Raw genomic sequence first — 56,908 nt, 5'->3', positions numbered from 1 at the left:
GCGCCTGGGCGGCACCTTCCGGGACACGCTGCTGCCGGACGGCGGCACACGGACCATCTCGACGGGCAGGGTCCTGATCGCGACGAGCGCGACGGGCGTCACCTTCTACGCCGGCCGGTCCGAGGCGCTGCGCGACGCGGACGGCAGGCTCGTCGGGGACATCGTCGGCTCCGGCCGGACGGTCTCCGTCTGCGAACAGCTGGGCTGAGCGCCCACCGGCCACCCGGACGTCGCGCGGCCACCGCGGGCCGCGCCCGCCGCGCGCGACGCCGGTAACGTCCGACGGCATGAGCAGCACGGGCGACGAGCAGGGGCGGGACCGACGCGACGGCGAGCCGCAGGGCTGGCCCGCGGGGGACGGACGCCCCGGGGACGCGCCGCGCCCGACGGCCGGCGGCTCCTCGCCGGCCGGCCGGCCCGACTACCCCTACGGGCCCCCCGCCCCGCCGGCGTCGTCGGCGCCCGGCTGGCCCGCGCCGTGGCCGGGCGGTGCGCCCCCGGCCGGCCCCGGGGAGGCGCCGCGCTACGGCGGTCACGACGCCCCGGCCCCCTCCGGCCCTCCCCCCACCTACGGCCCGCCGTCCTACGGCCCTCCCGCGTACGGCCCGCCGCCCGGGCAGGGCGGCCCGCCCGCGTGGGGCCCCGGCCGCTACGACGGCGGGGTCGACCTCGCCGGGGAGACCCCGCGCACCCCGACGTCGACCATCGTCCTGCTCGTCGTCTCGGCGGTCTGCTTCCTCAGCGGTGTCCTCGCCGTGGCCGGCATCCCCGCGCTGATCATCGCCGCGGTGGCCGCGGCGCGGGTGCGGACCGACCCGCAGCGCGCGGTCGAGCTGACGCGGATCGGCTGGTGGGTGCTCGGCGGCGTCCTGGCCGCCTGCCTCCTGCTCCTCGTGCTCCTCGTCGTCGTGCTCGTCGCCGGCACGACCGCCGGCTCGTACGCCGTCCTCCCCTGACGCCGCGGCGGGGAGCGGCCGGCGACGGGAAGCCCGGGGCCCGCGGGCCGGTTGCACCCGGTGCACCGCCGACGGAAGGACCCCTGTGAGCGACGGCCCCCTCATCGTCCAGAGCGACAAGACCCTGCTGCTGGAGATCGACCACCCCGCGGCCCCGGCCTGCCGCAAGGCCATCGCGCCCTTCGCCGAGCTCGAGCGCGCCCCCGAGCACGTCCACACCTACCGGCTCACCCCGCTCGGCCTGTGGAACGCGCGCGCCGCCGGGCACGACGCCGAGCAGGTCGTCGACGTGCTCCTCGAGCACTCCCGGTACCCCGTGCCGCACGCGCTGCTCGTCGACGTCGCCGAGACGATGGACCGCTACGGCCGCCTCCAGCTCGTCGACGCGCCCGGGCAGGGCCTCGTCCTCCACGCGCTCGACGTGCCCGTCCTCGAGGAGGTGCTGCGGAGCAAGAAGGTCGCGCCCCTCGTCGGCGCCCGCGTCGACGAGAGCACCGTCCTCGTCCACCCCAGCGAGCGCGGCAACCTCAAGCAGGCCCTGCTCAAGCTGGGCTGGCCGGCCGAGGACCTCGCGGGCTACGTCGACGGCGAGGCCCACCCCATCGACCTCGACACCGACGGCTGGGACCTGCGCCCCTACCAGCAGCAGGCCGTCGACGGCTTCTGGGACGGCGGCTCCGGCGTCGTCGTGCTGCCCTGCGGCGCCGGCAAGACGCTCGTCGGTGCGGGCGCGATGGCCAAGGCCCGCGCCACGACGCTCATCCTCGTGACGAACACCGTGTCCGCGCGGCAGTGGAAGGACGAGCTGCTGCGCCGGACGACGCTCACCGAGGACGAGATCGGCGAGTACTCGGGCACCCGCAAGGAGGTGCGCCCGGTCACCATCGCGACCTACCAGGTCCTGACGACGCGCCGGAAGGGCGTCTACCCGCACCTGGAGCTCCTCGACGCCCGCGACTGGGGCCTCGTCGTCTACGACGAGGTCCACCTCCTGCCCGCACCGATCTTCCGCATGACGGCGGACCTCCAGGCCCGCCGCCGGCTGGGGCTGACCGCGACGCTCGTCCGCGAGGACGGCCGCGAGGGCGAGGTCTTCTCGCTCATCGGCCCCAAGCGGTTCGACGCGCCGTGGAAGGACATCGAGGCGCAGGGCTACATCGCCCCGGCCGACTGCGTCGAGGTGCGCGTGACGCTGCCCGACAGCGAGCGTCTGGTCTACGCCACCGCCGAGCCCGACGAGCGCTACCGGCTCTGCGCGACCACGGAGTCCAAGTCCCGTGTCGTGCAGCGCATCGTGGAGGCCAGCAAGGGCGAGCAGGTCCTCGTCATCGGCCAGTACATCGACCAGCTCGACGACCTGGCCGCCCGTCTCGACGCGCCCGTCATCAAGGGCGAGACGCCGGTCAAGGAGCGGCAGCGCCTCTTCCAGGCGTTCCGCGAGGGCGCCATCTCGGTGCTCGTCGTGTCCAAGGTCGCCAACTTCTCCATCGACCTGCCGGAGGCGAGCGTCGCCGTCCAGGTGAGCGGGTCCTTCGGGTCGCGCCAGGAGGAGGCCCAGCGCCTCGGCCGGCTGCTGCGCCCCAAGGGCGACGGGCGCACCGCCCGCTTCTACACGGTGGTCTCGCGCGACACGCTCGACCAGGACTTCGCCGCCCACCGGCAGCGCTTCCTCGCCGAGCAGGGCTACGCCTACCGGATCCTCGACGGCGACGACGTCCTCGCCGGCAGCCTGGAGCCCGACGGCGCCTGAGCGGTCGCCCCGGCGCACGACGACGGCCCGCCGTCCGGAGGGAGCTCCCCCGGACGGCGGGCCGTCGTCGTCCCCCGGGCCGGGGACGGCGGTCGGTCCGGACCACCGTCCCCCGGCCGCGGGTCAGGTCACCGCGACCGGCCTCAGCCGGTCACGGCCGCGGTGGCGTTGACCGCGGCCTGCAGCGACCCGACGCCCTCGATCGCGGCGCTGACCGCCGCGACGTCGCGGAGCAGCACGCGCCGCACGTCCGCCGAGGGGACGAGCCGGGCGTCCTCGACGAGGGCCGTCAGCTCGCCGAGCGCCCGCACGGCGCCCGCGTCGTCGGCGGTGGCCTCGGCCACCCGGGCGTCGACGAGGGTCGTCGACAGCTGCGAGTACGCCGTCAGCGACAGCCGGTTCGTGGCGCGGAAGCGGTCCAGCAGCGCGCCGACGTCCCGCATGGACGTCGTCGTGGCGAAGGAGACCACCTGGGTGGCGGTGCCCCCCGAGGAGCCCACCGCCTCGACCCGCAGCTCGTGCAGCCCGAGGTCGAGCCGGTGCAGGGCCACGAGCTCCCCGTCCCGGACCGGCGCGCCGTCGAGCGTGGCGGTCACCTCGACGTCCTCGCCGTCCTCGCCCGACGCGACCCAGGAGACGAGCACGTCGGTCGAGGTGCCGTAGACGACGCCGTCGGCGATGCCGTCGACGAGCAGCGTGGGCGCCGCCGGGTCGACGACGACCGTCGCGGCCTGGTCGGCCTCGACGTTGCCGGCCACGTCCGTCGAGCGGTAGAGCACCGTCCGCTCGCCGGCGCCCGTGAGTGCCACCGGGCCGGTGTACGGCTGCCAGTCCCCGCCGTCGAGCGAGTACTCGGTGCCCGCGACGCCGGAGGTGGCGTCCTCCGCGGTGAGCACGACGACCGCGCCCCCGGCGCCGACCTCGCCGTCCCGGACCTCGAGGGCCGTGGTCGGCGGCGTCGTGTCGAGCGAGAAGAGCAGCTCCTGCTCCTCGCCCACGGCGCCGTCGACGGAGACGGCGCGGTGCGTGACGAGCCGGGTGCCGTCACCGGGCACCGCGAAGGGCTCGGTGTACGTGGCCCACTCGCCGTCGTCGACGCGGTACTCGACCCGCACGTCACCGGCGTCCTCGGCGTCGCCGTCGACGGCGAGCGTCACCGAGGGCACGGTGGTGAACCAGCCCTCGAGCCCGTCCGGCGCCGCCGGGTCGGTCGTGGCCGTCGTCGTCGGGACGACGCCCTCCCCCGCGTCCTCGTCGCCGAGGAGCACGCCCGGGCCGGTGACCGTCATCTGGTCGACCTGGAAGAGCTCCTCGTCGCCCTCGCCCCGGAAGACGAGGTAGACGGGGCCGCTGACGCCGGGGTCGGTGACCTCGGCGGCAGGGCTCGTGGCGTACTGGTCGTCGCCGCCCGTGGGCGCGAGCTGCATCGTCGCGACGAGCTCGCCGTCGACGGCGCCGCTGCGCACCTCGACCGTCCCGCCGGCGCCGCCGGAGGCGTAGCGCAGGGAGATGTCGTCCACGCCGAGGAAGTTGACCGGGTCGAACATGACCCAGTCGCCGTCCTCGATGCCGGCGACCTGCGTGCCGCTCACGGCGCCCGGCGCCGTGACGAGCTCCACGCCCTCGCTGTCCGCGAAGTACCGGACCTGCTTGACCTTCGTGTTGAGGACCACCTGGTCCGAGCCGGTGAGCTCCGGCAGGCCCTCGGCGCCCTCGTCGGTGTACGTGGCGTTGATGACGCCGAAGATGTTGGCGTCCACGCCGTGACCGCCGTCGCCGGGCGTCGCGATGACGCCCTCGCAGCCGGTCGTCGACGAGAGCGGGTGGCCGTGGCTGTCGTGGCCGAGGACGTAGTCCACCCGCACCCGCGAGCAGTCGACGTCCGTGCCGTCCTCCGCGTCGCTGACGTCGACCCGGAAGGGCACCTCGTCGCCGAAGGCGAAGAAGCCGCCGTCCACCGGGACGGTCAGCTCGACCTCCGGTGCCGTGTTGCCCACCGTGACGGTGGCCGTGGCGACGCCCTGCGCGCCCTCGGAGTCCGTGACGACGAGGCGGACCGTGTACTGGCCGGACTCCTCGTACGTCCAGGAACCGGTGGGCCCGGTGAGGTCGGTCTCGCCGTCGTTGTCGACGTCCCACTCGTACGTCATCTCGAGGCCGTTCGGGTGCGTCGTCCCGGTGGCGTCGAGCTGGACCTCCAGCGGCGTGCTGCCGCTCGAGGGCGTCACCGAGGCGACGGCCTGCGGGACGTTGGCGCCCTGCGTGTGGTCCACGCGGTAGAGCGCGGAGTCGGGCGCGCCGCCGAAGTAGCTGCCCCCGTAGTCGAGGACGTACAGCGACCCGTCGGGCCCGAACTCGACGTTCATGGGGCGCCGCAGCTCGAGGAAGGACAGCGTGTCCCGGATCTCGGCGAAGGAGCCGTCCTCGGCCCGGCGGCCCTCGCGGATCCACCCGCGGTCCCACTCGTAGAGCAGCGGGACGCCGTCGAAGTACTCGGGCCACTTGGTGGGCGACTCGAGGGCCTCGTCGTAGTCGTAGACGACGGCGCCCATCGGCGACTCGCCGCCCGCGCCCAGCTCCGGCTTCTCGCTGCCGCTGTAGTCCAGCCACGCCGGCTTGGCGGGCGGGAGCTCGGTGAGGCCCGTGTTGTTCGGGCTCGTGTTGACCGGCGCGTCGCAGTCGAAGGGCTCGCCGGACTCCCCCGTCGCGAAGTCGTACTCGACGAAGGGCACGTTCTGCCCGATACAGTACGGCCAGCCGAGGTTGGCCGGCCCGGTGATGATCTCGAACTCCACCGTGCTCCGGGGCCCGCGCGCCGGGTCGGCGACGGGTGCGTCCGGGCCGTAGTCGCCCAGGTGGACGTCGCCGGTGCGGCGGTCCACGGAGAAGCGGAACGGGTTCCGCAGCCCCATCGCGTAGATCTCCGGCCGCGTCAGGTCGGTGCCCTCGGCGAAGAGGTTGCCCTCGGGCACCGTGTAGGAGCCGTCCTCCTGGACCGTGATGCGCAGGAGCTTGCCCCGCAGGTCGTTGGTGTTGGCCGACGTGCGCTGGGCGTCGAAGGCGGGGTTGCGGTCCGGCCGCACGTCGATCGGCGCGTACGCGTCGGAGGCGAAGGGGTTGGTGTCGTCACCGGTCGACAGGTAGAGGTTGCCGTCCGCGTCGAAGTCGATCTCGCCGCCGACGTGGCAGCAGATGCCGCGCGACGACGGGACGCGGAGGATCTCCTGCTCGCTGGCCAGGTCGAGGACGAAGTCCTCGCCGAGCTGGAAGCGCGAGAGGAGGTTGTAGCCCTCGAAGGGGGCGAAGTCCTCGGGCGTGCCCGTCGTGGGTGCCTCGCCGGCCGGCGTGTCGAGGACGGGCGAGTAGTACAGGTACACCCACCGGTTCTCCTCGAAGTCCGGGTCGACGGCGATGCCCTGCAGCCCGTCCTCGGAGAAGTCGTAGACCGGGACCTGCGCGACCACGCTGTTCAGCGCGTCCGGAGTCGTCCGCCAGATGCGGCCGTCGCGCGAGGAGTGGAGCACCGAGCGGTCGTCCAGGACCGCGAGGCCCATCGGCTCGCCGACCGAGCTCGCGCCCCGGGCCAGCGTGACCTGCTGGAAGTCCTCGGCCGCGGGCGCGTCGGGCGCCGGGTCGTGGTCGCCGTGGTCGCCGTCGTCGTGGCCGTCGTGGACGCAGTCGTGCTCCGCCGCACCGGCGGTCGAGAGGATCCCGCCGAGGACGTGCTCGAGCATCTCCGGCTCGGCCCACGATTCCTCGGTGTGGCCGAGGCCCGTGTACCAGGCGCGGCCGCCGTCGTGCTCGTGGCACCAGGCGATGGGGTGGTCGCCCATCGCGCCGCTGCCCGTGTCGTAGGTGCTCTCGTCGAGCGACGCGAGGACGTGCACGTCCCCGCGCGGGTTGTCCCGGAACGAGTACCACTCGTCCGTGCGCTCCCAGCGCTCCGGCAGGTGCGCCGTGGACGGGTGGTCGGCGTCCTCCACCTCGACGACGGCGCTCTGCACCTGCGGGTGGGAGGCGAAGTAGGCGCCGACCAGCTCGCCGTACCAGGGCCACTCGTACTCGGTGTCCGAGGCCGCGTAGATGCCGGCGTAGCCGCCGCCCGCCCGGACGTAGTCCTCGAAGGCCTCCTGCTCGGCCTCGTCGAGGACGTCGCCGGTCGTGGAGAGCCAGACGACGGTGTCGTAGCCGGCGAGGTTCTCGGCGGTGAAGACGCCCTCGGAGTCGTCGGCCCAGTCGACGGAGAAGCCGTGCTCGGCCCCCATCGCCTCGACCGCGGCCACGCCCGTCTCGATGGACGAGTGGCGGAAGCCGGCCGTCTCGGTGAAGACGAGGACGGACACGTCCTCGGCCGGGGCCGGCGGCTCGGCGGGCGGGGTGGTCGGCGGCACCGCGGGCTGCGCGGCCTTCCAGGCGTCCCGGCCGGGACGCTCGAAGGTGGGGCGCTTGCCGCTGGGGCCCCGGTCGGTCGCCGCCGCCCCGGCCTGCGGGCCGTCGGCGGCGGCGGGGACGGCGGAGGCGGCGGGCGCCCCCATGAGGGCCACCGCGGTGGCGGCGGCCGCGCCGATCGCGCAGGCACGGGCCGCGCGGCCGGAGGGCCGTGATGAGCGGGCCGAGGGCCCGCGCGGGCCGGGCGCGGTGGCGCCCGGCGGGACAGTCGTGGTCACAGGCGTGCTCCTTCGTCGTGGCCGCCCGTCGTCGGGCGACGGCAGTGGTCCTGGCCGCTCCCTCCCGCGATCTCCCCTGCAGCCGACGCCCGCCACCGCCCGCCGTCCTGGCGGGTCGACGGCCCGGGCGGCACGGCGACGCGCAAGGGCGCCGGGTCGTCGTCGACCGGCGGCTGTGGACCCCTGCCCTGCAAGAGCTCTCGACGGTAGGAGGGCACTTCGGCCGGGGTCAAGCAAAAGCCTGGCGGCCTCGGGCACGGCCCGAGGCCACCGCTGCGGCACAGCACGTGACGGTCGGCACGCCCCGTGACGGTGTGGAAAGGGCTGCGTAGCAGCCCTTGTCGCCGAGGCCGTCCGCAGGCCGCCGCGCGGACCGGCGCGGCCTCCGCGCGCCTCCCGACGTCCTCCCAGGCCCGGGCGGGCCCCTGGCAGTTCCCTGGCAAGGTCCGGTGCCCGACCTGGGCCCGGCGTCCCCGCCCCGCGGGTCGCGCGCGACACACCGGGGACCGCCACGGCGAGCCGAGGCGCCACGGGGGCGGGCCAGGCGCGAGGATGTGCGCCGCCGGCGGGGCCCTCGGGACCAGGGGGCCACCCCCGGTGCACCCTGGAGGCCTGCGTACCCGCGCACACCGCGACAGCACACCTGGAGGACGCCGTGGACGGAGCCTGGGACGGCTCGGCGGTGACGCTCGCGCACCACGGCCGGTCGGACGGCGCCCCGGCGCTCGCGGCCGGCCCGCACGGGGCCGGCGAGCTCTTCCAGCTGCTGCGCGACGGCCGCGCGCGCACCCGCGGCGACCTCGTCGAGGCCACGGGGCTGTCGCGCTCCGCCGTCGGCGCCCGCCTGGACCGCCTCGTGCGCTGCGGCCTCGTCGAGACCGCGGGCGAGGCCATCTCCACGGGCGGCCGACCCCCCGGCCGCTTCGCCTTCGCGCCCTCGTCGCGCGTCGTGCTGGCCGCCGACCTGGGGGCCCGGCACGGGCGCGTCGAGGTCACCGACCTGGCCGGGACTCCGCTCGCGGTGCGGGCGTCGGCCCTGTCCATCGCGGACGGGCCCGAGGCGGTCCTCGGCTGGCTCACGACGACGGCCACCGAGCTGCTCGCCGAGGCGGGGCGCTCGACCGACGACCTCGTCGGCACGGGCATCGGCCTGCCCGGCCCCGTCGACCACGCCACGGGACGACCCGTGCGGCCGCCGATCATGCCGGGCTGGGACGGCGCCGACGTCGTCGGCATCGTCGGCCGGGTGCTGCCCGGCGTCGTCCTCGTCGACAACGACGTCAACCTCATGGCCCTCGGCGAGCACGTGCACGCCTGGCCCGACGAGGAGCACCTGCTCGTCGTCAAGGTCTCGACCGGCGTGGGCGCCGGCATCGTCTCCGGCGGGCAGCTCGACCGCGGGGCGCGCGGGGCCGCGGGCGACCTCGGCCACGTCCAGGTGCCCGGGCGCGAGGACGCCGGCTGCAGCTGCGGCCACCGCGGCTGCCTCGAAGCGGTCGCGGGCGGCGCGGCGCTCGCCCGGCAGCTGCGGTCCCGCGGCCTCGCCGCGGACGACGTCACCGACGTCGTCGGGCTCGTCCGCGCGCGGCAGCCCGACGCCGTCGCGGCCGTCCGCAGCGCCGGGCGCGACCTCGGCCTCGTCCTCGCGACCTGCGTGAGCATCCTCGACCCGGGGGTCGTCGTCCTCGGCGGCACGCTGGCCGAGGTCGCCGACGAGCTGCTCGTCGGGGCCCGCGAGGTCGTGCGGGCGCGCTCGTTGCCCCTGGCGACCGAGGACCTGCGGGTCGTCCGCTCGACGATGGGCGACCGCGCCGCGGTCACCGGCGCCGCCGCCATGGTGACGGCGCACGCGCTCTCGCCCGCCGGTGTCGAGGAGTCGTGCCGCTCGGCCCCGGAGCCGTCGGCGCGCACGCCCCGCCCGCGGGCCGGCGAGGCCGGGCCGGCACAGCCCGCCCCCAGGTGACGCCCAGGTACCGGGCAGGCGGTCTCCAGCCGTCGCGCGCACACTGACCGGCATGAGCACCCCGGGCGGACCCCCCGCGGAGGCGCGGCTCCTCGTCGTCGACGACGAGCCGAACATCCGCGAGCTGCTGTCGACCTCCCTGCGCTACGCGGGCTTCGAGGTCCACACCGCCCCGGACGGCCACGAGGCCCTCCGCCAGGCCGAGCGGGTCCGCCCGGACCTCCTCGTCCTCGACGTGATGATGCCGGACCTCGACGGCTTCGCCGTGACCCGCCGGCTCCGCGAGCGCGGGCGGGACACCCCGGTCCTCTTCCTCACCGCCAAGGACGACCTCGCCGACCGCGTGCAGGGCCTCACCGTCGGCGGCGACGACTACGTCACCAAGCCCTTCAGCCTCGAGGAGGTCGTGGCCCGCATCCGCGCCATCCTCCGCCGGACGGGGGGCGGGGCCGGGGCACCGTCGCAGGGCCATCTCGTCTTCGCCGACCTCCAGATGGACGAGGACAGCCACGAGGTCCGCCGCGGCGGGCGCGACGTCGAGCTCTCCCCCACCGAGTTCAAGCTCCTGCGCTACCTGCTGCTCAACCCCAACCGGGTGCTGTCCAAGGCGCAGATCCTCGACCACGTGTGGAACTACGACTTCAACGGCGAGGCCGGGATCGTCGAGTCCTACATCTCCTACCTGCGCCGCAAGATCGACACGGGGACCGACCTCGACGGCAAGCCGGTGGCGCCGCTCATCCACACCCGCCGCGGCGTGGGCTACGTCCTCCGCCTCCCGCCCGAGACGGCGTGAGCCCCGGCCGCTACGAGCAGCTCACCGAGCGCCTGCCCGCGGGCGTCCGCGAGCGGCTGCCCGCGCGCTCCCCCAAGTCGCTGCCGCCCGACGGCCGCCGCTGGCCGGCGGCCCGGTGGTGGGACCTCTTCCCGCTCCGCACCAAGCTCGTCGTCCTGCTCGCCGGGCTGCTGCTCCTCGCGCTGCTCGTCACGGGCGTGGCGACGACGACGCTGCTGCGCGGGGTGCTGGTGGACGACGTCGACAGCCGGCTGACGAGCCAGAGCACGAGCCAGGCCGTCGTCGACGAGCTGAACATCCTGTTCGAGACCAACGGCGCCCAGCAGCCGAGCATCCCGACCGACTACGTCGTCCTCGTCGGGAACCAGGCGGGTGAGCCGCTCTTCCGGCTGGCATCCCGGGAGGCCGACCTCCCGGACCTGACCGACGTCGACTACGAGACGGCCCGGGAGCGGGTCCAGCAGCCCTTCGACGCCACGGGCGAGGACGGCACCCCTTGGCGCGTCATCTCCATCCCCACCACGGTGCGTGGCACCACGGCGGTCACCTCCATCGCCTTCCCCCTGACCCAGGTGGACGAGGCCGTGCAGGAGGCACGCTCCCTTTTCTGGCTCACGGCCTTCGTCGTCCTCCTCGCCGCCGCCGTCACCGGCCGCGTCGCCGTCCGCCGCTCGCTGCGGCCGCTGCGCGAGGTCGAGGCCGTCGCCGACGCCTACGGGCGCGGCGAGACGAGCCGCCGCGTCCCCGACGCGTGGCCGGGCACGGAGGTGGGCCGGCTCGGCCAGACGCTCAACACGCTCCTGGACCGGATCGAGACGTCGCTCGCCGCCCGCGAGGCGTCCGAGGCGCGGATGCGGCGCTTCGTCGCCGACGCGAGCCACGAGCTGCGCACGCCGCTGGCCGCCATCCGGGGCTTCGCCGAGCTCCACCGCCAGGGCGCCGTCCGCGAGCCGGAGGACGTCACCGCGGCCTTCGCCCGCGTGGAGGCGGAGTCGGCCCGGCTGGGCGGGCTCGTCGAGGACCTCCTCGCGCTCACCCGGCTCGACGAGCAGCGGCCGCTGCGCCGGGACCCCGTCGACCTGCTCGTCATCGCCGCCGACGCCGTCCACGACCTCACCGCCCTCGCGCCCACCCGCACCGTGCGCCTCGCCGGCCTCGACGGCGCCCGGGGCCCCTCCCCCGCGCCCGTGGTCGGCGACGACGCCCGGCTACGCCAGGTGCTGACGAACCTCGTCGGGAACGCCGTGCGGCACACGCCGGACGGCACGCCGCTGGAGATCGGCGTCGGCGTCCGCGAGCACGACGGCGGCCGCTGGGCCACGTGGCAGGTCGTCGACCACGGCGCGGGCATCCCGGCCGAGGACGCCGAGCGGGTCTTCGAGCGCTTCTACCGCGCGGACACCTCCCGGGCCCGGGGCTCCGGCGGCGGCAGCGGTCTCGGACTCGCGATCGTCGCCGCACTCGTGCGCGCGCACGGCGGCGCGGCGCGCGTCGTCCCGACGCCGGGCGGCGGCACCACCGTCGAGGTGGCCGTCCCCGCGGCCGACCCCGAGCCCGAGCTCCTCGACGTCGGGCCCGTCGACGAGGTCGACGGCGAGGTCGTCGACGGCGAGGTCGTCGACCCCGACGGGGGTCGTGGCGACGACGCCGCCGGCGGCGCCCCCGGCGTCGCCGGACCGACGCCCGAGCGTTCATAGCAAAGGTCCAGGGTTCTCCCCGGGTCCCCCGATCCACGGGGCCTCTACTGGTGCCATGCCCGGGACGGACCGTCCCGGCCGCCGCCAGGAGGACACCGTGAGCCAGCACACCGACCGCAGCAGCACCCCGTCGGGCCCCGCCGAGCCGCAGGGCTCCTCGCCGTGGCCGACGTCGGACCCGTGGGCGCAGTGGGCCGAGGCGCAGCGCGGCGACGGCCGCTACGCCGGGCAGCCCTCCCCGTCGGGCCGGCCGGGGCACGACCCGTACGCCCGCCCGGCCGCCCCGGCGGGGCAGGCGCCGTACGGCACGCCCTCCCCCTCGCCCACGGGCTACCCGGGCGTCCCCCAGCAGGGCCAGCAGGCGCCGCAGCGCGCGCCCTGGGAGACCGCTCCGGCGGGCCCGCCCGCGGCGCCCGCCCCGCACGACCCCTGGGCGGTCGGCGGCGGCTCGGGCGGCCACGGCGCGTCGGGGGCCTCCCCCACGCCGCCGGCCCGGCGCCCGTCCCGACGCCCCGGCTGGGCCGCGGTCGTGGCCGTCGGCCTCGTGGCCGCCCTCGTGGGCGGCGGCGGTGCCCTCGGCGTCGGCGCCCTCACCCGCGACGCCGGCGCCGCGGCGGCCCTCGCGCCCTCCTCCTCGTCGTCGTCGTCCTCGGGCAGCGCCGCGGCGCCGCAGGCCGTCACGACCGACGCCGTCGACTGGCAGGCCGTGGCCGGCCAGGTCGCGCCGAGCGTCGTCGCCATCCAGGTGGTCGGCTCGTCCGGCTCCGGCGAGGGCTCCGGCGTCGTCCTCGACGACTCCGGGCACGTGCTGACCAACTACCACGTGGTCAACGGCGGCGGGACGCCGCAGCAGATGCGGGTGGTCCTCTCCGACGGCCGCGTCTACGACGACATCAGCGTCGTCGGCGAGGACGCGGCGACGGACCTCGCCGTCCTCGAGATCGCCGACGCCCCCTCCGACCTGCAGGCCGCGACCTTCGGCAGCAGCGCCGCCGTCCAGCCCGGCCAGCCGGTCATGGCGGTGGGCAACCCGCTCGGCCTCAGCGACACCGTGACGACCGGCATCGTCTCGGCGGTCGACCGGCCGGTGACGACGACGCAGGAGAGCAGCGGCGGCCAGCAGCAGGAGGGCCTGCAGGGTCTGCCCTTCGGGGGCCAGCAGCAGCCGCAGCAGCAGGCCGAGCAGGTCGTCACCAACGCGATCCAGACCGACGCGGCCATCAACCCCGGCAACTCCGGCGGCGCGCTCGTCGACGCCTCCGGCTCCGTCGTCGGCATCAACTCGAGCATCGCCAGCACGTCGGAGTCGGCCGGCTCCATCGGCCTCGGCTTCGCCATCCCGGCGGACGAGGCCACGCGGATCGCCGACGAGCTCATCTCGAACGGCACCGCGTCGCACGCCTGGCTCGGCGTCTCCCTCTCGGACACGACAGCCACGGCCGACGGGACGAGCCGGCTCGCGGCGGGCGTGCAGGACGTCACCGCCGGCACCCCGGCGGCCGACGCCGGCCTGCAGGCCGGCGACGCGGTGACGGCCGTCGACGGCACGCCCGTCGACGGGGCCGAGTCCCTCACCGCCCAGCTGCGCGAGCGGGCGCCCGGCACGCCGGTCGACCTCACCGTCGTGCGGGACGGCGCCTCGCAGACCGTGACGGCCACCCTCGGGACGCGCGAGGACGGCTGACCCGTCGGCGGGACCGCCCGCCGACCCCCGACCCACGACGGGCCGGTGCGCCGCGGCGCACCGGCCCGTCGTGGCGTCCGGGGGCCCGCCGACGGCCCGGTGCGAGCACCGCGCCGGGGCCTGTGGACGACCTCTGCGGGCGTCGTCGTCCGGCCCCTACGGTCCGCCGCGAGGGGGCCGACGGGGCCCACGACGAGGGGAGCGCCATGAGCAGGTTCGAGGTCGACAGCGCGCAGGTGCAGCAGGCGAGCGCGGCGGTGCGGGCGTCGTCGTCCGCGCTGGCGGCGGAGGTCGACGCGATGATGCGCCACCTCCTGGACCTCCAGGGCAGCTGGAAGGGGCAGGCGGCCGGTTCCTTCCAGGCGCTCGTCGCCGACTGGCGCGGCACGCAGGAGCGCGTGCGCTCGTCGCTGGACCAGGTCAACGCCGCGCTCTCCGCGGCGGGCACCTCCTACGCCGAGGTGGAGGAGCGCAACGCGCGGATGTTCGCGCTCTGACCGGCGCTCTCGTCCGTCCCGGGCGTCGGCCCGGGGCGGACGGGCCCGCAGGAGGGGCGGCGGTCGCGGACGTACGCTGGTCGCGATGAGTGCTCCCACCGTCCGACCCGCAGCGCCGTCGGCGGTCGCGCTCGGCATGCCCGCGGTGCGACGGCCCTCCGGCGCCCCGGGGGCCGGCGCCGTCGCCCGGGCCACCGCGGGCCGCCCGGCGGTCCCCGGCCTCGTCGACCCGTCCGGCCGCACGGCGGTGGACCTCCGCGTCTCGCTGACGGACCGCTGCAACCTCCGCTGCGGCTACTGCATGCCGCCCGAGGGCCTCGACTGGATGCCGGCGGGCGAGCTGCTCGACGACGACGAGGTCGTCCGGCTCGTGCGGGTGGCCGTCGAGCACCTGGGGGTCACCGAGGTGCGGTACACCGGCGGCGAGCCGCTGCTGCGGCGCGGTCTCGAGCGCGTCGTCGCGGCGACCACCGCCCTGCGGACGGCCGACGGCCGCGCGGTCGAGGCGTCGATGACGACCAACGCGCTCGGCCTCGACAAGCGTGCCGCCGCGCTCGCGGCGGCGGGCCTGCGGCGCATCAACGTCTCGCTCGACACGCTGCGCCCCGAGCGCTTCGCCGCCATCACGCGCCGGGACCGGCACGCCGACGTGCTCGCGGGCGTCGCGGCGGCGGCCGCCGCCGGGATCGGCCCGGTCAAGGTCAACGCCGTGCTGCTGCCCGGCGTCAACGACGACGAGGCGCCGGAGCTGCTGGCGTGGGCGCTCGCCGCCGGCTACGAGCTGCGCGTCATCGAGCAGATGCCCATCGACGCCCAGGGCGCCTGGTCCCGCGAGGGTCTCGTCACGGCGGACGACGTCGTCGCCTCCCTGCGCACCGCCTTCGACCTCGAGGACGACGACCCGGCCGCCCGGGGCGGTGCCCCGGCGCAGACCTACCGGGTCCGGGCACGCGGCGCGGACCCGACCTCGGCGCCGCTCGGCCGCGTGGGGGTCATCGCCTCGGTGACGCGCCCGTTCTGCGAGGCGTGCGACCGCACGCGCCTGACGGCCGACGGCCAGGTCCGCAGCTGCCTCTTCTCGACGTCGGAGACGGACCTGCGCGCCCTCCTGCGCGGCGGCGCCTCCGACGACGAGGTGGCCGACGTCTGGCGGGCCGCGATGTGGGGCAAGGCGCCGGCGCACGGCGTCGGCGAGGCGGAGCCCGTGACGGCGAGCGGCTTCGCGCGCCCGTCGCGGTCCATGAGCGCGATCGGCGGGTGACCGGGGTGACGCAGGTGACGAGCGCGGTAGAGGTCGCGGCCGGCGCCGCGACGACGGGACGGTCCGCCCGGGTGCGGGTCCGGCTCTTCGCGGGCGCGGCCGCGGCGGCCGGCACGGAGGAGCGCCTGCTCGACGTGCCCGCCGAAGGCACGGGGGTCCCGACGGTCGAGGACCTCCGCCGCACCCTCGTCGCGGAGCACCCCGCGCTCGGGCCCGTGCTCGAGGTGGCGACGGTCCTCGTCGGCGAGGTGGCCGCCGAGGGCGACGCCGCCCTCGTCGTCGGCCCGCAGGACCCGGCCGCGCCGCCCGTCGTCGACGTGCTGCCCCCCTTCGCCGGTGGCTGAGGCCACCGTCGCCGGACCGGCGGGCACGGCCCGCCGTCCGGTCCGGGTGCTGGCGGTCGGGCGCGACGACCCGCGCCACGCCGCGCTCGTCCGCGCGGCCGAGGCCGAGCTGGTGCGGCGCTACGGCGACGGCTCGCTCGAGCCGCCCGAGGTCGCGGGGGCGGCACCGGCCGGGTCGCCCGTGACGCTGGCCACGCTGCTCGCCGTCGACGACGCCGGGACGCCCCTCGGCTGCGTGGTCCTCGCCACGCTGCCCGCGGTGGGCGACGGCGTCGGCGAGGTCAAGCGCCTCTTCGTGCCGCCGGAGGCTCGTCGTCGGGGCGTGGCGGCGGCCCTGCTGGGCGCCGTCGTGGACGCAGGACGCACCGCGGGCCTGGACAGCCTCCGGCTCGTCACCGGCACGCTGCAGCCCGAGGCCATCGCCCTCTACGAGCGGGAGGGGTGGCAGCCGGCCCCGCCCTACGCCTGGGCGGACGACCCGATGACCCGCACCTTCGGCCGTCCCCTCCCCTGACGCCGCCCGCGCGCGGCCCGCGCGAAGGCCCGGGTCAGGGCATCCCCACCCACTCGTCGCCCCCGTCGGCGAGCAGCTGGTGCTTCCAGACGGGCAGCCGCGCCTTGACCTCCTCGACGACGGCCTCGCACGCGGCGAAGGCCTCGCGACGGTGCGCGGCGGACACGGCGACGGCGAAGGCCACGTCCCCGACGCCCAGCGTCCCGGTCCGGTGGCTGACGGCGAGGGCGTCGACGGGGTGCTGGGCGAGGACCTCGCGGGCGACCTCCTCGACGACGCGGCCCGCCGTCGGGTGGGCGGAGTACTCGAGCCGGGTGACGCCGCGGCCGCGGTCGTGGTCGCGCACGACGCCCCCGAACGTCACGACGGCGCCCGCGGCCGCGTCCTCGACGAGGGCCGCGTGCTCCGCGACGTCGAGCACGTCCCCCGTGACGACGGCCCGCACGAGGCGGCGGGCGGGGGCGGACAGGCGCGAGGAGTCGCGGGGGCGGGGCGGGGTGCCGGCGGGGCTGCCCGCGGGGGCCGCGCCCGGGTCGTCGGAGGAGCTCACCGGGCCACGGTAGGCGGGGCGCCCTGCGACGGCCCGGGCGGGCGACGGGGCGTCAGCGCGGGTCGACGGCGGGCGGGCCGTCGAGGGCCACCTCGACGAGCGGCCACCACCGCGGCTCGCCGCACGCGGCCCGGGCGGCGTCCGCCGGGACGGCCAGGAGCCCCGGCGCGGGCACGACGTCGCGCTCGACGGCCGCCACGAGAGCCACGTGGCGCCAGAGGTCGGCGGGGGCGCGGCCCGCGACCGGCCGCGGGCGGTGCCGCGTGAAGCCGAGCGGCAGGCCGGCGCCGGGGCGCACGGCCGGCAGCGCGCAGGGCCGTCCGTCGCGGGCCTGCAGGAGGAGGCCGCCGGGGACGACGACGAGCCCTCGCACCGCCGTCGTCGTCGCCGCGGGCGGGAGGCGGTCGGCGCGGACGAGGTCGACGTGCACCTGCTCGCCGTCGCGCCGCAGGGCGAGCCGGCTCGCGAGGACGTGCTGCCCGCGCTGCTTCGGCACCCGGAGCCCGCTGCCGACGAGGCGGCGCAGCAGCTCCCCCGCGGCGACGGGCACCGCGCCGGCGGCGACGAGGTCGTCGAGCCGCTCCCCCGGGACGTCGTAGTGGTCGCCCTCGAACCCGCGTCGCGGGATGCCGGCGGCGGCGGCGAAGGCGTGCAGCTCGGCGAGGGAGACGTCGCTGACGAGGTGCGACCAGAGCCGCCCGTGCGCGGGCCAGCGCGGGGGGTCGACGAGCACGGTCACCGCGGGAGGGTACGTCGCGCGCGGCCGAGGTGCCCCCGCCCACGCCCGGGCCGGGGGCACGAACGGGCGCCCGTTCGTCCTCCGGGACGGGTCCCGAGCGCGAACAGGCGCCTATTCGTCCTCCGGGACAGGTGCAGAGCGCGAACAGGCGCCTGTTCGTCCTCCGGGACGGGTGCAGAGCGTGAACAGGCGCCTGTTCGCCGTCGGGGACGGGTGGAGAGCGCGAACGGGCGCCTGCTCGTCGTCCACGACACGGCGGGTCCCGGGACGCCGCGAGGGCGGCACCCAGGTGGGTACCGCCCTCGCGGTGGTGCTGGTCGTGCGGCCCGGGGCGCCGTCGGCGCGGCGTCCCGGGCGGGGTGGCTGGACTCAGAAGTCCATGCCGCCCATGCCGCCGTCGGCACCGGCGCCGGCACCGGCGCCCGCCTTCTCCGGCTTGTCGGCGATGACGGCCTCGGTGGTGAGGAACAGGGCCGCGATGGACGCCGCGTTCTGCAGCGCCGAGCGGGTGACCTTCACCGGGTCGTTGATGCCGGTGGCGAGCATGTCGACGTACTCGCCGGTGGCGGCGTTGAGGCCGTGGCCGACCTCGAGCCCGCGCACCTTCTCCGCCACGACGCCGCCCTCGAGACCGGCGTTGACCGCGATCTGCTTGAGCGGGGCCTCGACGGCGACCTTGACGATGTTGGCGCCGGTGGCCTCGTCGCCCGTGAGCTGCAGCGTCTCGAAGGCGAGCTTGCCGGCCTGGATGAGGGCCACGCCACCACCGGCGACGATGCCCTCCTCGACGGCCGCCTTCGCGTTGCGGACGGCGTCCTCGATGCGGTGCTTGCGCTCCTTGAGCTCGACCTCGGTGGCCGCGCCCGCCTTGATGACGGCGACGCCGCCGGCGAGCTTCGCGAGGCGCTCCTGGAGCTTCTCGCGGTCGTAGTCGGAGTCGCTGCGCTCGATCTCCGCGCGGATCTCGGACACGCGGCCCGCGATCTGGTCGGCGTCGCCGGCGCCCTCGACGATGGTCGTCTCGTCCTTCGTGATGACGACCTTGCGCGCCTTGCCGAGGAGCTCCAGGCCGGTGCTCTCGAGCTTGAGGCCCACCGTCTCGGAGATGACCTGGCCGCCGGTGAGGATGGCCATGTCCTGCAGCATCGCCTTGCGGCGGTCGCCGAAGCCCGGCGCCTTGACGGCGGCGGAGCGGAAGATGCCGCGGATCTTGTTGACGACCAGCGTGGCCAGGGCCTCGCCGTCGACGTCCTCTGAGATGATCACGAGGGGCTTGCCGGACTGCGTGACCTTCTCGAGCAGCGGCAGCAGGTCCTTGATCGAGGAGATCTTGCCCTCGTTGAAGAGGACGTACGCGTCCTCGAGGACGGCCTCCATGCGCTCGGAGTCCGTGACGAAGTAGGGCGAGATGTAGCCCTTGTCGAAGCGCATGCCCTCGGTGAGCTCGAGCTCCAGGCCGAAGGTGTTGCTCTCCTCGACCGTGATCACGCCCTCCTTGCCGACCTTGTCCATGGCCTCGGCGATGAGCTCGCCGATGGACGCGTCGCCCGCGGAGATGCCGGCCGTGGCGGCGATCTGCTCGCGCGTCTCGACCTCCTTGGCGGAGTCGAGCAGCTGCGCGGAGACGGCCTCGACGGCCTGCTCGATGCCGCGCTTGAGGGCCATCGGGTTGGCGCCGGCCGCGACGTTGCGCAGGCCCTCGCGGACCATGGCCTGGGCCAGGACGGTGGCGGTCGTGGTGCCGTCGCCCGCGACGTCGTCCGTCTTCTTGGCGACCTCCTTGACGAGCTCGGCCCCGATCTTCTCGTACGGGTCCTCGAGCTCGATCTCCTTGGCGATGGAGACGCCGTCGTTCGTGATCGTGGGGGCGCCCCACTTCTTCTCGAGCACCACGTTGCGGCCCTTGGGGCCGAGGGTGACCTTGACGGCGTCGGCGAGCTGGTTCATGCCGCGCTCGAGGCCGCGACGGGCCTCCTCGTCGAACGAGATGATCTTGGCCATGCTGGGGGTTCCTCCCGGGTGGCGGGTGGTGCGGTCGGCCGGCGCCCGCGACGGACGGGCCGCGACGCGGCGGTCACGTCCCGCCGTGCTCGCGTCCCTCACCGGTCGGACCGAGGTCCGTTGTCACTCTCGCACGAGAGTGCCAGCGCCCATGATGAGCACTCGCGCGCCCGAGTGCAAACCCCCTCCGCCCCTCTACCGCCCCGCGGCGGGCCGCTCGGCTCCCCCGGGACGCGACGACGCCGCCGCCCCGGGCGGGGCGACGGCGTCGGGCCCCGTGCGGGGCGGAGCAGGAGGTGCGGTCGCGCGACGGCGTCGTCGCGGCCCGCGGCTGCGGTGGCTCGGTCAGGCGGAAGCGGGGCGGACGGCCTCGGCCTGGGGGCCCTTCTGGCCCTGGCCCACCTCGAACTCGACCTGCTGGCCCTCCTCGAGGGAGCGGTAGCCGTCCATCTGGATGGCGGACCAGTGGACGAAGACGTCCGGGCCGCCGCCGTCGACGGTGATGAAGCCGTAGCCCTTCTCGGCGTTGAACCACTTGACCGAACCCTGAGCCATGTCGTGCTCCTGTGTCGCTGTGTGCGGGTGTGTACGGGGTGGCAGCGCACTGCCGTCCCCGGGTCTCACGCTCGCGTGGCTCGCGATGGTTGCGACGTGCGGGCCGTCCGTGCAGGGGGCCTGCAGGGGGAACGGGTCTCGTCGAACTGCTCGACCGCGCAGGAGGGTAGCCGAGCACCGCCCCCCTGGCGAGGGTTCTCGCGGGGGCTGCGGCCGGTCGGGGATGAGGTTGCGGCGGAGGCCGGTTCAGGCGCCGAGCACGAACCAGAGGCGGACGACGAGGACCGCGAGCGCGGCCGCCAGGAGGACGAGGAGGACGGGCGCCCAGCGCCGGAGGGCCGTGCGGCGGGCCCGGTGGACCCCGACGTAGGGGCCGTCCGGGACGCGGTCGACCTGCGCGTCGAGGGCCTCGCGGGCCTCGCGGCGGCCGGGGCCGGACGGGCCGGCGGTCTCAGCCACGGGCGCCGAGGCGCCGCTCGGTGCGCGAGCGCTGCCGCTGGCTGCGCATCCTCCGCAGCCGCTTGACCAGCATCGGGTCGTGCGCGAGGGCCTCGGGGCTGTCGAGGAGGGTGTTGAGCACCTGGTAGTACGAGGTGGCCGACAGGCCGAAGAGCTCCCGGACCGCCTGCTCCTTGGCGCCGGCGTACCGCCACCACTGCCGCTCGAAGTCGAGGACGGCGGCGTCGCGGGCGCTGAGCCCGGCGGGGAGGTGGGCCGCGTCGGCCGTGCGGGCGGGGTCCTGCGCTGCGGCGTCGTCCACGGCTGTCCTCCCGGCGGTGCGCTGGCGGTCCGCCCCGGCCCGGGCGGTCGGGGCAGCGTACGCCCCGGATGACACCGGTGTGGTTCGTCGGCGACGCCGGGTCCCGGGACGGCGCGCCCGCGCCGCGCCCCGCCTAGCGTGGCCGCCGTGGAGCCGCTCCCCCTCGACCTGCCCGGCACCCCGGCCGCCCCCGCGCCGGGCGGTCCCGACGGCGCGGCCGGGCCCGACCCCGAGGTCGCGGCGGCCGCGGCGGCCGCGGGCGTCACCACGGACGGCGTCGCCGCCGGCTGGTGGCCCGCGCTGCACGCCGCCCGCCCCGCCCTGCTGCGCGCCCTCGCCGCGACGGCCGCCGACGTCGCGGCCGGCCGCGAGGTGCTCCCCCGCGGGGACCGGGTCCTGCGCGCGCTGGGGCAGCCGCCGGAGGACGTGCGCGTCCTCGTCGTCGGCCAGGACCCCTACCCGACGCCGGGCCACGCGGTCGGCCTGTCCTTCGCCGTCGAGCCGACCGTCCGGCCGCTGCCCCCGTCGCTGCGGAACCTCCTCGCCGAGCGCGACGCCGACACCGGCCTGCCCCCCGCCGCGACGGGCGACCTCTCCCCGTGGGCGGACCGTGGCGTCCTCCTGCTCAACCGCGTCCTCACCGTGGGGGCGGGCGACGCCGGCTCGCACCGCCGTCGGGGCTGGGAGGCGGTCACCGAGGAGCTGGTCCGGCTCCTCGTGGCCCGCGGCGGTCCGCTCGTGGCGGTGCTGTGGGGCAAGGACGCGCAGACGCTGCGTCCCGTGCTGGGCACGACGGCCGTCGTCGAGAGCGCCCACCCCAGCCCGCTCTCGGCCCGCCGCGGCTTCCTCGGCTCGCGGCCCTTCACCGCCGTCGACGCCGCCCTCGCCGCCCAGGGCGCCGCCCCCGTCGACTGGTCCCTCCCCACCGCCTGACCCCCATCGGATCCCCCGCCCCTCCCTCTCCCCCTGCCCTTCCCGACGTGCGACCTCGTCGGGCGCTCTCGTCGTCGCCGCGCCCCACGAGGTCGCACGTCGGGAGAGGGAGGCGGCGAGAAGGGGGCCGGCGGGAGGGGGACGTGACGGACGTCTCCGGCCGTAGCGGGCACCGGGGCGCCCGTCGGGATGCCGCCGTCGACGCCCGCTGCCACGCTGCGCCCGGCCGCCGCGTCCGCGGGCGGCTGCCCCGCCGAGACCAGACGGAGCCCGCCGCCGTGACCGCCCTGCCGACCCCGCCGCCCGAGGACGCCTGATGGCGCTCGTCGTCGTGCTGGGGGGCCTGCTCGTGCTGGCGGCCGCCGCGCCCCTCCTCGGCCGCGCCCTCGGCCGCGAGGCGGCCTACGTCCTCGCCGGCGGCACGGCCGCGTGCGCCGCCGTCGTCGTGGCCCTCGCCCCGCCGGTCCTGCGCGGCGGCGCCGTCGTCGCGTCGTGGCAGTGGCTGCCCGGGCTGGACGTCGCCGCGTCGCTGCGCCTCGACGGCGTCTCCCTCGTCTTCGTCCTCGTCGCCCTCGTCGTCGGCGCGCTGGTCCTCGCCTACTGCGCCCGCTACCTCGACGACGAGCAGGCGCGCGGGCCCGTCCTGCCGCTCCTCGTCGTCTTCGCCGCCGCGATGTGCGGCCTCGTCCTCGCCGACGACCTCGTCCTGCTCTACGTCTGCTGGGAGCTCACGACCGTCTGCTCCTTCTTCCTCGTCCAGACGGCGGGGGCCCGGGGCGAGGGACCCGGCCGGCAGGCGCTCGTCGTCACGGTGGCGGGCGGGCTGGCGCTGCTCGTGGCCGTGGTGCTCGTCGTCGTCGCCACGGGCACGACCGACCTCGGCGCCCTGCTCGCGGACCCGACGGCGCTGACGTCCTCTCCCCTGCTCGGGCCCGTCGCCGTCCTCGTGGCCGTGGCGGCCATGACGAAGTCGGCGCAGGTCCCCTTCCAGTTCTGGCTGCCCGGCGCGATGGTCGCCATGACGCCCGTGAGCGCCTACCTGCACGCCGCGACGATGGTCAAGGCGGGCATCTACCTGCTCGTCCGCACGAGCCCCTTCTTCGCCGACCGGCCCGCCTGGACGGCCGCGCTCCTGGCCGTCGGCCTGACGACGGCGCTCGTCGGCGCCGTGCTGGCCCTGCGCGAGCACGACCTCAAGGGCGTCCTCGCCTGGTCGACCGTCAGCCAGCTGGGCCTGCTCGTCGCCGCCGTCGGCGTCGGGACGCCGACGGCCCTGGCCGCGGCCCTCCTCCACACCGGGGCGCACGCCCTCTTCAAGGCGACGCTCTTCATGCTCGTCGGGATCGTCGACCACGAGACGGGCGGCCGCGACGTCCGCGACCTGTCGGGCCTGCGCAAGGTCATGCCGCGGACGGCGGCGGCGACGGCGGTCGCGGCGCTGTCGATGGCCGGCGTCCCGCCGCTGCTCGGCTTCGTCAGCAAGGAGTACCTGTACCAGGGCTTCCTCTCCACGGGAGAGGGCTCCGGGCTGCCGACGTGGGTCGGCTGGGTGGCGGGCGCGGCCGCGGTGGCGGCGTCGGCGCTGACCTTCGCCTACGCCATGCGCATCGTCCACGGCGCCTTCGGGGGCGGCGAGGTCTCCCACCCGGGGCTGCACGAGCCGGCCGGCCTCTTCCTCGCCCCCGCGGCCGTGGCGGCGACCGCCGGCCTCCTGCTCGGCCCCGCGGTCTCGGTGCTCGACCCGGTGGTGGCCGCTGCCACCGCCGACGCGCTGCCGGGGGCGACGGCGCCCGAGGTCTACTTCTGGCACGGCCTGTCGCCGGAGGTCGTCATGTCGCTCGTGACGCTCGCGGTCGGCCTCACGCTCTTCCTCCGCCGCGACGCCGTCGACCGGGTCCTGCAGCGCTGGTCCCCGCCCTCGGCGGCCGGCGCCTTCGACGCCGCCCACGCCGGCCTGCTGCGGCTCGGCGCCCGGGCGGGCGGGCCGGACCGCGCGGCCGGGGACGCCGGGCACCTGGCCCGGCCCCTCCTCGCCCTCCTCGCGGTGGCCGTCCCCGCCGCCGTCGTCCTGACGGGCGGGGACGACCTCGCCCCGCGCGCGACGTCCGGCGACCCGGGGGCGTGGGTGGTCGTCGCCCTCGTCGGCGCCGCCGTCGTCGCCGCCGCGACGACCGCCTCGGCCCTCGTCCTCGTCGCCCTCGTCGGCCTCGTCGGGCTGCTCGTCGCGGTGTGGCTGCTGCTGCAGGGCGCCCTCGACGTGGCCATCACCCTGCTGCTCGTCGAGGTGCTCACCGCCGTCGTCCTCGTCCTCGTCCTGCGCGGCGAGCCGCGCCACCTCCCCGTGGGGGCCGACCGCCGCGCGGGGCGTCTGCGCCGGACCGGCGTCGTCGCCCTCGGGGCGGCCACCGGGCTCGCCGCCGGCGGGGCGGCGTGGGCGCTGACCGGACGGTCGCCGCTGTCCCCCGTCGGCGCGACGGTGCTCGCCGAGGCCGAGGAGCTCACGGGCGGCACGAACGCCGTCAACGTCGTGCTCGTCGACTTCCGCGGCCTCGACACCTTCTTCGAGTCGGTCCTCGTCGGCGTCGTCGCGGTGGGTCTCGTCGTCCTCGGCCGGGGCCCGGCCGGCCGCCGCGCCGGGCCCACCGGGCCCGACCCGGCGACCGACGACCTCGTCCTGCGCACCGGCACGCGCCTGCTCGTGCCGCTCATGCTCGTGCTGTCGGCGTACCTGCTGTGGCGCGGCCACGACGAGCCGGGCGGAGGCTTCGTCGCGGCCCTCGTCACCGGCACGGCCGTCGCCCTCGGCCACCTCGCCGGCGGGCGCGCGCCCTTCGCGCGGACGCCCCGGCTGCTGCGCCCCAGCACCCTCGCGGGCACGGGGCTGCTCGTCTCGCTGCTCACGGGCGTCGCCCCGCTGCTGGTGGGCGGCGCGCTGCTCCAGCCCTACGACGTCCCGGTGCTCGGCGCCGTCGGCGTCTCGTCCGCGCTGCTCTTCGAGGTCGGGGTGTTCCTCATCGTGCTCGCGCTGGTCGTCGCGGCCGTCCACACGCTCGACGCCGGGACGGCGCCGACGCCCGGGACGCGCGTGGGTGCGCCGCGAGCGGCGACGACCGCCCCCTCCCCCGCCGCCCCGGGCCGCGGGACGACGACGGGGGGCCGCCGGTGAGCACCGCCGTCCTCGTCGCCCTCCTCGCGGGCGCGGGCACCGTCCTCGTCCTGCGCCGCGGGGCGCTGCGCCTCGTCGTCGGCTTCGTCCTGCTCGGCCACGCCGCGAGCGTCCTCGTCCTGTCGGCCGGGGGCGGCGGCCGGGCCGTGCCCCTCGTGGGCCGTCCGGCCGCGGGCGGGGGGTCCTTCGCCGACCCGCTGCCGCACGCCTTCGTCCTCACCGCGGTCGTCATCGCCTTCGCCATCACGGTGCACCTGCTCGGCGTGCTGCGCGCCGAGGGCTCCGCCGCCGCGGACGACGAGGAGGACGCCGCCGTCGAGGCCCGGCTCGGCGGGCCGGACGCCGAGGCCCTGCCGCCCACGGCGCACGGCGACGCCGCCGGCCACGCCGGCCCCGAGGGCGCGGGGGGCCCGCGGTGAGCGCGCTGCTGCTCGTCCCCGTCCTCCTGCCGCTGCTCGTGGCGGGGCTCCTGCTCGCGCTGCGCGGGACCTCCGGCCGGGGGCCGGTGGCGCTCGCGCGCTGGGCCGGGGTGGGCACGAGCGCCGTCGTCGCCGTCACCGCGCTCCTGCTGCTCCTCGTGACGCTGCGGGGCGACGTGCCCGTCGTCCAGGTGGGCGGCTGGCGCCCGGGCCTCGGCATCGCCCTCGCCGCCGACCCGCTCGCGGCGGTCGTCCTCCTCGTCGTGGCCGTGGTCGTGCTGGCCGGCCTCGTCCACGCCGCCGGCACCGGCGAGGACGTGCCCGCCCCCCTCGTCCCGCTCGTCCTCGTCATGACCGCGGGCGTCCACGGCGCCCTGCTCACCGCGGACCTCTTCACGCTCTTCGTCTTCGTCGAGACGATGCTCGTGCCGAGCTACGTGCTCCTGCTCGTCGGCCGACGGCGCACCCGCGCCCGGCTCGCCGCGGCGCGGCTGTACGTGGCGGTGAACCTCCTCGCCTCGACCGTCTTCCTCGTCGGCATCGGCCTCGTCTACGCCGCGACGGGCGCCGTGCAGCTCGGCGTCGTCGCGCGGGCGCCGAGCACCCCGTCGCTCGAGGTGGCGACGTGGCTCCTCCTGCTCTCGATGGGCGTCAAGTGCGCCGTCGTCCCGCTGCACGGGTGGCTCCCCCGCAGCTACGCCGTCGCCGGGCCGGCCGTCGTGGCGATCTTCTCCGGGCTGCTGACGAAGACGGGGCTCGTCGTCCTCGTGCGCCTCGACGCGCTCCTCGTGCCCGAGGGCTCGGCCGTGCCCGCCGTCGTCCTCGCCGTGGCGCTGCTCAGCACGGTCGTCGGGGTGCTGCTCGCCGTCGGCGAGAAGGGCGTCCGGGCGGTGCTGACGTCGCACATGGTCAGCCAGGTCGGCTACCTGCTCGTCGGCGTCGGCCTCGCGACGACGGCCGGTCTCTCCGCGCTGGTGCTCTTCCTCGTCCAGTACGTCCTCGTCAAGGCGGCGCTGCTCATGGTCTCCGGCGTCCTCGAGACGCGGCACGGCACGGACCGGCTCGACCGGCTGGGAGGCCTGGCCCGCCGGGAGCCCGTGCTCGCCGTCGCCTTCGCCCTCTCCGCCGCCGCCCTCGTGGGGCTCCCGCCGACGTCCGGCTTCGTCGCCAAGTACGCGCTCGTCCTCGCGGCGGCCGACGCGGGCGCCTGGGTCACGGTCGGCGTGCTGGCGGGCGTGAGCCTCCTCACGCTCGTCTCCATGCTCAAGCTGTGGAACGGCGTCTTCTGGGGAGCACCGGCCGAGCCGGCGGCCGTCCCGGCCGTCAGCGGCGCCCAGGGCCTGCCCCCCGCCCCGACGGCCGCCGAGCGCGGCCGCCGCGCCGCGCTCGTCGGACCGCCGCTGGTCCTCGGCGTCCTCGCCCTCGTGCTCGGCGTCGGGGCGCAGCCGCTGCTCGCGGTGGCGGACGCGGCGGGCGCGGCGCTGGCCGACCCCTCCGCGTGGGTAGCCGCCGTCCTCGCCGACCCGGCCGGTGCCACGCCCGTCGCGGGGGGCCGGCCGTGAGCGCGCCGGTCCGCGTGGCCGGGCCGCGGCCGCTGCGGGTGGCGCGGTTCCTCGGCTGGTACCTCGGCCGCTTCGTCCGCGCCAGCGTCGAGGTGGTCCGGGAGGTCGTCACCCCCGGGACGGGCGTGCGGCCCGCCGTCGTCCGCCACCGCCTGCGCTGCCGCACGGATCTCGAGGTGGCCTCCTTCGTGGCGCTCGTGGGGCTCACGCCCGGCTCGCTCGTCGTCGGCACCGACGACCACGCCGACGACCGCGCGGCCCGGACCGGCCGCGCCGTGCGGACCCGCGAGCGGCGGCCGGCCGGGACCCGCGGGTCCGTGGCGGCCCGCGCGGCCGGGCGGGCGGAGATCGCCGTGCACGTCATGGACGCGCCGGACGCGGGCGCGGCCCTCGCCGAGCTCGTGGAGCTGGAGGACCGGATGCTCGACGCCTTCCGCCGCCGCGGCCGCCGCACGCCGGCGGCCCCGGACGCCGGGACCCCGCGGTGACGGGCGCGGGGCTGCTCGCCGCAGCGGCCGCGGGGAGCGGCGTCCTGCCCGCCGTCGTGGACGTGGTCGTCGGCGCGCTGCTCGTGCTCATGGCGGCCTCGCTGCTCGTGGCGACGTGGCGCGTCGTCCGCGGGCCCACCGACGCCGACCGGGTGCTGGCCGTCGACCTCGGCTTCGTCGTCGTCGTCGTCTCGGTCGTCCTGCTGGCGGTCCGGCTGCGCCAGCCCGCGCTCCTCGACCTCGTCCTCGTGGCCACGCTGGTCGGCTTCCTCAGCACGGTCGTCCTGGCGCGGCTCGTCGCCGGCCGCGGACGGGGCGCGTCGTGAGCGGCGTCACCGTCGTCGTCGGGCTCGTGCTGCTCGTCGTCGGCGCCCTCCTCGTGGGGGTCGCCGCCCTCGGCCTCCTCCGGCTGCCGGACGTCTACACGCGCGCCAACGCCGTGACGAAGGCCGCGGCGCTGGGCCTGGTGCTCGTCCTCCTCGGCGGCCTGGCCCTGGCTCCCGAGGTCGGCTCCGTGCTGACCCTCGTCGTGGCCGTCGCGCTGCAGCTCTTCACCGTGCCCATCGCCGGCTACGAGGTGGGGCAGGCGGCCCGGCTGTCCGGGGCGCCGCTGTCCCCCCTCACCCACCACGACGAGGTGGGGCTGCCGCGCACGGACGACGACGCCGGGGCACCGGCCGGGGACGGCGCGGGCCGTCCCTGAGCCGGCGCGGCACCGGGCGGCGGGTCAGCTCCGCAGCGCGGCCTGCCGCCGGCGGCGGCCCACCTGGTCGAGCCCCCGCTCGACCGGCGCGGCCACGGCGTCGCCGAGCGCCACGCCCGCACCGATGCCGAGGGCGATGGCCACGGCCTCGCCGAGCAGGACCAGCCCGGTGACGACCGTGCCGCCGGTCAGCTCGACGAGCGCGGTGTAGAAGGTCAGCCCGGGCAGCAGCATGATCGTGCCCGGCACGACGACGGCCAGCGGCGTGGCGCGGCGGCGCAGCGCCGCCACCCGGCCGACGGCCCCGACGACGGCGGCCGCGGCGAGCGTCCCGAAGGCGCGGGCGCCCTCGGAGTCAGAGACGAGCACCTGGACGCCCGTGCCGAGGACGGCCGCGACGGCCGTGACGACGAGCAGCCGCGGCGGCGTCCGGTAGGCCACGGCCGCTGCGCCCGCGCCCAGCGCCGTCGCGACGAGCGCCACCCAGGTCGGGGTGAGGGCACCGCCCACCGCGGCGCCCGCGGCGGCCGGGTCCACGCCCGGCAGGCCGGCCCGCCGCGTCAGCTCGATGGACAGGACGACGCCGCCCGCGATGGCGGCCGTGGTCATGAGCACCGTGACGAGACGCGCCGCGGCCGTGACGGGGAACCCGTCGAGCGCGTCCTCGACGGCCGCGACGAGGGCACCGCCGGGCAGCAGGACGACGATGCCGCTCGCGACGACGAGCGCGGCGGACGGGGCGGCGCCCAGCAGGCCCGGCGGCACGACGTCGGTGAGCGCCTCGGTGACGAGGGTGACGCCGGACGACAGCGCCCCGGCGACGAACGCGCCGGCGGCCACGACGAAGAAGCTCGCCGCCCCGGCCCGCGACATCGCGCGGGCGCCGGCGTCGACCGCCACGGCCATGCCGAAGGCGGCGACGAGGGCGAGCGGCCCACCACCGAGCCGCGCCGCCACGGCGACGGCGAGCAGCCCCCACGCGACGCGGACGATCGAGCGTCGGTAGGGCCGCGCGGCGCGCTCGACCTGCGACATCCGCAGGGAGAGGTCCGCGCGGTCGACGCGCCCGTCGACGAGGTCCAGCACGAGGGCGTGCGCGGCCGACAGGCGCGCGAACTCCGTGCCGGACGTCCGCACCACCTGCAGCCGCGCGACCGGCGGGCCGTCGACGGGGTCGTACCCGAGCGTCACCGACGACCACGTGATGTCGACGTCGAGCCGCTCGTCGTCGAGGCCGAGCGCGATGGCCGCGGCGACGACGGACGACTCGGCCTCCGCCATGCCCGCGCCGGAGCGCAGCAGGAGGACGGCGAGCCGGACGAGGAGGTCCAGCGACGCCCGGGCGTCCGAGGCGTCGGCCGGCGCGGCCATCCGGTGCGGCGCGGCGAAGGGCGTCCCCCGCAGCCGCTCGACGACGGGCAGCTGCCGGGTCTGCTCCTCGGTGCCGATGACGCGGCGCCAGCCGGCCGTGCGGGGCCGTCCGCCCGAGCGCTGGCGGGCGGCCGCCACCGCCCCGGTGGCGGTGGCCGTGCTCAGCGGCTCGACGGCGGGCACGCCCGTCGGCGGGGTCGCGGGCGCCGGCGGGACGACGCTCACGACGACAGCCGGCCGGAGCGCAGGAGCGACCCGACGGCCGCCGCGACGACGAGCGCCAGGGCCAGCGCCGTCCACCGCGCCGTCGTCTCCTCCTCCTCGAGGACCGTGCCGATCGACGAGCCGATGTCGGCGTAGACGGCGTCGAGCTCGCCGGCGGACTCCGCCTCGTAGGCCTGCCCGCCCGTCGCCCCGGCGATGGCGGCCAGCTCGGCCTCGTTGACGGGCACGGGGGTGGGGACGCCGTCCTGGACGATGATCCCGCCGGGCGTGCCGAAGGCGATGGTGGAGACCGGCACGCCGGCCTCGACGGCGGCCGCGGCCGCGTCCTCGTTGGTGCGGCCCACCGTCGTCTCGCCGTCCGAGAGCAGGACGACGGCGGCCGGGACCGGCGCGTCCGGGTCGTCGGGGTCCGGCGGGGCCTGCTGGACGGCGGACAGCGCGGTGTAGAGCCCCTCGCCGATCCCGGTGTACGAGGTCAGCTCGAGCCCGTCGATCCCGCGGGCGACGAGGCTGCGGTCCGTCGTCGGCGGCACGAGCACCTGCCCCGACCCGGCGAAGGCGACGAGGCCGACGTTGAAGCGCGGCGGCAGCCCGGCGACGAAGCGGCGCGCCGACTCCTGCGCGGCGGTGAGGCGGTCCGGCTGGACGTCCGTGGCGCGCATGGAGATCGACACGTCGACGGCGAGGACGACGGTGGCCCGCTCCCGCGGCACCTCCACCTGGCCCACGGGCCGGGCGACGCCGACGACGGCCGCCGCCACCCCGGCCAGCAGGAGCACCGGGACGACGGCGCGCCGCCAGCCGCCCCGGCGGGGCGCGACGGCCCGCAGCACGGGGACCGCGGAGAAGCGCAGCGCCGCCGCGCGGCGGCGGCGGGCGGACAGGACGTGCCCCGCCGCCAGCGCGGGCACGAGGAGCAGGAGCCAGAGCCGGGCCGGCGCGAGGAAGCCGGTGACGAGGCCGCCGAGGAGGCCCGGGTCGCCGGCGCTCACGCCCGGCCCGCCATCCGGTCGACGGCCCGCGCGGTGCGCCGCTGGGCGAGGACGAAGCGGGCCGTGGAGGCCACCCAGTCCTCGTCGGTGGCGAGGACGAGGTGCGCGGCGCCGCAGCGGCGCAGGGCCGCGCCGACCCGCGCGCCGTGGGCCGCGCCCGCGGCGGCGAAGGCCTCGCGGACGGCGGCGCGGCCGGTGTCCACCTCGACGACCTCGCCGGACTCGGGGTCCACGAGCTCGACGACGCCGACGTCGGGCAGCTCGCGCTCGCGGCGGTCGACGACCTCGACGGCGACGACCTGGTGGCGGGCCGACAGCCGCCGCAGGGCGCGCTCCCACGGCAGCGGGGCGGCCGGGTCGTCGCCGCCGCCGTCGAGGAAGTCGGAGACGACGACCCGCAGGCCGCGGCGCCGGTGGGCGGCGCCGAGCCGCTCGAGGGCGCCGGCGAGGTCGGGCGCGGCGGGCGACGACGCGGGCTCGGCCGCGCGTCGCCCCCGCCCCCGCGGCGGGGGCCCGGGCACGGGCGGCGGGTCGGCGAGCGCCGAGCCCGCCAGCTCGCGCAGCGCGGCGTGCAGCGCCGTGCGCCCGGTCCGCGACGGGCGGCGCAGCACGCCCCGCTCGTCGAGCACCCAGGCGCCGAAGCGGTCGCCGAGCCGGGTCGTGAGGTGGCCGACCACCGCGGCCGCCGTCACGGCGAGGCGGCGCTTGTCCGTCGTCGTCGTCCCGAAGGCCATCGAGGGCGTGAGGTCGACGAGGACCCACGTCTCGAGCTCGCGGTCGGCGACGACCTCGCGCACGTGCGGCTCGCCGGCGCGGGCCGTCAGGGGCCAGTCCATCCAGCGCACGTCGTCCTCGCCGGGCCGGTACGGGCGGCTGTCGGCCGGCTCGCTGCCCGGGCCGGTGCGCACGCCGAGGTGCTCGCCGCGCAGGAATCCCTCGAGCCGCCGGACGACGGCGAGGTCGAGCCCGCGCAGGGCCCGCGCGCGCCCGAGGACGGCGGTGGCGGTGCCGGCGGCCCGCTCGTCGAGCCCGGCCGCCGGGCGGGTGGCGGTCGGGCTCACCCGCCGGCCCCCGGGCGGTCGCGGCCGCCGGCGCCCTCGCCCGGGCCGCCCGTCGGCACCGGCGGCGGCACGGCGGCGACGAGGCGGGCGACGACGTCGGCCGCCTCCACCCCGTCGGCGAGCGCGTCGAGGCTCAGCACGAGGCGGTGGGCGACGACCTCGACGGCGAGCTCGCGGACGTCGTCGGGCAGGACGTGGTCGCGCCCGCGGACGAGCGCGAGCGCGCGCGCCGCGGCGAGGAGCCCGAGCGAGGCCCGGGGGCTCGCGCCGGCCTCGAGCAGCGGCGCGACGTCGGGCGCCCCGTACGCGGCGGGCTGCCGCGTGGCCATGACGAGGCGCACGACGTAGTCGGTGACGAGGGGGTGGACGTAGACGGCGTCGGCGGCGGCCTGCAGCGCGAGGACGCGCTCCGGGTCGAGGACGGCGTGCGCCCGCGGCGGGTCGACGCTCATCCGCCGGAGGATCTCCGCCTCGTCGGCGGCGCCCGGCAGGGGGACGACGACCTGGAGGAGGAAGCGGTCGCGCTGCGCCTCGGGCAGCGGGTAGACGCCCTCGGACTCGACGGGGTTCTGCGTGGCGATGACGGTGAAGGGCGCCGGGACGGCGTGCGTCGTCCCGGCGAGGGAGACCTGCCGCTCCCCCATGAGCTCGAGCATCGCGGCCTGCACCTTGGCCGGCGCGCGGTTCACCTCGTCGGCGAGGACCACGTTGGTGAAGACGGGGCCGAGCTCGACGCTGAAGCGCTCGGTGGCCGGCGACCAGATCCGCGTGCCGACGATGTCCGACGGCACGAGGTCGGGGGTGAACTGCACGCGGGCGAAGCTGCCGCCCAGCACCGTGGCCAGCGTCCGCGCGGCGAGGGTCTTGGCCGTCCCGGGCACCCCCTCGAGCAGGACGTGCCCGCGCGCGAGGACGGCCACGACGACGCGCTCGACCATCTGCCGCTGCCCGACGACGACCCGCCGGGCCTCGGCGACGGCGTGCGCGAGGTCGTCGGTCGTGCGGTCCCCGGGGCTCCCGGCGGGCGGGACGGCCGGGGCGACGGCGGGGGGCGGGCCGGTCGGGTCGGGCTCGGCGGTCGGCACCGGCCCATCACACCACTGCCCCCCGGGCGTCGGGTGGGCGAGCGCGCCGCGGGGCCGGACGGCGGAGCCCCTCCCCGAGGACCGGTGCGCCCCCGGGCGCTGTGGTCTCATGGCGCGGTGAGCGCCGAGCCCGAGCAGCGGGGCGGTCCCGGCCGGGACGACCCCGCCGGCGGCCCCGTGCTGCCCCTCCTGCCCCACGACCCCGCCCGGCTCGGGCCCTTCGCCGTCGTCGGCCGCCTGCGCGACGAGCCGCCGGCCCCGGCCGCCGGGGACGACCGCCGCGGCCCGGACCTCGCGCCGCCCGCCACGTCCCCCGAGGTCGCCGCCGTCTACGCCGCGCACGGGCCGGACGGCGCGCCGGTGCGGGTCGTCGCGCTCGGCGCGGGCCCGGCGGGCGACGCCGCGGCGCGCGACCGCTTCGGCGCCGAGGTCGACCGCCTCGGCCGCGACGGCCGGCTCCTCGGCGCGTCCCTCGACGGTCCGTGGCCGTGGGCGGCCACCGGCGCGTCCGACACCCGCACCGCGGCGGCGCTGGCCCGCTCCCCGCTCGTCCCGGGCAGCGTCCTGCCCGGGCAGCACGCCGGCCGTGGGCCGGCCTTCTCCCCCCACTGGGTCGGCGGCCCCCGCCCCGCCCCCGCGGCGGCGCCGGCCGCCCCCGCGACGTCCGGGCCGCGCGACCGCCGCCCCTGGGTGCTCACCGCGGTCCTCGGCGGCCTCCTGCTCGCGGCGCTGCTCGCGCTCGCCGCCGTCGCGTGCCAGCCGCGCGACGAGACGCCCGTGCCCGCGCCCGGGCAGACGCAGCAGCCGCAGCCGTCCCCGAGCCCCGAGCCGTCGCAGCCCGCGCCGACGCCCACGCCGTCGGACGCCCCCACGCAGGACCCGGACCTCGGCGAGCCCGGCGAGGACCCGGCGCCCGGCGAGGAGGGCTCGCCGCTGCTGCTCGGCCCGGGCGTCGTCGGCCCGTCCTTCCCGCCCGGCGCGGCGACCGAGCTCGTCGCGCCCGACGACCTCTCCTTCGCCTTCCGCGTCCCCGAGGGCTGGACGTGCGAGCGCTCCGCCATCGGGCCGCCCGTCGTCCGCTACGACTGCGTGTCCCCCGACGGGGAGTCCGGCGGCGCGGTGCAGACGCAGCCGTGCCCGCAGCCGTGCGGGCAGGAGGCGTGGTTCGCCCTGCAGGACCTGCTCGCGCCGGGCGCCACGTGGTTCGACGTCGACCCGACCACCGTCGCCGTCGAGGACTCGGTGCCCGACCGCGACAGCTCCTACCGCCTGCGGATGAGCCACCTCCACGTCGCCGGCGAGCGCGAGGGGTCCGACCTCCAGCAGCTCGACGAGCACGTCTACGCCGAGTTCTGGTCCCCGGCCACCCCGCTGTCCGCCCGCCGGGCGGTCCAGGCGGTCGTCAACGACGTCCGCGCCAACACCCCCTGACGGCGTCGGACGCCGGGCCCCGTCCCGACGGGCGGGCGCCGCCCCGGGCGGGGACGCTCGGGGCATGACGCGCTTCGGCTACACCCTCATGACCGAGCAGAGCGGCCCCAAGGAGCTGGTCGGCTACGCCGCGGACGCCGAGCGGGTCGGCTTCGACCTCCTCGTCAGCAGCGACCACTACTCGCCGTGGCTCGCCGCGCAGGGGCACGCGTCCTACGCCTGGTCGGTCCTCGGCGCCGTGGCCCACGCCACCGAGCGGGTCGAGCTGATGACGTACGTGACCTGCCCGACGGTCCGGTACCACCCGGCCGTCGTCGCGCAGAAGGCCGCCACCCTCGCGCTGCTGTCCGACGGACGCTTCACGCTCGGCCTCGGCTCCGGCGAGAACCTCAACGAGCACGTCGTCGGGCACGGCTGGCCCGCCGTCGACGCACGGCAGGACATGCTCGTCGAGGCCGTCGAGATCATCCGCGCGCTGCACACGGGCGAGATGACGACGTACGACGGCGAGTACTTCCGCGTCGACTCCGCGCGGGTGTGGGACGTCCCGGAGGACGGCGTCCCGCTCGCCGCCGCCGTCGCCGGGCCCAAGGGCATCTCCCGCTTCGCGCCGCTCGTCGACCACCTCGTCGCCACCGAGCCCCGCGAGGACCTCGTGCGCACGTGGGACGAGGTGCGCACCGACGCGTCGCTGCCCTCGGGCGCGGGCACCCGCAAGATCGGCCAGATCCCGATCTGCTGGGGGCCGGACGCCGAGGAGGCCACGGCGCTGGCGCACGAGCAGTTCCGCTGGTTCGCCGGCGGCTGGGCGGTCAACTCCGACCTGCCGACGACGGCGGGCTTCGCCGGGGCCACGCAGTTCGTCCGTCCCGAGGACGTGGCGGAGACCGTGCCGTGCGGGCCGGACCTCGACGCCGTCGTCGAGGCGGTCCGTCCCTTCTGGGAGGCCGGCTTCACCGACGTCGCCCTCGTCCAGGTCGGCGACGCCCGCCAGCAGGAGTTCCTCGACGGCCCCGCGGCCGACCTGCTCGAGCGCCTGCGGGCCGCGGCCCCGTCGACGCCCGGGGGCACGTCCGACCGCTGACGGGCCTCCCCGCACGGGCCTACCCTCGACGGATGGGCCGCGGACGGGGGACGGGGCGCGCCGGCACCCGAGGGCCGACGTCGGCGACGTCGGCCCTCGTGCTGGGCGCCGCCGCCACCGCCGCGGCCGTCCTCGTCCCTCCCCCGTACCGCGGCCTCGTCGTCCTCGCGGTGCTCCTCGTCGCCGGGCCGCTCGTGGCGCTCGCCGTCCACCGCCTCGCGCCCGGCCGGCGACGGCAGTGGCTGCTCGTCGCCGCCGCGGGCACGGCGCTGGCGGTCGCGTGGGCGGCGACCCTCGCCGGCCTGCCCGCGGTGGCCGTGCCCGCGCACGGCCTCGTCTACGTCTGCCTCGGCGTCTCCGCCCACCTCGCCATGGCGCACGAGCGGCGCCGCCGCTGGGTGCTGGCCGTCGACGTCCTCGCCGTGGCGTGCGTCGGGGCGGCCGCCGCCCTCTGGGCCGGGTCGGTGCTGCCCGCGCCGCCGCCGTGGTGGTCCTCGCTCCTGCTCGCCGGCGACCTGGCCCTGCTCGCCTACCTCGTGGCGCTCCTGCACTCCCGGGCCCGCGTCACCTTCTCGGTCGCGGCGCTGGGGACCGCCCTGCTCGCGCTCGTCACGCACCACGCCGGGGCGTGGCTCCTCGGGGGCGCCCCCGTCCGCACGGGCACGGCGCTCGACGCCGCCCTCGTCGTCACCGCCGTCCTCGCCGTGGCCGCCGCCTGGCACCCGAGCATGCGGGTCTTCGGCGACGTCGTGAGCCCGCTGCTCGCACCCCGGCGCCAGGTGCTCGTCGTCGTCCCCGCCGTCCTCGCGCTGCCCGCCGCGATGCTCCTCGCGACCCTCGGCCTCGTGCCGCCGCCCGGCACGGCCGTGCGGCCCGTCGTCGCGGCGGCCGCCCTGCTGGCGGTCGCGCTCATGGCGACGAGCTCGTCGCTGTCCGCCCTGCTGGACCGCCGCGTCCTCGAGACGGACCCGCTGACCCGCGTGGGCAACCGGCGGGCCCTCGAGCGGGTGCTCGCGGCGCAGATCCACCAGGGCTCCGCGCCCGTGCGGCTCGTCGTCGTCGAGCTGGAGGAGGTCGACGTCCTCGCCCGGCGGCAGGGGCGCCAGGCCGCCGACGAGCTGCTCGTGCGCCGGGTCCGCGCCCTCGTCGAGGGCCTGCCGGACGCCGTCGTCTGCCGCACCGGCCCGCAGACCGTGGCCGTCGTCGTGCCGACGCGCTCGCGCCGCCGCCGCGACGGGACGCCCCTCGGCGTGGTCGCCGAGGTGCGCGCCCTGCTGCCCGCGACGCCGGAGGACGGCGGCGACCTCCTCACGCCCGCGACCGCCGTCCTCACCGTCCCGGCCCGCGGCGAGGTGGGGGGCGGTGACGACGGCCCGGACGGGCCGGACGGTCGAGGGGCGGCGCCCGGCCTCACGACGGGGCGGATCGTCGACGCGCTCCTGCGGCACGCCGAGCTCTCCCTGCTCGTCGCCCACGACCGCGGCGTCCCGGTGGAGGCCGACGTCACGCGCGACGGCGCCTACGAGCGGGCCCGGCGCCTCGACCTCGACCTCGCCGCGGCGCTCGCGGGCGGCGAGGAGATCGTCGTCCACTACCAGCCGCTCGTGGAGCCCTGCAGCGGCGCGGTGCGCTCGCTCGAGGCCCTCGTGCGGTGGCGCCACCCCGACCTCGGGTCGGTCCCGCCCGACGACTTCCTCGAGGCGGCCGCGCTCCAGGGCCGCAGCCGCGAGCTCGACGACCTCACGCGGCGGCGGGCGCTCGCCGACTTCCGCGGCTGGGACGACGCCGGCGTCGGCCCCGACCACGTGGCCGTCAACCTCTCCGCCGAGAGCCTCCAGGCGGACGACCTCGTCGAGCGCGTCCTCGACGACCTCGCGACGGCGGGCGTGGACCCGCACCGCCTCGTGCTCGAGGTGGTGGAGCAGGAGCGGCTGCGCGACCTCGCCGGCGTGGCCGCGCGGCTGCGGCGGCTCGTGGACGTCGGCGTCGGCGTCGCGGTGGACGACTTCGGCGTCGGGCACGCGGCGCTGCAGTACCTCCTGCTGCTGCCCGTCGGCACGGTCAAGGTCGACCGGAGCCTCGTGGCGCAGGTGGGGACGCCGCGCGGTCGCGCGCTGCTGGGCGCCGTCGTCGGCATGGCGACGTCGCTCGGGGCCACCGCGGTGGCCGAGGGGGTCGAGTCCCGCGCGCAGCAGGAAGCGGTCGCGGCGCTGGGCTTCGGCCTGGCGCAAGGCTTCGCGTGCGGCCGCCCCGCCCCCGCGGAGGCGACGACGGCCCTGCTGACGGCTCACGCCCGCGGGGCGGCCGCCCCCGGCGCGACGCGGTAGGACCGCTACAGGTCGTAGGCCCCGCTCGACCGGAGCTGCTCGAGCCGGAGCCCCGCCGTCCCGCCCGCCCGGCCGAGGGCCGCGGTGACGGCGTCCTCGACGAGACGCCGTGCGGCGTCGTCGTCCTCGGCCTCGACGACGGTGACGAGCTCGGCGCCGCGGCCGTCGGCGGCGAGCGTCACCTCGCGGGCGCCGGGGTCGTCCTGGCCGTCGGCGAGGGCCGGCTCGGGCAGGGCCAGGTCGTCGCGCAGGCGCTCGACGTCGGCGGGCTCGACGGTGCCGTCGGCGGTGAGGACGGCCTCGACGCGGAAGAGGGTCGGCATGGGACCAGCATGTCGGCCCGGGCCGCCGGGCACCCGCCGAGGCCGTCGTCCGCCTCCGCGGGAGCGCCTGCGGCGGCTAGCATCGGCCACTGATCGGCGGGATCGGCGAGGCCGTCGGACGCCGCCCGTGCACCGCGCGGGCCGGCCCGGCGCCGACGGAGGGTGGGTCATGGCGGACGCGACGGGCACGGCGGCAGCGGGGACCGGCTCCAGCGCCGACGCCCCCACGGCCTACCTCGAGGGCGGCTCCCGCCGCATCGACCAGGTGCTCTCCCCCGCGTTCCTCGAGGGGCTGCCCGACCTGCCGGCCGACGAGCTGCGCAGCCGCCGCGAGCTCGCCATCGCCGAGGAGGCCGCGCTGGCCTACACGCGCCGCCTCGTCGACGGCCGCCTCGCCCTCCTGCTGGCCGAGCGCGCCCGCCGCGAGCGCTCCGAGCGCGCCGTCGGCCTCGGCGAGCGCTCCGACGAGGAGATCGTCGCCGGCCTCGTCGCCGCCCTCCTGCGCCCGGCGCCCGAGGACGAGCGCGGCAGCCAGGACGACGCCGCCCGCGAGGTCGTCGACGCCAAGGACATGCCCGTCGTCCCCAGCAACGCCGGGATCTACCACCGCGACGCCGAGCGGGCCTTCGCCGACATCCGCTTCAGCGACCTCGGGTCCCTCGACGACGCCGAGCTCGACGAGCACGCGGGCCTGCTCTCCACCCTCGAGCAGCGCCTGACGGGCGACCGCGGCCGCGTGCTCAAGGTGCTGAGGGTGCTCCGCCGCGAGGCCGACGGCCGCGCGACGGGCTGACCCGCCCGGCGCTCCTCCACGACGTCGCTGCCGACGTCGGCGCACAGGGCGCGTCCTGACCCACTTCGCTGCCGAAGTCGACCAGTCGGCCGCGTTGAGACCCACTTCGCTGCCGAAGTCGACCAGTCGGCCGCCGTGAGACTCACTTCGCTGCCGAAATCGTCCAGCGGAGCGCCTCCTTCCACACTTCGCTGCCGACGTCGCCCCACCGGGCGCGTCCCGTACCCGCGTCGCCGCCGACGTCGGGGCAGCACCACCGACGCTGTCCCGGTAGGGGGACGGTCGGCGCGCCGTCCGGGACGGCGACCGGTGAACGCCCTGCACGGTCGGCTGCCGACCGGGGAGCAGCCTGCACGGCCACAGGGTGCGCGGCCGTGCAGGCTGCTCCCCGGTCGACGCCGGACCATGCGCCACGCTCTCCGGTCGGCGTCCTCCGCGGCCCCGCTCGCCCGGTGGCGGCGACGTCGCTGCCCCGGGGAACGACGACGACGACAGACGCACGGCCCAGCCCGGGCGCTCCTCCGCCGCCCGTAGTGACGCCCGCTTGCACCTGCAAGCACCCTGCGAGCACCATGGGGCCATGACGCGGGTGCTGGGGGTCGAGGTCGGCGGGCTGGGCGAGCGCGTGGGGCAGGCGGCCGAGCGGTCGCCGCTCGGTGGGGCCGCCCGGGCGGCCGGGGACCTCGGTGAGTTCCTCCGCGAGCAGCGGGAGGGTGCGCAGCTCTCGCTCCGGCAGCTCGCGGCCGCCGCCGGGGTGAGCAACCCTTACCTGAGCCAGGTCGAGCGCGGCCTGCGCCGGCCCAGCGCCGAGGTCCTGCAGCAGATCGCCAAGGGGCTGCGGATCTCGGCCGAGGCCCTCTACGTGCGGGCCGGCATCCTCGACGAGCGGCCCGGCAGCGCCGGTGACGTCCACGCGGCGCTCACCGCGGACCCGTACCTCTCCGAGCGGCAGCGCGAGGCGCTCCTCGAGATCTACCTCACCTTCCGGGCCGAGAACGCCCGCAGCGAGGTGCCCGCCACCACGGGCGCGGGGGGCGACGCCCCGACGGACGTCGCCGTCCCCCCGCCCGCCGCCCCGGCCGCGCCGGCACCGACCGCCCCTTCCGCACCGGCCCGCGGCCGACGTCGACCGGCCGCCGCGACCACCGCAGCGACCACCGCCGCGGCGCCCACGCCCACGCCCGCGCCGACCGCCGCCGCCGACGCCGCCACGAAGCCCCGCAGGCGCCGCCCGGCCGCCGCGACGACCACCCCGACGCCCGCGACGCCGTCGACCACCGCCTGACCTCCCCCGCACCGACCCCGCGACCCCCGCGCAGCGCGACCCGCTGCCGCCCCCCGGAGGACCGATGACCACCGTGCCCGACCCCCGCCCCACCACCGGCATCCCCGACGACGACGACGCCCCGCTCGGGCTGCGCCGTGCCGCAGCCGGCCTCGGCTACACCCTCGTCGGGGTCGTCGACCTCGCCGCCGAGCAGGCACGGGCCCTGCAGGGGCGCGCCGTCGCCCACGCCGTCGCGGAGGTCCGCGGCGCGGCGGAGCGGCTGCAGGCCGCCCCGACGACGGCCGTCGCGCGGGGGCTCGCCGTCGCCGGCCGCACGCAGGAGGTCGTCGACGACCTCGGCGAGCGGGGCCGCCGTCTCGTGCACCGCAGCGGCGCGGCCGAGGCCGCCGCGACGGCGGCGCGGGCCGCCGGAGAGTCCGTCGACGCCGCCCGCGGGGCCGCGGAGCAGGCGGCGGACGCCGTCCGGGGCACCGCCGCCACGGCCCGGGCCGGGGCGGCCGACGTCGCCGACGGCGCGGCGGCCCGCCGGGGCCCGCGCACGACCGGCACCGGCCCGGCCCGCGCCACGACGACGACGCAGATGGCGGGCGAGCGCGTCCCGGCAGGGACGTCGGCCACGCCGACGGGCCCGGAGGCAGCCGCCTCGACCGCCCCAACCACGCCGCGCCGACGGACCGCCGCGGGCACCGGCTCCGCCCGCCGCCGGACCGCCGCGGCGACGACCACCGCCCCCGCCGCGGCGACCGCTCCCACCGGGGACCCCACGACGCCGACCCCGACGCCCGAGGAGGCGCCCGCGCGCCCCCGCCGCCGCAGCACGGCGGGCGAGGGCACGCCGCGCCGCTCGGCGCCCCGCCGCTCGACGTCGACGACCCCGGCCGCCGGCTCCGCGGGAGCCACCGACGCCCCCGCCCCGACCGGGGACGACGCCCCTCCGTCCCCCGCCGGCAGGGCTCCCGCGACGGCTCGACGTCGCGCCGGGGGCAGCGCCCGCACGACGTCGAGCGTGGCCCGGCGGCGCGCCGAGGCCGCCGCGGCGGCCCAGGCCGCCGGGACCTCCGCCGCCGCGACAGCGGCCGGGGTGCGTGAGACGGTCGCCGCGGCGTCCGAGGCCCTGCGCGACGTCGCCGACGAGGCGGGCACCACCCCCTCCTGAGGCGTCGCCGGCCGCGCCGCCCCGCCCGGGCACCCTGCCCGGGCGGCCGTGCGGGCGACGTCCCGCGCGGACGACGACGACCGGAGGCGCCCCGTGGGACTGCTCGACAAGCTGCTCGGCCGTGAGGAGGAGCCCCGGCGGGACGCCGGCCGCGCTCCCGGCTCCTTCCGGCAGGACCCGCCGCCCGGCTACGGCGCCCCCGCCGGCGGCCCGGGCGGCAGCCCCCGTGCCGGCGCGGGGCGCAGCGAGGACGAGGTCGCCGTCGAGCGCTACCGCTACATGCTGCGGACCGCGCCGCCGGAGGCGGTCGAGGAGGCGCACGCGGAGGCCTTCGAGAAGCTGACGCCGGAGCAGCGCCGGCAGGTGCTGGCCGAGCTCGGCGAGCAGGTGCCCCCGGCCGAGCGCGGCACCTCCGACGCCCCGCGCGACCTCGCCCGGATGGCCACCCGCGCGGAGGTCCGCGAGCCCGGGACGCTCGAGCGCACGCTCGGCCGGCGCGGCGGGGCCGCCGGGCCCGGCCTCGGGACGGTCGTCGGCGGGAGCCTGCTCGGCACCGTCGCGGGCGTCGTCATCGGCAGCGCCGTGGCGTCGTCCCTGTTCGGCGACGGCTTCGGCGACCCCGGCGCCGACGTGGCGGCCGACGGCGCCGACGGGGGCGACCTCGGCGGTGCTGACGGGGCGGACGGCGCGGGCGACGTCGGCGACCCCGGCGCGGGCGACCTCGGCGGCGTCGACCCCGGTGCGGGCGACGGCGGCGGCCTCTTCGGCGGCGACGGGGGCTTCTTCGACGGCGGGGGCGGCGACCTCGGCGGCGGCGACTTCTGAGCCCGGGCCGTCCCCGGGCACCCGCCCGGGGACGGCGCCGGCCGTGTCAGCCCAGGCCGGGCAGCGCGTCCCGCAGGCGGCGCAGCCCGTCCTCGACGGCGTCCGGCACGACCTCCCCGTCGATGTCGCGGACGTCCTCCGCGGTGGGCGACCGCAGCCCCTGCAGGGGCGCGAGCACCTGCGGCGGGACGTCGACCGTCGCGAGCAGCTCCTCGGCGCGCGCGCCGAGGTCGAGGACGTCGAGCATCTGGTCGCGGGCCTGCTCCACCTCGGGCAGGAGGTGCTCGCCCTCGACGGTGGCGATCTGCGCCCGGGCGGTCGAGGTGGCCTCCTCGACGGCGGGCAGCGCCCCGACGGCGTCCCGCAGCGCCGACGCGGCGTCGTCGAGCGCGGAGACGTCGAGCCCGGCGACGGCGCGGAGCGACGTCCGGGCCTCGTCGACGCCGGTGACCACCTGCTCGAGGGCCGGCAGGCCGTCGTCGGCGAGCCCGTCGACGGCCGTCGACGTCGTCGTCAATGCCTCGAGGTTCTCCCCGCCGAGGGGGAAGCGGGACGCGAGACGCCACAGCGGGTCCTGCGTGGCCCGGCGGGCCTCCTCGGTGTCCGCCCGTACCCGGGCGGCCGAGGCGGCCACGCGGTCGGGGTCGGCGGCGGTGACGGCGTCGACGAGGGACGGCACCTCGTCGCGCACGCGCTGCAGCGCGGAGTAGGCCACCCACCCGCGCGAGGCGGTCCAGGCCGCGGCCACGAGGACGAGGAGGGTCCCGACGAGGAGGACCCCGCCGACGACGCGCCGCATCAGACCTTCGTGAGCCTCGCCGACGCGACGGAGCGCATGGGCGTGCCGGCGGTGGCGACGTCGTGCGCCCACAGGAGGTCGCCCTCGACCTGGCCGTAGATCCGGCGGGCGGCGGTCGTGTCCCCGGTGCTGGAGGAGGTGCGCGCCACGAGGTCGGAGGCCAGCTCGATCTTCGTGCCGGCGGCCTTGCCGACGTAGATCTCGACGGCGCCCTCGGGCAGCGCGAGCAGCAGCTCCACCTGCAGGCCGCCGGAGCCGTCGTCACCGGAGCGCCAGACGCCCTGCTCGGAGGTCAGCGGGTCACCGGGCGTGCCGTCCTCGCCGAGGTACCAGCTCTGGGAGCGGTACGTGAGGTGGCCCAGGCCGTCGTGCGCCATGACGACCTCCTGGCCGAACTGCCGCTCCTCGCCGCCGGGCAGCGCGGCGACGCCGACGCCCTCCCACCGCCCCTCCATCCAGGCGAGGGGCACCATCGAGGGCGGGAGGTCGACCCGGATCTCGAAGGGCACGGTCAGCGCTGACCGGTGAAGAGCTTGTAGACCACGTACACCGAGAACCAGCCGATGACGAGGGAGGCGATGACGAGCAGCGACGTGAAGAACAGCTCCAGCGCGTGCAGGTCGATCGACGAGACGTCCATGGGGGCACCCTAGCCGCGTCGGCCCGTGGCGGTCCGGGCCGCCCGGGCGTGAGACGCGGCACGGCGACGGCGGACGGCCGCCAGCACGGCGAGCCCGACGAGCGGCGGCACGAGCAGGTCGGCCACGGTGAGGCCGTGCGTCGGCGTCACGACGTGGAGGACGGCCCCCTCGACGGGGCCGTTGACGAGCCACCAGGCCACCCCGGCGGCGACCACCGCGACCACGGCGAGCGGCCCTGGCCGCAGGAGCGCCACCCCCGTCGCCACGAGGAGCGCCGCGAGCACGACGCCGATGACCAGCACCGCACGACCGTAGGCGCTGCCGGCGGAGCGCGCGGACGTCCCTGCCGGACCGGGGCGGGCGACCCCCCGACCGGCGGTCCCCGAGGCGGCGGCGTCAGGGCGCGACGACGACCTCCTGCGCGGCGGTGACGACGCCGCCGGTCGGCACGCCGACGAGCAGGACGGCGTCCGCGGGCACCGACCGCTTGACGACGGCGAGCCCGACCGGGCCCAGCTCGTGGTGGCGGGCGGACGTGGTCACGGCGCCGACGGCGCGGCCGGGGGCGCCGTCGTCCCCCCGCAGGGACACGGGCGACCCGGCCGGCGGGAGGTCGTGGCCCGAGCCGTCGAGGTGCAGCATCACCAGTCGCCGCGGCGGGCGGCCGAGGTTGTGGACGCGGGCGACCGTCTCCTGCCCGCGGTAGCACCCCTTGCGGAGGTGGACCGCCGTCCGCAGCCAGTCCAGCTCGTGCGGGATGGTGCGGTGGTCGGTCTCGGCACCCATGCGCGGGCGCCAGGCCTCGACGCGCAGCGCCTCGGCCGCCCAGGTGCCGGCGAGGTCGCGGTCGCCCACGGCGGCCGCGAGGCCGTCGCGGGGCACGAGCACCTCGCGCCAGGCCCGGTCCGCGCCGGGGTGCTCGGCGTCCGGCACCGGGCTGTACGAGACGCCGAGGGGTGCGGTGGTCGGCCACGGGTCGACCCACGCGGGCGGCTCGCCGGGGGCACCCTCGCGGCGGACCGGCTCGCCGAGGACGGCGACCTCGCCGGTCATGTCCGTCACCTCGACGCGGAGCATGAACCGCATCCGCTCGAGGAAGGCGACGAGCGCCGCCTGGTGCCCGGGCTCGACGGTGATCCACGCCGCGTCGCCGTCGTCGACGACGTGCAGCGACTGCTCGACGTGACCCTTGGGGCTCAGCAGCAGCGCCTCGGCGCTCGTGCGGGGCGCGAGGCCGCCGAGGTCCTGGGTCGTGAGGGAGTGCAGCCACGTCAGCCGGTCCGGGCCCGTGACGCGGACGACCCCGCGGGTCGACAGGTCGACGACGGCGAGGCCCTCGCCGAGCAGGCGCTGCTCGCGGACGGGGTCGCCGTAGTGCCAGGCGGTCCCGGCGTCGAGACCCTCGGCGGGGACGGCGCCAGGGCGGTCCAGCAGCGGCGAGGGGTCCAGGCCGCCCGGGACGGCGGGGGCCTCGGCCTCCGGCGCGTCGGCGGGCGGGGTGGTCTCCGGGGTCGCCGTCATGGCGGCTGCAGCGCGCGCCGGGCGGGCCGTGTTCCCGACGGCGCCGCGGTGGCCGGGAACCCCGCCGGGCCGGGCCGCGTCGGAGCGCCGTGCCGACCGCCGGAGCCTCCTCGTCCCCGGGGCGCGTGCGCCCCGCCGTCCTCGTGCTCGCCGCCGCGGCGCTGCTCCCCGTCGGCTGCGGCGGCGGCCCCGCGCCGGCGCAGCCCACGCCGTCGCCCGAGCCGCCCCTGGCGCCGCGGACGCTGGCGATGGTCGACGGCTGGCGCGAGGAGCTCCGCGGCTCCCCCGACGGCTCGATCGTCGGCGCTGCGCCCGCGGACGCCTTCGGAGTCCTCGAGGTCGCGTACGACGACGCCACCGTCCGTGCGATGTGGGACGCCGTCGTGCCGGCGGACCTCCCGGTGCGGTCCGGCGACCCGCACGAGCCGGGCCTCTACGGCGACCTCGCGGACGTCGACCTCGACGAGCAGGCCGTCGTCCTGTGGTCGTCCGGCGAGTCCGGGAGCTGTCCGTCGTGGTTCGGCGGCGTCCGCACGGACGACAGCGTGGTGCGGGTGACGACGGCCGGCGAAGGAGGCACCTGCACGGCGGACTACCAGCCGTACCAGGTGCTGGCGGCGGTCGACCGCGACGACGTCCCCCCGCCCGCGGAGCTGCCGTCGGCCCGAGGGACGTTCGGCGGGGGCGGCGACCACCTGCGCCTGGTCGTCTCGCCCTTCCCCTGCTGCTCCGCACCGGGCTGACGGCCGTGGACGGCCGTCCTCAGCCGGCGGCGCCCTCGCGCACCCGCCGCAGCGCGGCCTCGAGGCCCTCCACGTCGGCCACGTCGTAGAAGGTGAAGGGGGCGCCGCCCCGGTCGAAGGGGCCCATGCCGGAGTTGGCGAGGCTGGGCCCGCTCGCCCACCCGCCCGACGTCCGGCCGAAGGACACCGTCAGGTGACGCCCGCCGCGGGAGCGCCGTCGGTCGACGGGGGTGCGGTCGAGCGACGTCTCCTGCAACGACCCCTCCCCCTCGGCGACGAGCGCACGACCCTCCGTGAGGCCGTAGACCGTCCGGCGCTTGCCCGCCGCCTTGACGAGGAAGCGCCCGGCGACGAAGTAGACGCCGAGGGCGACGAAGGGCACCCCGAAGAGGGGGAAGAAGAAGGGCGCGCCGCTGGAGACCGCCGTGACGAGCCAGAAGATCGAGAAGCCCAGCCAGAAGACACCGAAGGGGACGAGGAAGACGTCGACCGGCCCCAGGTGCTTCCCCGGGTCGGGACGCCCCGTCCACACGAGCGTCTCGTCGGGGAGCAGGAAGGGGGACAGCCGGTCCCGCGCGTCGTCCGTCCGGCCGATGCTGCCGCACAGCCCCTCCCGTGCCACGCGGAGTCGCGACGACCACCCGTCCGTGGACGCCGAGGACGGCTGCCGGCCCGCGCCGTCCCGACGCGGAGGCCGCGGGAACCGCCGGCGCCGCCCGCCCGTCCGAGCGCCGTGCCGACGTCCCGCGCCCCCGCCCGCCCCCGCGCCGTCCTCCTCGTCGCCGTGCTGGCCGCCCTCACCGCCTGCGGCACCGGCGACCCCGCGGCCGCGGGCGGCGTCCGGACGCTGGCGAAGGTCGACGGCTGGCGGGACGGGCAGCCCTTCCCCGAGGAGGCCTTCGCCCTCTTCGAGGTGGCCGCCGACGAGGCCGCCGCCCGGGCGCTGTGGGACGCCGCGGTCCCCGACGGACTGCCGGCGCGGGACGGCGACCCCCGGGACGTCGGCCTCTACGGCGACCTGTCCGACGTCGACCTCGACGAGCAGGTCCTCGCGCTTTGGTCGTCGGGCGAGTCGGGCACCTGCCCGGGCTGGCTCGCCGGCGTGGGCACCAGCGCCGACGGGGCGACGCTGGCCTTCGACGAGGACGAGTACTCGCCCACGGGCGGGTGCACGGACGACTACAACGCGTACCGGACCGTCGTCGCCGTCGACCGCTCGAGCCTCCCGGACCTCGCCGACCTCGGGGTCGTCGAGGCGACCGTGGACGGTCTGCGGGTGCGTGCCGGCGTCTACCCCCTCGGCTGAGGCGGGGCCTCGGCACGAGATCCGCCCTGCACGGCGGAACTCGTGCCGAGGCTCGGGGGGCGGGACCGGTCAGCGGCTTCCCGGCCCCACCTCGTCCGCCCAGCCGTCCCGGCGCCCGGCCTCGTACATCGCCACCCGGCCCTCGAGCCGCACGCCGTGCTCGGCGTACTTCTGCCGCGCGCGCTGCAGGTACGTCCGCACCGTCGCCTCGCCGACGCCCATCCGCCGGGCCACCGTGCGCAGCAGCAGCCCGGAGCCGAAGAGCACGAGGGCCCGGCTCTCCTGCGGGCTCAGCGGCGGGCGGCGCCCCTCCCCCGCCGCCAGCACCTCGGCCAGCGCCGGCGTCACGTGCGCCTCCCCCGCCGCCGCCGCGCGGACCGCGGCGAGAAGCTCGTCCCGCCCGCTCGCCTTCGGCAGGAAGGACAGGGCCCCTGCCTCGACGGAGCGCTGCACCGAGCCCGGGTCGGCGTCGGCGCTCATGACGACGACGGCGCTCCCCTCCGCCACGAGGCCCGCCACCTCGAGCGCCGTCACGGGCACGTCGTCGAGCAGGAGGTCGAGCACGACGACGTCGACGGGGTGGGCGGGCGAGCCCCGCAGCAGCGCCAGCGAGCCGTGGGCGCCGACGAGCTCCACGTCGGCGGCCGACGCCATCCACGCGGCGACGCCGTCGAGGATCACCGGGTGGTCGTCGACGACCGCCACCCGGACCCGGTCCGGCGCGGCGCTGCTCACGGGACGCCCACCTCGAGCACGAGCAGGTCGCCCTCGACGACCCAGGGCGGCGAGCCGAGGTCGGCCCGGAGGTCCTCGGCGACGTCGTCCGCGCGCAGGCCCGGGTCGCCCCGGACGGCGAGGACGGCGCCGCCCGGGACGAGCGTCACCGAGAGGTCGGCCCCGCGGGCGACGGCGCGGCGGACGAGGGCGAGCAGCGGCGCGTGGAGGTGCGCGGGCGCGTCACCGCCGGCCGAGCGGACGACGACGGCGGCCGAGGCGTCCTCGGCGAGGACCGCCTCCTCCAGCCACGTGCCGCCGCCCCCGTGGACCAGCCGGGCCCGCAGCCGCCGGGCGCCCGCGCGGGCCTCGGCGGCGGCGTCGGGCGGCAGCGGCAGCGGCACCCCGGCGACGACGCGCTCCAGGAGCGGGCCGACGTCGGCGCGCGCCGCCGCGAGCCGGGCGGCGCCCTCCTCGGCGGCGCGGGCGGCCGCCAGCCGCTGGGCCTCCTCCCGCAGGACGACGGCGTCCGCCGCCCGGCGCGCGGTCGTCAGCCGCGCCACGAGCGCGAGGTAGGCCGCGGCCGCCGCGACGGGCACGAGCGAGGCGGCGGCCACCTCGACGCCGCGGGCGAGGGCGGGCCCGAGGTCGTCCGCGTCCCGCACGAGCGAGGCGCCCAGGAGCAGGGCGGCGTGGAGCCCGCCCACGACGACGACGGCCCCGAGCGGCCGGACCGCGAGGAGCCCGAGGCACGCCAGCCCCACGCCGGTCGCCACGAAGAGCCCCTGGCCGTAGACGGCCGTGCCGGCCGTCTGGTCCAGGACGACGACGTCGACGGCCAGCAGCGCGGCCGCCGCCCCGCCGACGACGACGGCCGGGGCCCGGCGGCGGCGCCCCCCTGCGGCGACGAGCAGCAGGGGCACGAGCACGAGGACGGCGACGGCCCCGGCGGCCACGCGCCGGTCGGCGAAGGTGCCCGCCGGGGCGAGCCCCACCCGCAGCGTCACCTGGACGGCGACGAGCGCGACGACGACGAGCAGCAGGCGCCGCACGTCCAGCAGGGCGTCGCCGAGGCCCGTGCGGTACCAGGGCACCGCCGCGGGGACCTCCGGCGGGACGCCCCCCGGCGCGGACGCGCTCACGCCGGCGCCCGCACGGCGGGGACGAAGAGCGCGGCCACGGTGCCGTGGCCGGGCCGGGAGCGGACGGCGGCCCGGCCGCCCACCGCCTCGAGCCGGCCGACGACCGAGCGCGCCAGGCCGAGGGACGACGGGGTCACCGCGGCGGGCACGAACCCCGCGCCGGCGTCGACGACGAGCACCTGCGCGCCGACGGCGTCGCGCGACCACACGACGACGGCCGACCGCGTCCGCGCGTGCCGGACGACGTTGCGCAGGCACTCGCCGGCGGCGCCGAGCAGCGCCTCCAGCTCCGCCTCGCCGACGGGCGGGGCCGACGTCCCCCGCTGCGGCGGCGGCCCGCCCCGCCGCAGGGCGACGACGACCCCCTCCGCCTCGGTGCGCCGGACGAGCCGGACGAGGGCGGTCTCGAGGTCGTCGACGGCCGGCGGCACCTCCGGCCGGCCCTCGCGCCCGCCGCCGACCCGCTCGGCCGGGGCCGCCGGGTCGGCCTCGACGAGCAGGGCCAGCGCCTCGGCGGCGAGCTCGCGGACGGCGCCGGCCCGCGCGGGGTCGGCCGTCGCCACGGCGGCGAGGGCGCCGAGGACGACGTCGTGCAGGCGGGCGTCCAGGCGGTGCCGCGCGGCCGCGAGGTCCCGGGCGACGGCGAGGTCCCGGGTCGCCTCGCGCCGCGCCGCCAGCGAGCGCCCCGTCCGGTCGGCGCTGCGCTCGGCGACGACGAGGGTCCCCACCGCGAGCAGCGCCGTCACGAGGGGGCCGACGAGGTCGACGGCGCCCAGCCCGGCGACCGCCGCGGACGCCGAGACGACGACGAGGGCGACGGCCCCGGCGACGAGGGCCCGGCCGAGGACGACCGCGGCCCGCCCGGGCGTGCCGGCGAGCAGCCAGAGGACGGCCGAGGCGACGGTCGGCAGGACCCGGAGCGCGCCCTGCGCCGCGGAGGGCGCCGCCGCGCCGACGAGCTGGGGCAGGACGGCCGCGCACACGAGGCCGACGCCGACGAGCAGGGCGACGGGGAGCCCGCCGCGCAGGAGGTGGACGAGGGCCAGGCCGGCCCAGAGGCCCGCGATGCCGGCGGCGAGGGCGAGCCACCCGGCGCCGTCGCCGTCGGGACCGCCTCCCCGGGCGCCGTCCGCCCCGAGCGCCGCCCCCGCGAGCGCCGCGACGACGCCGACGAGGAGCAGCACGACGACGACGCCGGTGTAGACCCGGCGGCCCTGCTCGAGGACGGCGCGCGGCACGAGCTCGGGCGGCGCCGCGGCGGAGGGCACGGGAGCGGTCAGGTGGTGGGGCCGAGGGCCCGCACGAGGGCGGCGCAGGCGGCGGCCACGACGGCGCCGCTGTCCGCGAAGCCGCCCGCCGGGCCGGACATCGGGTCCGGCACGTCGTCGTCCTCCGGCCGCCGCGGCGGCGGGGCGCTCGTGCGCAGGGGCGCCGCGACGCGGGCGGCGGCCCGCACCCGGGCGGCGGGGTCGGCGCCCGGCACGCGACGGCCCTCGAGGAGCCGGGCCAGCTCGCGCAGCGTGAAGGTCCAGCGCGCCGCCCGGGGCGCGGCCCGGGCGACGGCCGCGGCGTGGCCGCGGGTCACCGCGAGGACGAGGTCGGCCCCCGCCAGCAGGCCGGGGTCGGCGGGCCGGGCGGTCTCGAGGGCGTCGAGGGAGCCGCCGTGCTCGAGCACGGGCCCCCGGGCGCCGTCGACGACGGCCGTGCCGCGCACCGCCCGCAGGCCCGCGGCGCCGACGTCGACGCCGTCCCCGAGGCCGGGCGCCAGCAGCCCCACCGCCATGGGCGAGCGGCAGGTGCCCTCCCCGCACACGACGACGAGCCGGGCCGGGCCCACGAGCGTGGGGCTCACGGGGCCACCACCGCCCACAGCTGGACGGGCACCGCGGCGAGCGCGACGGCGACGAGCCCGACGACGCCCGACAGGCGGCGGGACGTCGCGCGCGGCAGCGCGGTGAGCAGCCGGTCCACCCCGCCGACGACGAGGCCGAGGACGGCGCCGACGACGGCCGCGGGCACCGCCACGACGCCGGGCAGCAGGCCGGCGACGACCGCGGCGGCCGCCGCGGCCGCCGCGACGCCGAGCACGCCCGTGAGGCGCTGCGGCCAGGGCAGGGCGGTGACGAGGAGCGCGGCCGCGACGCCGGCGGCCCCGACGGCGACGTGCTCGCCGCCCGGGGCGGCGGCCCCGACCCAGCCGGCGAGCAGCGCGGCGGCCGCGGCCCCCGTCACGGTGCCGGCCACCGACTCGGCGAGGCGGGGCCGCCCGTCCGTGCGGAGGATCTGGTGGAGGAAGGCGAGCACGACCGACAGCCCGAGCGCGGCGAGCACGGCCTCGGCGGCGCCCTCGGGCCCCAGCGGCAGCGCGGCGGGCGCGGCCCCGACCCCGGTGCCCGGGGGGCCGGCCACCCCGACCGCGCCGACGGCCCCGAGGCCGGCGACGGCGACGACCGCGCTCGTCCCGCGCGGCGACGGCAGCGCCAGCAGGCGCGGCCACCCGACCGCCAGCAGGAGCGCCGCGAGCACGAGGACGGGCAGGAGCAGGACCGGCAGCAGCAGGGCGGAGGCGGCCAGGGCGGCGCAGACGAGGGTGCCCACGAGCGCGGGCAGCAGCCGCGGCGGGACCCGGACGGCCGGCGGGACGGCGGTCGCGGTCACCGGGCAGAGCCCCTCACGCGTGCTCCCCCCGCCGCAGTTCGGGCGGCCCCTCCGGTCGGGCCCGCCGTCGTGACATCCTGGCAGACGGTCCTGCCGGCGCCCCCGCGCTCGCTCCCGGCCCGCCGTGCCGGCGGCGCCCGGCCGGACGTCACCGGTCCGAGCCGAGGAGGAGCACGTGGCGCAGCTGCTGATGCTCACCAACTCCCTGTCGCCGTCCTCCGACGTCCTGCCCGCGCTCGGCCTGCTCGCGCACCACGTGCGCGTGCTCCCCGCCGAGCCGGCCGTCCTCGTCGACGCCCCGCCCGCCGACGCGGTCCTCGTCGACGGCCGGCGCGAGCTCGTCGCCGCCCGTGCCCTCACCCGTCTCCTGCGCACCACCGGGGTCTCGAGCCCGCTGCTCCTCGTCCTCACCGAGGGGGGCCTCGCCGCCGTCGCCGCGGACTGGGGCGCCGACGACGTCCTCCTCGACTCCGCCGGCCCCGCCGAGGTCGAGGCGCGCCTGCGGCTGGCGATCGGCCGCAGCCGGCTCGCGGAGGACGACGGCGAGACCACCGACGAGATCCGGGCCGGCGACGTCGTCGTCGAGGAGTCGACGTACACCGCCCGGGTCCGAGGGCGCGTGCTCGACCTCACCTACAAGGAGTTCGAGCTCCTCAAGCACCTCGCGCAGCACCCCGGCCGGGTCTTCACCCGCGCCCAGCTGCTGCAGGAGGTGTGGGGCTACGACTACTTCGGGGGCACCCGCACCGTCGACGTCCACGTGCGCCGGCTCCGCGCCAAGCTCGGCGTCGACCACGAGCAGCTCATCGGCACGGTCCGCAACGTCGGCTACCGCTTCGTGCCGCCGAGCCGCGACCGGCGCGACGCCGAGCCCGTCGACGCCTGAGGCCCGCCCGGCGCCGCGGTGGCCACGGGCGCACGATGGGCCGGTGACGTCCGACGGCCGCCGAGCCGCTCCCTCCCGCGGCGAGCCGGTCCTCCACGACCGGTCGCTGGCCGCCCGGCTCAACCGGCTGCGCGCCGGGGTCCTCGGGGCCAACGACGGCATCGTCTCGGTCGCCGGCCTCGTCGTCGGCGTCGCGGGGGCGACGGCGTCCTCGTCCGCGCTGCTCGCCGCGGGCGTGGCCGGCCTCGTCGCCGGCGCCCTGTCGATGGCCGCCGGGGAGTACGTCTCGGTCTCCACCCAGCGCGACACGCAGGAGGCCGTCCTCGCCGTCGAGCGGCGCGAGCTGGCCGAGCTGCCGGCCGAGGAGCTCGACGAGCTGGCCGGCCTCTACGAGGGCAAGGGCCTGCCGCCCGCCCTCGCCCGGGAGGTCGCCGTGGCGCTGACGGCGCACGACGCCCTGCGCGCGCACGCGGACGCCGAGCTCGGCCTCGACCCGGACGAGGTGGTCAGCGCCTGGCAGGCGGCGTGGACGTCGGCGGGGGCCTTCACCGCCGGCGCCCTCCTCCCGCTGCTGGCCGTGCTCCTCGCCCCGACGGCGGTCAGGTTGCCCGTCTGCGTCGTCGCCGTCCTCGCGGCACTCGCGCTCACGGGGACCGTGTCCGCCCGCCTCGGTGGCGCGCCCCGCCTGCGGGCGGCCCTGCGGACGACGGCCGGCGGCGGGCTGGCCATGGCCGTCACGTACCTCGTCGGGCGCCTCGTGGGGACGGCGCTGTGACCCGTGCGGAGCAGGTTCCCGGCCGACCGGGGGAACAGTTGCCCAGGGCATACGGTTACGCCCTCGACCACGACGGAGACCAAGCCCGCGCAGGCGGGCCGGCAGGAGGTGGGCGCGTGAGCGTCGTCACCGGTACCAGCACGACCGCGGACCCCGACCGGGGCACCGCACCCACGCCGCCGGGCAGGGGCCCGGCCGCGTCCCCGGCGACGACGGCGGGACCGCCCCCCGGCACCGAGATGACGCACCGCCAGGTGCTCGAGGTGCTCGCGGGGCTGCTGTCCGGCCTCTTCACGGCGCTGCTGTCGACGACGATCGTCGCGACGGCGCTGCCCACGATCATCGGCGACCTCGGCGGCACGCAGACCGCCTACACGTGGGTCGTCACCGCGGCGCTCCTCGCGAACGCCGTCTCCACGCCCCTGTGGGGCAAGCTCGCCGACCTCGTCAGCAAGAAGCTCCTCGTCCAGGTCTCGCTCGTCGTCTTCGTGCTCGGCTCCGTCGTGGCCGCCGCGTCGCAGGACGTCACCCAGCTCATCGCCGCCCGCGTGGTCCAGGGCATCGGCATGGGCGGTCTCACCGCGCTCGTCGTGGCGATCATCGGGTCGGTCATCCCGCCGCGGCAGCGCGGCCGCTACTCCGGCTACATGGGCGCCGTCATGGCGGTCGCCATGTCCGGCGGCCCCATCGTCGGCGGCCTCGTCGTCGGCGTCGCCAGCTGGCGCTGGACCTTCCTCGCCTGCGTCCCGCTCGCCGTCGTGGCCCTCGTCCTCATCCAGCGCACGCTCGTCCTCGTCGAGGAGAAGCGGCGCCCGCGCGTCGACTGGCTCGGCGCGCTGCTCCTGACGACGGGCGTCAGCACGCTGCTGATCTGGGTCAGCTTCGTCGGCGACTCGTTCGCCTGGGTGTCCTGGCAGACCGGGGCCATGGTCGGCGGCGGCCTGCTGCTGTGCGTCGCGCTCGTCCTCGTCGAGCAGCGCCACCCCGAGCCGATTATCCCGCTCGAGGTGCTCAAGGAGCGCACGACCGCCCTCGCCGTCGTCGCCAGCATCGCGGTCGGCATCGGCCTCTTCGGGTCCAGCGTCTTCCTCGGCCAGTACTTCCAGACGGCCCGCGGCTACAGCGCCCTCGACGCCGGCCTGCTGACGCTGCCCAGCGTCGTCGGCTCGCTCGTCGGCACCATCGTCTCTGGTCGCCTCATCACCCGCTACGGCCGCTGGAAGCGCTTCCTCGTGGCCGGCGCCGTCCTCATGGTCGTCGGTCTCGGCGCGACCGGGACGATCGACCACCTCACCCCGCTGTGGCACGTCGGCGTCTTCATCGCCATCACCGGCCTCGGCACCGGCTGCCTCATGCAGAACCTCGTCCTCGCCGTCCAGAACACCGTGCCGCTGCGCCAGATCGGCGCGGCCTCGAGCTCCGTCGCCTTCTTCCGCACCCTGGGCGGCACCGTCGGCGTGTCGGTCCTCGGCTCGGTCCTGGCCTCCCGCGTGGCCACGCTGACGACCCAGGGCTTCGCCGACGCCGGCGTCGTCACCGGCTCGGACGGCGGCAACGGCGGCGGCAGCCTCGACGTCGGTGCTCTCCCCGGCCCGGCGCAGGAGGTCGTCCGCGCCGCCTACGGCGACGCCACCGGGCTGATCTTCGTGATCGCCGCCGTCTTCGCGCTCCTCACGCTCCTCGCCGTCTCCCTGGTCCGCGAGGTGCCGCTGCGCACGACGGTCGACGTCCAGGCGCCGGCCGAGGGGGCCGCCGCGCCCCTCACGGCGGCCGAGGGCGCCGCCGTCCCCGCGACCGACGCCCCCGCAACGGGGGCCCCGGCCGCCGACGAGCGCGCCGCCGCCCTGGCCGGCGCCCGGCACCTGCGCGGCGGGACCGGCTCCGCCGGCTGAGGTCCCTAGGGTCGGGACGTGGCCGCACCTGCCGAGACCCCCGACCCGACCGGCGACGCCGTCGCCCCCCCGCCGGGGGGCGACGGCGTCGTCGTCTCCACCGCTGCTCCCGACGCCGCGGCCGTCGACGCCGCGCTGGCGCTCGTCACCGCCGCAGAGCGCGCCGACGGCGTGCCCCCCGTCTCGGAGCAGCAGCTGCTGCGCCTGCGCGGCGGCGGGACGGCCCGCCACCTCCTCGCCCACGACGCCGGGGGCCGTCTCGTCGGCCTCGGCGTGCTCGACGCCGGGGACGGCGACGAGGAGGCCCTGGTCGCCGAGCTCGTCGTGGCCCAGGACGCCCGCCGCCGCGGCACCGGCGGGGCGCTGCTGCGGGCGGCCCGCGAGGCCGCCGGCACCCGCCCCTTGCGGCTCTGGATGCACGGCGCCCTGCCGGGCGCGCGGGCGCTGGCCGCCCGCGAGGGCCTCGTCCGGGTCCGCGAGCTCCTGACGATGGGCACCACCCTCGACGACGCCCTCCCGCCCCTCCCCGACCCCGACGGCGTGCGGCTGCGCGCCTTCGTCCCCGGCGCCGACGAGGAGGCGTGGCTGGGCGTCAACCGCCGCGCGTTCGCGACGCACCCCGAGCAGGGCGCGTGGACCCTGGACGACGTCCTCGCCCGCGAGCGCGAGCCCTGGTTCGACGCGGAGGGTCTCCTCCTCGCCGAGGACTCCGCCACCGGCGCCCTGCTGGGCTCGCACTGGACGAAGACCACGCCGACCGACGACGGCGGGCTGCGCGGGGAGGTCTACGTCGTCGGCGTCGACCCCTCCGCGCAGGGCCGCGGCGTCGGCCGGCTCGTCACGCTCGCCGGGCTGCACCACCTGCGCGGGCGCGGCGTCCGCGAGGTCGACCTCTACGTCGAGGGCGACAACGCCCCCGCCCTCGCCGTCTACACGCGGCTCGGCTTCGCCCGTACCGGCGCCGACGTCCTCGTCGCGACGCCGACCGCCGGCGGCACCCGGTGAGCGTCGGCCGCCGCGCCCGCCGACGACGCCGCGCCGCGCGCGGGGCGCCCGGGGCGCCGACCGGTGGCAGCATGACGAGGGTGACGACCACGGCGTCCGACGCCACCGTGCCGGGCGAGCCCAGCGGACCGGACGACGCCGCCCCGGCGGCCGCCGCCGCGCCCCCGGCGCCGCCCCTGCCCGCCCCCGAGCCCGCCCCGGGCGCCACCGCCGAGGGGGTGCCCGGCGACGCCCCGACCGCCACGGCCGCCCCGGCCGTGCCCGCGGCGGCGCGCCCCCCCCAGCCCGGGACCGCGGCCACCACGCCCGCCGGCCTCACCGGGCGGGCAGGGACCACCGACCCGGAGGCGGCCGAGCACCTCGGCGAGGCACCGCCCGTCCCCGTCCCGGGGGCGGCCGCCGGCGACGACGAGCCGCTGCCCGACGACCGCTTCCTCGACCGCGAGCTGTCGTGGCTGGCCTTCAACGACCGCGTCCTCCAGCTGGCCGAGGACGAGGACCTGCCCCTCCTCGAGCGCGCCCGCTTCCTCGCGATCTTCGCCTCGAACCTCGACGAGTTCTTCATGGTCCGCGTGGCCGGGCTCAAGCGGCGCATCGCCACGGGCCTCGCCGTGACGGCCGCCTCGGGGCTCCAGCCGCGCGAGGTGCTCTCGCGCATCAGCCGGCGCGCGCACGAGCTCATGGAGCGCCACGCCGCCGTCCACGCCGAGGTCGTGCGGCCGCGGCTGGTGGAGGAGGGCATCCGCCTCGTCCGGTGGGACGACCTCGACGCCGACGAGCACGCCCGCCTGTCGACCTTCTTCGACCGCCAGGTCTTCCCCGTCCTCACCCCGCTGGCGGTGGACCCGGCGCACCCCTTC

The 56,908-nt window shown here is 78.1% G+C and carries 54 protein-coding genes and 1 pseudogene (2 of these 55 only partly in view); 32 read left to right on the top strand and 23 right to left on the bottom strand.

Translation table 11 applies throughout. The features are described 5' to 3' along the window. The 3 genes from EDC03_RS10845 to EDC03_RS10835 form a co-directional block, all read left to right on the top strand. Positions 1-208, top strand: partial view of a hypothetical protein gene (locus tag EDC03_RS10845; RefSeq protein ID WP_148058060.1) — the final stretch only. Its footprint begins 251 nt before the window's first position; the window shows 208 of its 459 coding nt (coding positions 252-459); its start codon lies beyond the left edge, outside the window; its stop codon occupies positions 206-208. 79 nt (positions 209-287) lie between these two features. Beyond that, complete coding sequence (locus EDC03_RS10840; RefSeq protein ID WP_123380259.1) at positions 288-956, top strand: hypothetical protein; 669 nt, start codon at positions 288-290, stop codon at positions 954-956. Between the two features lie 85 nt (positions 957-1,041). Further along, the gene (locus EDC03_RS10835; RefSeq protein WP_123380258.1) at positions 1,042-2,706 is read left to right on the top strand and encodes a DNA repair helicase XPB; all 1,665 of its coding nucleotides are present in this window, start codon (positions 1,042-1,044) and stop codon (positions 2,704-2,706) included. A gap of 143 nt (positions 2,707-2,849) precedes the next feature. Here the strand turns inward: EDC03_RS10835 and EDC03_RS10830 are convergent, their stop codons facing one another. After that, a complete protein-coding gene (locus tag EDC03_RS10830; protein WP_123380395.1) occupies positions 2,850-7,241 on the bottom strand; it encodes a ThuA domain-containing protein in 4,392 nt (1,463 codons plus the stop codon). 787 nt (positions 7,242-8,028) lie between these two features. Between EDC03_RS10830 and EDC03_RS10825 the strand changes: the two genes are divergently transcribed. The 8 genes from EDC03_RS10825 to EDC03_RS10790 all read left to right on the top strand — a co-directional run bounded on the left by EDC03_RS10825 (position 8,029) and on the right by EDC03_RS10790 (position 16,129). Beyond that, positions 8,029-9,336, top strand: a complete 1,308-nt coding sequence (locus EDC03_RS10825) for an ROK family transcriptional regulator (RefSeq protein ID WP_199720163.1) — start codon at positions 8,029-8,031, stop codon at positions 9,334-9,336. 52 nt (positions 9,337-9,388) lie between these two features. Further along, positions 9,389-10,132: a response regulator transcription factor gene (locus tag EDC03_RS10820; protein ID WP_123380257.1), complete on the top strand. Its 744-nt coding sequence runs from the start codon at positions 9,389-9,391 to the stop codon at positions 10,130-10,132. Then, a complete protein-coding gene (locus EDC03_RS10815; RefSeq protein WP_199720162.1) occupies positions 10,129-11,829 on the top strand; it encodes a sensor histidine kinase in 1,701 nt (566 codons plus the stop codon). Before EDC03_RS10820 ends, EDC03_RS10815 begins: the two co-directional genes overlap by 4 nt. A gap of 97 nt (positions 11,830-11,926) precedes the next feature. After that, positions 11,927-13,513, top strand: coding sequence for a S1C family serine protease (locus tag EDC03_RS10810; RefSeq protein WP_199720161.1), 1,587 nt, complete (start codon positions 11,927-11,929; stop codon positions 13,511-13,513). 206 nt (positions 13,514-13,719) lie between these two features. Then, on the top strand, positions 13,720-14,010 hold the full coding sequence (locus EDC03_RS10805; protein ID WP_123380255.1) for a WXG100 family type VII secretion target: 291 nt from the start codon (positions 13,720-13,722) through the stop codon (positions 14,008-14,010). Positions 14,011-14,095: 85 nt separating this feature from the next. Next, positions 14,096-15,271 carry a GTP 3',8-cyclase MoaA gene (gene moaA / locus EDC03_RS10800; protein ID WP_123380254.1) on the top strand — a complete coding sequence of 392 codons (1,176 nt, stop codon included), beginning with the start codon at positions 14,096-14,098 and terminating at the stop codon, positions 15,269-15,271. Between the two features lie 14 nt (positions 15,272-15,285). Continuing rightward, positions 15,286-15,615, top strand: a complete 330-nt coding sequence (locus EDC03_RS10795) for a MoaD/ThiS family protein (protein ID WP_148058059.1) — start codon at positions 15,286-15,288, stop codon at positions 15,613-15,615. Continuing rightward, on the top strand, positions 15,608-16,129 hold the full coding sequence (locus EDC03_RS10790) for a GNAT family N-acetyltransferase (protein ID WP_123380252.1): 522 nt from the start codon (positions 15,608-15,610) through the stop codon (positions 16,127-16,129). The genes EDC03_RS10795 and EDC03_RS10790 overlap by 8 nt, the downstream gene beginning before the upstream one ends. 34 nt (positions 16,130-16,163) lie before the next feature. Here the strand turns inward: EDC03_RS10790 and EDC03_RS10785 are convergent, their stop codons facing one another. The 6 genes from EDC03_RS10785 to EDC03_RS10760 form a co-directional block, all read right to left on the bottom strand. Next, a complete protein-coding gene (locus EDC03_RS10785; RefSeq protein ID WP_123380251.1) occupies positions 16,164-16,679 on the bottom strand; it encodes a molybdenum cofactor biosynthesis protein MoaE in 516 nt (171 codons plus the stop codon). Positions 16,680-16,731: 52 nt separating this feature from the next. After that, positions 16,732-17,418, bottom strand: coding sequence for a DUF4031 domain-containing protein (locus tag EDC03_RS17875; RefSeq protein ID WP_199720160.1), 687 nt, complete (start codon positions 17,416-17,418; stop codon positions 16,732-16,734). 369 nt (positions 17,419-17,787) lie between these two features. Next, the gene (groL, locus tag EDC03_RS10775; protein WP_123380250.1) at positions 17,788-19,419 is read right to left on the bottom strand and encodes a chaperonin GroEL; all 1,632 of its coding nucleotides are present in this window, start codon (positions 19,417-19,419) and stop codon (positions 17,788-17,790) included. Positions 19,420-19,764: 345 nt separating this feature from the next. Then, the gene (locus tag EDC03_RS10770) at positions 19,765-19,974 is read right to left on the bottom strand and encodes a cold-shock protein (RefSeq protein WP_123380249.1); all 210 of its coding nucleotides are present in this window, start codon (positions 19,972-19,974) and stop codon (positions 19,765-19,767) included. A gap of 246 nt (positions 19,975-20,220) precedes the next feature. Continuing rightward, positions 20,221-20,433 (bottom strand): hypothetical protein, encoded by a 213-nt coding sequence (locus EDC03_RS10765; RefSeq protein ID WP_123380248.1) that lies wholly within the window; start codon positions 20,431-20,433, stop codon positions 20,221-20,223. Further along, on the bottom strand, positions 20,426-20,734 hold the full coding sequence (locus EDC03_RS10760; protein WP_123380247.1) for a DUF3263 domain-containing protein: 309 nt from the start codon (positions 20,732-20,734) through the stop codon (positions 20,426-20,428). The genes EDC03_RS10765 and EDC03_RS10760 overlap by 8 nt, the downstream gene beginning before the upstream one ends. A gap of 147 nt (positions 20,735-20,881) precedes the next feature. Here EDC03_RS10760 and EDC03_RS10755 point away from each other — a divergent pair, with 147 nt between their 5' ends. From EDC03_RS10755 to EDC03_RS10725, 7 genes and pseudogenes are all read left to right on the top strand, one after another. Further along, positions 20,882-21,667: a uracil-DNA glycosylase gene (locus EDC03_RS10755; protein WP_241967143.1), complete on the top strand. Its 786-nt coding sequence runs from the start codon at positions 20,882-20,884 to the stop codon at positions 21,665-21,667. Between the two features lie 316 nt (positions 21,668-21,983). Further along, the gene (gene mbhE / locus EDC03_RS10750; RefSeq protein ID WP_123380246.1) at positions 21,984-24,833 is read left to right on the top strand and encodes a hydrogen gas-evolving membrane-bound hydrogenase subunit E; all 2,850 of its coding nucleotides are present in this window, start codon (positions 21,984-21,986) and stop codon (positions 24,831-24,833) included. After that, positions 24,830-25,105: pseudogene (locus EDC03_RS10745) on the top strand (NADH-quinone oxidoreductase subunit K); the annotation flags it as partial. The gene mbhE and the pseudogene EDC03_RS10745, both read left to right, overlap by 4 nt. A gap of 143 nt (positions 25,106-25,248) precedes the next feature. Then, the gene (locus EDC03_RS10740) at positions 25,249-26,814 is read left to right on the top strand and encodes a proton-conducting transporter transmembrane domain-containing protein (protein ID WP_123380244.1); all 1,566 of its coding nucleotides are present in this window, start codon (positions 25,249-25,251) and stop codon (positions 26,812-26,814) included. Continuing rightward, positions 26,811-27,302, top strand: a complete 492-nt coding sequence (locus EDC03_RS10735; protein ID WP_158674271.1) for a Na+/H+ antiporter subunit E — start codon at positions 26,811-26,813, stop codon at positions 27,300-27,302. Before EDC03_RS10740 ends, EDC03_RS10735 begins: the two co-directional genes overlap by 4 nt. Beyond that, positions 27,299-27,628, top strand: a complete 330-nt coding sequence (locus tag EDC03_RS10730; protein WP_199720159.1) for an MrpF/PhaF family protein — start codon at positions 27,299-27,301, stop codon at positions 27,626-27,628. The genes EDC03_RS10735 and EDC03_RS10730 overlap by 4 nt, the downstream gene beginning before the upstream one ends. After that, positions 27,625-28,005, top strand: coding sequence for a cation:proton antiporter (locus EDC03_RS10725; protein WP_123380242.1), 381 nt, complete (start codon positions 27,625-27,627; stop codon positions 28,003-28,005). Before EDC03_RS10730 ends, EDC03_RS10725 begins: the two co-directional genes overlap by 4 nt. A gap of 24 nt (positions 28,006-28,029) precedes the next feature. On the opposite strand, the gene EDC03_RS10720 is transcribed toward EDC03_RS10725, so the two are convergent. From EDC03_RS10720 to EDC03_RS10705, 4 genes are read right to left on the bottom strand one after another with little or no spacing between them, the layout of a single operon-like run. After that, positions 28,030-29,601 carry a threonine/serine exporter family protein gene (locus EDC03_RS10720; RefSeq protein WP_123380241.1) on the bottom strand — a complete coding sequence of 524 codons (1,572 nt, stop codon included), beginning with the start codon at positions 29,599-29,601 and terminating at the stop codon, positions 28,030-28,032. Further along, on the bottom strand, positions 29,598-30,593 hold the full coding sequence (locus EDC03_RS10715) for a VWA domain-containing protein (protein WP_123380240.1): 996 nt from the start codon (positions 30,591-30,593) through the stop codon (positions 29,598-29,600). Before EDC03_RS10715 ends, EDC03_RS10720 begins: the two co-directional genes overlap by 4 nt. After that, positions 30,590-31,654 (bottom strand): DUF58 domain-containing protein, encoded by a 1,065-nt coding sequence (locus tag EDC03_RS10710; protein WP_123380239.1) that lies wholly within the window; start codon positions 31,652-31,654, stop codon positions 30,590-30,592. Before EDC03_RS10710 ends, EDC03_RS10715 begins: the two co-directional genes overlap by 4 nt. Beyond that, a complete protein-coding gene (locus tag EDC03_RS10705; protein ID WP_241967142.1) occupies positions 31,651-32,739 on the bottom strand; it encodes an AAA family ATPase in 1,089 nt (362 codons plus the stop codon). The genes EDC03_RS10710 and EDC03_RS10705 overlap by 4 nt, the downstream gene beginning before the upstream one ends. 117 nt (positions 32,740-32,856) lie before the next feature. On the opposite strand from EDC03_RS10705, the gene EDC03_RS10700 reads away from it, so the two are divergent. The 3 genes from EDC03_RS10700 to EDC03_RS10690 all read left to right on the top strand — a co-directional run bounded on the left by EDC03_RS10700 (position 32,857) and on the right by EDC03_RS10690 (position 37,581). Further along, a complete protein-coding gene (locus EDC03_RS10700; RefSeq protein ID WP_123380237.1) occupies positions 32,857-34,170 on the top strand; it encodes a hypothetical protein in 1,314 nt (437 codons plus the stop codon). 64 nt (positions 34,171-34,234) lie between these two features. After that, entirely contained in the window at positions 34,235-35,254 is a 1,020-nt protein-coding gene (locus tag EDC03_RS10695; RefSeq protein WP_123380236.1) for a TIGR03557 family F420-dependent LLM class oxidoreductase, read from the top strand. A 32-nt stretch (positions 35,255-35,286) separates the two neighbouring features. Continuing rightward, positions 35,287-37,581 (top strand): EAL domain-containing protein, encoded by a 2,295-nt coding sequence (locus EDC03_RS10690; RefSeq protein ID WP_123380235.1) that lies wholly within the window; start codon positions 35,287-35,289, stop codon positions 37,579-37,581. 5 nt (positions 37,582-37,586) lie between these two features. On the opposite strand, the gene EDC03_RS10685 is transcribed toward EDC03_RS10690, so the two are convergent. Continuing rightward, positions 37,587-37,904 carry a hypothetical protein gene (locus tag EDC03_RS10685; protein ID WP_123380234.1) on the bottom strand — a complete coding sequence of 106 codons (318 nt, stop codon included), beginning with the start codon at positions 37,902-37,904 and terminating at the stop codon, positions 37,587-37,589. A gap of 169 nt (positions 37,905-38,073) precedes the next feature. Between EDC03_RS10685 and EDC03_RS10680 the strand changes: the two genes are divergently transcribed. From EDC03_RS10680 to EDC03_RS10665, 4 genes are all read left to right on the top strand, one after another. Next, positions 38,074-38,697 carry an RsiG family protein gene (locus EDC03_RS10680; RefSeq protein ID WP_148058058.1) on the top strand — a complete coding sequence of 208 codons (624 nt, stop codon included), beginning with the start codon at positions 38,074-38,076 and terminating at the stop codon, positions 38,695-38,697. A gap of 580 nt (positions 38,698-39,277) precedes the next feature. Beyond that, positions 39,278-39,982, top strand: coding sequence for a helix-turn-helix domain-containing protein (locus EDC03_RS18415; RefSeq protein WP_123380232.1), 705 nt, complete (start codon positions 39,278-39,280; stop codon positions 39,980-39,982). 64 nt (positions 39,983-40,046) lie between these two features. After that, positions 40,047-41,141 carry a hypothetical protein gene (locus tag EDC03_RS10670; protein WP_123380231.1) on the top strand — a complete coding sequence of 365 codons (1,095 nt, stop codon included), beginning with the start codon at positions 40,047-40,049 and terminating at the stop codon, positions 41,139-41,141. A 93-nt stretch (positions 41,142-41,234) separates the two neighbouring features. After that, positions 41,235-41,966: a hypothetical protein gene (locus EDC03_RS10665; protein ID WP_123380230.1), complete on the top strand. Its 732-nt coding sequence runs from the start codon at positions 41,235-41,237 to the stop codon at positions 41,964-41,966. Positions 41,967-42,012: 46 nt separating this feature from the next. Here the strand turns inward: EDC03_RS10665 and EDC03_RS10660 are convergent, their stop codons facing one another. The 5 genes from EDC03_RS10660 to ygfZ all read right to left on the bottom strand — a co-directional run bounded on the left by EDC03_RS10660 (position 42,013) and on the right by ygfZ (position 44,927). Then, positions 42,013-42,765: a hypothetical protein gene (locus tag EDC03_RS10660; protein WP_123380229.1), complete on the bottom strand. Its 753-nt coding sequence runs from the start codon at positions 42,763-42,765 to the stop codon at positions 42,013-42,015. After that, complete coding sequence (locus tag EDC03_RS10655) at positions 42,765-43,274, bottom strand: heme-binding beta-barrel domain-containing protein (protein ID WP_123380228.1); 510 nt, start codon at positions 43,272-43,274, stop codon at positions 42,765-42,767. The genes EDC03_RS10660 and EDC03_RS10655 overlap by 1 nt, the downstream gene beginning before the upstream one ends. Positions 43,275-43,276: 2 nt before the next feature. Next, positions 43,277-43,405, bottom strand: a complete 129-nt coding sequence (locus EDC03_RS18410; protein ID WP_277872076.1) for a hypothetical protein — start codon at positions 43,403-43,405, stop codon at positions 43,277-43,279. Between the two features lie 9 nt (positions 43,406-43,414). After that, entirely contained in the window at positions 43,415-43,708 is a 294-nt protein-coding gene (locus tag EDC03_RS10650) for a hypothetical protein (RefSeq protein ID WP_123380227.1), read from the bottom strand. 94 nt (positions 43,709-43,802) lie between these two features. Continuing rightward, positions 43,803-44,927: a CAF17-like 4Fe-4S cluster assembly/insertion protein YgfZ gene (gene ygfZ / locus EDC03_RS10645; RefSeq protein ID WP_123380226.1), complete on the bottom strand. Its 1,125-nt coding sequence runs from the start codon at positions 44,925-44,927 to the stop codon at positions 43,803-43,805. Positions 44,928-45,016: 89 nt separating this feature from the next. Here ygfZ and EDC03_RS10640 point away from each other — a divergent pair, with 89 nt between their 5' ends. Next, entirely contained in the window at positions 45,017-45,670 is a 654-nt protein-coding gene (locus EDC03_RS10640) for a hypothetical protein (RefSeq protein ID WP_148058057.1), read from the top strand. 19 nt (positions 45,671-45,689) lie between these two features. On the opposite strand, the gene EDC03_RS10635 is transcribed toward EDC03_RS10640, so the two are convergent. Continuing rightward, positions 45,690-46,292: a hypothetical protein gene (locus EDC03_RS10635; RefSeq protein ID WP_123380224.1), complete on the bottom strand. Its 603-nt coding sequence runs from the start codon at positions 46,290-46,292 to the stop codon at positions 45,690-45,692. 111 nt (positions 46,293-46,403) lie between these two features. On the opposite strand from EDC03_RS10635, the gene EDC03_RS10630 reads away from it, so the two are divergent. Then, a complete protein-coding gene (locus tag EDC03_RS10630; RefSeq protein WP_123380223.1) occupies positions 46,404-46,976 on the top strand; it encodes a hypothetical protein in 573 nt (190 codons plus the stop codon). Positions 46,977-47,045: 69 nt separating this feature from the next. Here EDC03_RS10630 and EDC03_RS10625 read toward each other — a convergent pair whose 3' ends face one another. The 5 genes from EDC03_RS10625 to EDC03_RS17620 are packed head-to-tail and all read right to left on the bottom strand — an operon-like array spanning position 47,046 to position 51,490. Then, on the bottom strand, positions 47,046-47,711 hold the full coding sequence (locus EDC03_RS10625; protein WP_123380222.1) for a response regulator: 666 nt from the start codon (positions 47,709-47,711) through the stop codon (positions 47,046-47,048). Further along, positions 47,708-48,832 carry a hypothetical protein gene (locus EDC03_RS10620; protein WP_123380221.1) on the bottom strand — a complete coding sequence of 375 codons (1,125 nt, stop codon included), beginning with the start codon at positions 48,830-48,832 and terminating at the stop codon, positions 47,708-47,710. The genes EDC03_RS10625 and EDC03_RS10620 overlap by 4 nt, the downstream gene beginning before the upstream one ends. After that, a complete protein-coding gene (locus tag EDC03_RS10615; protein WP_123380220.1) occupies positions 48,829-50,100 on the bottom strand; it encodes a sensor histidine kinase in 1,272 nt (423 codons plus the stop codon). The genes EDC03_RS10620 and EDC03_RS10615 overlap by 4 nt, the downstream gene beginning before the upstream one ends. Before the next feature lie 8 nt (positions 50,101-50,108). After that, the gene (locus tag EDC03_RS10610; protein WP_123380219.1) at positions 50,109-50,684 is read right to left on the bottom strand and encodes an arsenate reductase/protein-tyrosine-phosphatase family protein; all 576 of its coding nucleotides are present in this window, start codon (positions 50,682-50,684) and stop codon (positions 50,109-50,111) included. Then, positions 50,681-51,490 (bottom strand): hypothetical protein, encoded by an 810-nt coding sequence (locus EDC03_RS17620; RefSeq protein WP_158674270.1) that lies wholly within the window; start codon positions 51,488-51,490, stop codon positions 50,681-50,683. Before EDC03_RS17620 ends, EDC03_RS10610 begins: the two co-directional genes overlap by 4 nt. Before the next feature lie 175 nt (positions 51,491-51,665). Here EDC03_RS17620 and EDC03_RS10605 point away from each other — a divergent pair, with 175 nt between their 5' ends. The 5 genes from EDC03_RS10605 to EDC03_RS10585 all read left to right on the top strand — a co-directional run. Beyond that, the gene (locus EDC03_RS10605; RefSeq protein WP_123380218.1) at positions 51,666-52,376 is read left to right on the top strand and encodes a winged helix-turn-helix transcriptional regulator; all 711 of its coding nucleotides are present in this window, start codon (positions 51,666-51,668) and stop codon (positions 52,374-52,376) included. A 43-nt stretch (positions 52,377-52,419) separates the two neighbouring features. Then, positions 52,420-53,151 (top strand): VIT1/CCC1 transporter family protein, encoded by a 732-nt coding sequence (locus EDC03_RS10600; protein WP_123380217.1) that lies wholly within the window; start codon positions 52,420-52,422, stop codon positions 53,149-53,151. A gap of 239 nt (positions 53,152-53,390) precedes the next feature. Beyond that, positions 53,391-55,043, top strand: a complete 1,653-nt coding sequence (locus EDC03_RS10595) for an MDR family MFS transporter (RefSeq protein WP_123380390.1) — start codon at positions 53,391-53,393, stop codon at positions 55,041-55,043. Between the two features lie 18 nt (positions 55,044-55,061). After that, positions 55,062-56,048, top strand: coding sequence for a mycothiol synthase (gene mshD / locus EDC03_RS10590; RefSeq protein ID WP_123380216.1), 987 nt, complete (start codon positions 55,062-55,064; stop codon positions 56,046-56,048). 71 nt (positions 56,049-56,119) lie between these two features. Next, positions 56,120-56,908, top strand: the start of a protein-coding gene (locus EDC03_RS10585) for an RNA degradosome polyphosphate kinase (RefSeq protein ID WP_123380389.1). 1,659 nt of this gene lie beyond the right edge of the window; only the first 789 of its 2,448 coding nucleotides appear in the window; it begins with the start codon at positions 56,120-56,122; the stop codon falls past the right edge of the window.

The sequence above is a fragment of the Pseudokineococcus lusitanus genome (assembly GCF_003751265.1).
Lineage (GTDB): Bacteria > Actinomycetota > Actinomycetes > Actinomycetales > Quadrisphaeraceae > Pseudokineococcus > Pseudokineococcus lusitanus.
This window is presented reverse-complemented; position numbering and strand designations above follow the sequence as displayed.

What these genes read in the sequence shown, in the direction of transcription:
- EDC03_RS10840 (WP_123380259.1), top strand. Translation starts at nt 288, where the DNA reads ATGAGCAGCACGGGCGACGAGCAGGGGCGGGACCGACGCGACGGCGAG.
- EDC03_RS10830 (WP_123380395.1), bottom strand. Translation starts at nt 7,241, where the DNA reads ATGGGGGCGCCCGCCGCCTCCGCCGTCCCCGCCGCCGCCGACGGCCCG.
- EDC03_RS10820 (WP_123380257.1), top strand. Translation starts at nt 9,389, where the DNA reads ATGAGCACCCCGGGCGGACCCCCCGCGGAGGCGCGGCTCCTCGTCGTC.
- EDC03_RS10805 (WP_123380255.1), top strand. Translation starts at nt 13,720, where the DNA reads ATGAGCAGGTTCGAGGTCGACAGCGCGCAGGTGCAGCAGGCGAGCGCG.
- moaA (WP_123380254.1), top strand. Translation starts at nt 14,096, where the DNA reads ATGAGTGCTCCCACCGTCCGACCCGCAGCGCCGTCGGCGGTCGCGCTC.
- groL (WP_123380250.1), bottom strand. Translation starts at nt 19,419, where the DNA reads ATGGCCAAGATCATCTCGTTCGACGAGGAGGCCCGTCGCGGCCTCGAG.
- EDC03_RS10770 (WP_123380249.1), bottom strand. Translation starts at nt 19,974, where the DNA reads ATGGCTCAGGGTTCGGTCAAGTGGTTCAACGCCGAGAAGGGCTACGGC.
- mbhE (WP_123380246.1), top strand. Translation starts at nt 21,984, where the DNA reads ATGGCGCTCGTCGTCGTGCTGGGGGGCCTGCTCGTGCTGGCGGCCGCC.
- EDC03_RS10695 (WP_123380236.1), top strand. Translation starts at nt 34,235, where the DNA reads ATGACGCGCTTCGGCTACACCCTCATGACCGAGCAGAGCGGCCCCAAG.
- EDC03_RS10690 (WP_123380235.1), top strand. Translation starts at nt 35,287, where the DNA reads ATGGGCCGCGGACGGGGGACGGGGCGCGCCGGCACCCGAGGGCCGACG.
- EDC03_RS10685 (WP_123380234.1), bottom strand. Translation starts at nt 37,904, where the DNA reads ATGCCGACCCTCTTCCGCGTCGAGGCCGTCCTCACCGCCGACGGCACC.
- EDC03_RS10680 (WP_148058058.1), top strand. Translation starts at nt 38,074, where the DNA reads ATGGCGGACGCGACGGGCACGGCGGCAGCGGGGACCGGCTCCAGCGCC.
- EDC03_RS18415 (WP_123380232.1), top strand. Translation starts at nt 39,278, where the DNA reads ATGACGCGGGTGCTGGGGGTCGAGGTCGGCGGGCTGGGCGAGCGCGTG.
- EDC03_RS10670 (WP_123380231.1), top strand. Translation starts at nt 40,047, where the DNA reads ATGACCACCGTGCCCGACCCCCGCCCCACCACCGGCATCCCCGACGAC.
- EDC03_RS10660 (WP_123380229.1), bottom strand. Translation starts at nt 42,765, where the DNA reads ATGCGGCGCGTCGTCGGCGGGGTCCTCCTCGTCGGGACCCTCCTCGTC.
- EDC03_RS18410 (WP_277872076.1), bottom strand. Translation starts at nt 43,405, where the DNA reads ATGGACGTCTCGTCGATCGACCTGCACGCGCTGGAGCTGTTCTTCACG.
- ygfZ (WP_123380226.1), bottom strand. Translation starts at nt 44,927, where the DNA reads ATGACGGCGACCCCGGAGACCACCCCGCCCGCCGACGCGCCGGAGGCC.
- EDC03_RS10595 (WP_123380390.1), top strand. Translation starts at nt 53,391, where the DNA reads ATGACGCACCGCCAGGTGCTCGAGGTGCTCGCGGGGCTGCTGTCCGGC.